Origin of the sequence: Chryseobacterium gregarium DSM 19109 (assembly GCF_000430845.1) — a bacterium.
Lineage (GTDB): Bacteria > Bacteroidota > Bacteroidia > Flavobacteriales > Weeksellaceae > Chryseobacterium > Chryseobacterium gregarium.
In genome coordinates this window covers 175,764-233,434 of the sequence record NZ_KE387264.1, presented here as the reverse complement: position 1 = coordinate 233,434, position 57,671 = coordinate 175,764, and the positions used below count along the sequence as shown (strand labels likewise).

At 38.8% G+C, this 57,671-nt stretch carries 45 protein-coding genes (2 of these 45 cut by a window edge); 4 read left to right on the top strand and 41 right to left on the bottom strand.

What is annotated here, in order from left to right; translation table 11 throughout:
* The 6 genes from H561_RS0121310 to H561_RS23095 form a co-directional block, all read right to left on the bottom strand.
* Positions 1-425, bottom strand: the 5' portion of a protein-coding gene (locus H561_RS0121310) for a hypothetical protein (protein ID WP_027388790.1). Its footprint begins 1,372 nt before the window's first position; only the first 425 of its 1,797 coding nucleotides appear in the window; the start codon lies at positions 423-425; its stop codon lies beyond the left edge, outside the window.
* A 344-nt stretch (positions 426-769) separates the two neighbouring features.
* On the bottom strand, positions 770-1,768 hold the full coding sequence (locus tag H561_RS0121305; RefSeq protein ID WP_027388789.1) for an SDR family oxidoreductase: 999 nt from the start codon (positions 1,766-1,768) through the stop codon (positions 770-772).
* A gap of 193 nt (positions 1,769-1,961) precedes the next feature.
* Positions 1,962-2,207 (bottom strand): hypothetical protein, encoded by a 246-nt coding sequence (locus tag H561_RS0121300; protein ID WP_027388788.1) that lies wholly within the window; start codon positions 2,205-2,207, stop codon positions 1,962-1,964.
* Between the two features lie 451 nt (positions 2,208-2,658).
* Positions 2,659-2,877, bottom strand: a complete 219-nt coding sequence (locus H561_RS0121290) for a hypothetical protein (protein WP_027388787.1) — start codon at positions 2,875-2,877, stop codon at positions 2,659-2,661.
* Between the two features lie 105 nt (positions 2,878-2,982).
* Positions 2,983-3,609, bottom strand: a complete 627-nt coding sequence (locus tag H561_RS0121285; RefSeq protein ID WP_027388786.1) for an alpha-ketoglutarate-dependent dioxygenase AlkB family protein — start codon at positions 3,607-3,609, stop codon at positions 2,983-2,985.
* Positions 3,610-3,620: 11 nt separating this feature from the next.
* Positions 3,621-6,512, bottom strand: coding sequence for an AsmA-like C-terminal region-containing protein (locus H561_RS23095; RefSeq protein ID WP_051349488.1), 2,892 nt, complete (start codon positions 6,510-6,512; stop codon positions 3,621-3,623).
* 159 nt (positions 6,513-6,671) lie between these two features.
* On the opposite strand from H561_RS23095, the gene H561_RS0121275 reads away from it, so the two are divergent.
* Complete coding sequence (locus H561_RS0121275) at positions 6,672-6,902, top strand: hypothetical protein (protein WP_027388785.1); 231 nt, start codon at positions 6,672-6,674, stop codon at positions 6,900-6,902.
* Between the two features lie 38 nt (positions 6,903-6,940).
* Here H561_RS0121275 and H561_RS0121270 read toward each other — a convergent pair whose 3' ends face one another.
* The 8 genes from H561_RS0121270 to H561_RS0121225 form a co-directional block, all read right to left on the bottom strand.
* The gene (locus H561_RS0121270) at positions 6,941-7,396 is read right to left on the bottom strand and encodes an NUDIX hydrolase (RefSeq protein WP_027388784.1); all 456 of its coding nucleotides are present in this window, start codon (positions 7,394-7,396) and stop codon (positions 6,941-6,943) included.
* 176 nt (positions 7,397-7,572) lie between these two features.
* Positions 7,573-7,893, bottom strand: a complete 321-nt coding sequence (locus H561_RS0121265) for a hypothetical protein (protein ID WP_027388783.1) — start codon at positions 7,891-7,893, stop codon at positions 7,573-7,575.
* A 687-nt stretch (positions 7,894-8,580) separates the two neighbouring features.
* Positions 8,581-8,814: a hypothetical protein gene (locus tag H561_RS0121250; protein WP_027388781.1), complete on the bottom strand. Its 234-nt coding sequence runs from the start codon at positions 8,812-8,814 to the stop codon at positions 8,581-8,583.
* Between the two features lie 128 nt (positions 8,815-8,942).
* Positions 8,943-9,659, bottom strand: a complete 717-nt coding sequence (locus tag H561_RS0121245; RefSeq protein WP_027388780.1) for a lycopene cyclase domain-containing protein — start codon at positions 9,657-9,659, stop codon at positions 8,943-8,945.
* Positions 9,660-9,662: 3 nt separating this feature from the next.
* A complete protein-coding gene (locus H561_RS0121240; protein WP_027388779.1) occupies positions 9,663-10,118 on the bottom strand; it encodes a sterol desaturase family protein in 456 nt (151 codons plus the stop codon).
* Between the two features lie 28 nt (positions 10,119-10,146).
* Positions 10,147-10,983 (bottom strand): phytoene/squalene synthase family protein, encoded by an 837-nt coding sequence (locus tag H561_RS0121235; RefSeq protein WP_027388778.1) that lies wholly within the window; start codon positions 10,981-10,983, stop codon positions 10,147-10,149.
* 1 nt (position 10,984) lies between these two features.
* Positions 10,985-12,457 carry a phytoene desaturase family protein gene (locus H561_RS0121230; protein WP_027388777.1) on the bottom strand — a complete coding sequence of 491 codons (1,473 nt, stop codon included), beginning with the start codon at positions 12,455-12,457 and terminating at the stop codon, positions 10,985-10,987.
* A 2-nt stretch (positions 12,458-12,459) separates the two neighbouring features.
* Positions 12,460-13,134, bottom strand: a complete 675-nt coding sequence (locus H561_RS0121225; protein ID WP_027388776.1) for a MarR family winged helix-turn-helix transcriptional regulator — start codon at positions 13,132-13,134, stop codon at positions 12,460-12,462.
* 141 nt (positions 13,135-13,275) lie between these two features.
* On the opposite strand from H561_RS0121225, the gene H561_RS23090 reads away from it, so the two are divergent.
* Positions 13,276-13,725, top strand: a complete 450-nt coding sequence (locus H561_RS23090) for a ferritin-like domain-containing protein (RefSeq protein WP_051349487.1) — start codon at positions 13,276-13,278, stop codon at positions 13,723-13,725.
* Positions 13,726-13,944: 219 nt separating this feature from the next.
* Here H561_RS23090 and H561_RS0121215 read toward each other — a convergent pair whose 3' ends face one another.
* The 9 genes from H561_RS0121215 to H561_RS0121175 all read right to left on the bottom strand — a co-directional run bounded on the left by H561_RS0121215 (position 13,945) and on the right by H561_RS0121175 (position 24,357).
* On the bottom strand, positions 13,945-16,707 hold the full coding sequence (locus tag H561_RS0121215) for a hypothetical protein (protein WP_155845880.1): 2,763 nt from the start codon (positions 16,705-16,707) through the stop codon (positions 13,945-13,947).
* A gap of 47 nt (positions 16,708-16,754) precedes the next feature.
* A complete protein-coding gene (locus tag H561_RS0121210) occupies positions 16,755-17,786 on the bottom strand; it encodes a hypothetical protein (RefSeq protein ID WP_027388774.1) in 1,032 nt (343 codons plus the stop codon).
* Positions 17,779-18,582 (bottom strand): fimbrial biogenesis chaperone, encoded by an 804-nt coding sequence (locus H561_RS0121205; protein WP_027388773.1) that lies wholly within the window; start codon positions 18,580-18,582, stop codon positions 17,779-17,781. Before H561_RS0121205 ends, H561_RS0121210 begins: the two co-directional genes overlap by 8 nt.
* A gap of 90 nt (positions 18,583-18,672) precedes the next feature.
* Positions 18,673-19,197, bottom strand: a complete 525-nt coding sequence (locus H561_RS0121200) for a hypothetical protein (RefSeq protein WP_027388772.1) — start codon at positions 19,195-19,197, stop codon at positions 18,673-18,675.
* A gap of 322 nt (positions 19,198-19,519) precedes the next feature.
* Positions 19,520-19,903, bottom strand: a complete 384-nt coding sequence (locus H561_RS0121195; protein WP_027388771.1) for a hypothetical protein — start codon at positions 19,901-19,903, stop codon at positions 19,520-19,522.
* Between the two features lie 53 nt (positions 19,904-19,956).
* On the bottom strand, positions 19,957-20,787 hold the full coding sequence (locus H561_RS0121190) for a helix-turn-helix domain-containing protein (protein ID WP_027388770.1): 831 nt from the start codon (positions 20,785-20,787) through the stop codon (positions 19,957-19,959).
* A 339-nt stretch (positions 20,788-21,126) separates the two neighbouring features.
* Positions 21,127-22,194, bottom strand: coding sequence for a UDP-glucose--hexose-1-phosphate uridylyltransferase (locus H561_RS0121185; RefSeq protein ID WP_027388769.1), 1,068 nt, complete (start codon positions 22,192-22,194; stop codon positions 21,127-21,129).
* The gene (gene galK / locus H561_RS0121180) at positions 22,178-23,365 is read right to left on the bottom strand and encodes a galactokinase (RefSeq protein ID WP_027388768.1); all 1,188 of its coding nucleotides are present in this window, start codon (positions 23,363-23,365) and stop codon (positions 22,178-22,180) included. Before galK ends, H561_RS0121185 begins: the two co-directional genes overlap by 17 nt.
* 119 nt (positions 23,366-23,484) lie before the next feature.
* Positions 23,485-24,357, bottom strand: a complete 873-nt coding sequence (locus H561_RS0121175; RefSeq protein ID WP_027388767.1) for an AraC family transcriptional regulator — start codon at positions 24,355-24,357, stop codon at positions 23,485-23,487.
* A gap of 172 nt (positions 24,358-24,529) precedes the next feature.
* Here H561_RS0121175 and H561_RS0121170 point away from each other — a divergent pair, with 172 nt between their 5' ends.
* Positions 24,530-25,126 carry a hypothetical protein gene (locus H561_RS0121170; RefSeq protein ID WP_027388766.1) on the top strand — a complete coding sequence of 199 codons (597 nt, stop codon included), beginning with the start codon at positions 24,530-24,532 and terminating at the stop codon, positions 25,124-25,126.
* Positions 25,127-25,241: 115 nt separating this feature from the next.
* Here the strand turns inward: H561_RS0121170 and H561_RS0121160 are convergent, their stop codons facing one another.
* The 6 genes from H561_RS0121160 to H561_RS0121135 all read right to left on the bottom strand — a co-directional run bounded on the left by H561_RS0121160 (position 25,242) and on the right by H561_RS0121135 (position 35,618).
* The gene (locus tag H561_RS0121160) at positions 25,242-27,275 is read right to left on the bottom strand and encodes an alpha-glucuronidase (RefSeq protein ID WP_027388765.1); all 2,034 of its coding nucleotides are present in this window, start codon (positions 27,273-27,275) and stop codon (positions 25,242-25,244) included.
* An 89-nt stretch (positions 27,276-27,364) separates the two neighbouring features.
* Complete coding sequence (locus H561_RS0121155; RefSeq protein ID WP_034763033.1) at positions 27,365-28,330, bottom strand: glycoside hydrolase family 43 protein; 966 nt, start codon at positions 28,328-28,330, stop codon at positions 27,365-27,367.
* Between the two features lie 42 nt (positions 28,331-28,372).
* Positions 28,373-29,494 carry an endo-1,4-beta-xylanase gene (locus H561_RS0121150; RefSeq protein ID WP_027388763.1) on the bottom strand — a complete coding sequence of 374 codons (1,122 nt, stop codon included), beginning with the start codon at positions 29,492-29,494 and terminating at the stop codon, positions 28,373-28,375.
* 265 nt (positions 29,495-29,759) lie between these two features.
* Positions 29,760-31,214 carry an MFS transporter gene (locus H561_RS0121145; RefSeq protein ID WP_027388762.1) on the bottom strand — a complete coding sequence of 485 codons (1,455 nt, stop codon included), beginning with the start codon at positions 31,212-31,214 and terminating at the stop codon, positions 29,760-29,762.
* Between the two features lie 87 nt (positions 31,215-31,301).
* A complete protein-coding gene (locus H561_RS0121140; protein ID WP_027388761.1) occupies positions 31,302-33,215 on the bottom strand; it encodes a sialate O-acetylesterase in 1,914 nt (637 codons plus the stop codon).
* 27 nt (positions 33,216-33,242) lie between these two features.
* The gene (locus H561_RS0121135; protein WP_027388760.1) at positions 33,243-35,618 is read right to left on the bottom strand and encodes a glycoside hydrolase family 127 protein; all 2,376 of its coding nucleotides are present in this window, start codon (positions 35,616-35,618) and stop codon (positions 33,243-33,245) included.
* Positions 35,619-36,143: 525 nt separating this feature from the next.
* Between H561_RS0121135 and H561_RS0121130 the strand changes: the two genes are divergently transcribed.
* Complete coding sequence (locus tag H561_RS0121130) at positions 36,144-36,830, top strand: NUDIX hydrolase (RefSeq protein ID WP_027388759.1); 687 nt, start codon at positions 36,144-36,146, stop codon at positions 36,828-36,830.
* Positions 36,831-36,832: 2 nt separating this feature from the next.
* On the opposite strand, the gene H561_RS0121125 is transcribed toward H561_RS0121130, so the two are convergent.
* The 12 genes from H561_RS0121125 to H561_RS0121070 form a co-directional block, all read right to left on the bottom strand.
* Positions 36,833-38,740, bottom strand: coding sequence for a DUF294 nucleotidyltransferase-like domain-containing protein (locus H561_RS0121125; RefSeq protein WP_027388758.1), 1,908 nt, complete (start codon positions 38,738-38,740; stop codon positions 36,833-36,835).
* 92 nt (positions 38,741-38,832) lie between these two features.
* Positions 38,833-39,456, bottom strand: coding sequence for a 3'-5' exonuclease (locus H561_RS0121120; protein ID WP_027388757.1), 624 nt, complete (start codon positions 39,454-39,456; stop codon positions 38,833-38,835).
* A 72-nt stretch (positions 39,457-39,528) separates the two neighbouring features.
* Positions 39,529-40,497 carry a PDDEXK nuclease domain-containing protein gene (locus tag H561_RS0121115; RefSeq protein WP_027388756.1) on the bottom strand — a complete coding sequence of 323 codons (969 nt, stop codon included), beginning with the start codon at positions 40,495-40,497 and terminating at the stop codon, positions 39,529-39,531.
* Positions 40,498-40,590: 93 nt separating this feature from the next.
* A complete protein-coding gene (locus H561_RS0121110) occupies positions 40,591-42,318 on the bottom strand; it encodes a sodium:solute symporter family transporter (RefSeq protein ID WP_027388755.1) in 1,728 nt (575 codons plus the stop codon).
* A 3-nt stretch (positions 42,319-42,321) separates the two neighbouring features.
* Positions 42,322-43,479 (bottom strand): aldose epimerase family protein, encoded by a 1,158-nt coding sequence (locus tag H561_RS0121105; protein ID WP_027388754.1) that lies wholly within the window; start codon positions 43,477-43,479, stop codon positions 42,322-42,324.
* Between the two features lie 21 nt (positions 43,480-43,500).
* Positions 43,501-44,997: an L-arabinose isomerase gene (gene araA / locus H561_RS0121100; RefSeq protein WP_027388753.1), complete on the bottom strand. Its 1,497-nt coding sequence runs from the start codon at positions 44,995-44,997 to the stop codon at positions 43,501-43,503.
* 43 nt (positions 44,998-45,040) lie between these two features.
* Positions 45,041-45,739 carry an L-ribulose-5-phosphate 4-epimerase gene (locus H561_RS0121095; RefSeq protein WP_027388752.1) on the bottom strand — a complete coding sequence of 233 codons (699 nt, stop codon included), beginning with the start codon at positions 45,737-45,739 and terminating at the stop codon, positions 45,041-45,043.
* A gap of 237 nt (positions 45,740-45,976) precedes the next feature.
* Positions 45,977-47,674, bottom strand: coding sequence for a ribulokinase (locus H561_RS0121090; RefSeq protein WP_027388751.1), 1,698 nt, complete (start codon positions 47,672-47,674; stop codon positions 45,977-45,979).
* A gap of 138 nt (positions 47,675-47,812) precedes the next feature.
* Positions 47,813-49,786: an alpha-L-arabinofuranosidase C-terminal domain-containing protein gene (locus H561_RS0121085; RefSeq protein WP_027388750.1), complete on the bottom strand. Its 1,974-nt coding sequence runs from the start codon at positions 49,784-49,786 to the stop codon at positions 47,813-47,815.
* A 106-nt stretch (positions 49,787-49,892) separates the two neighbouring features.
* Positions 49,893-52,520 carry a glycoside hydrolase family 3 C-terminal domain-containing protein gene (locus tag H561_RS0121080; protein ID WP_027388749.1) on the bottom strand — a complete coding sequence of 876 codons (2,628 nt, stop codon included), beginning with the start codon at positions 52,518-52,520 and terminating at the stop codon, positions 49,893-49,895.
* Positions 52,521-52,728: 208 nt separating this feature from the next.
* Positions 52,729-55,470, bottom strand: coding sequence for a T9SS type A sorting domain-containing protein (locus H561_RS0121075; protein WP_027388748.1), 2,742 nt, complete (start codon positions 55,468-55,470; stop codon positions 52,729-52,731).
* Between the two features lie 149 nt (positions 55,471-55,619).
* Positions 55,620-57,671 carry the 3' portion of a glycosyl hydrolase 115 family protein gene (locus tag H561_RS0121070; protein ID WP_027388747.1) on the bottom strand. It continues 477 nt past the right edge of the window, so only the last 2,052 of its 2,529 coding nucleotides appear in the window; the start codon falls outside the window, past its right edge; its stop codon occupies positions 55,620-55,622.

Sequence of the window (57,671 nt, the reverse complement as noted above, 5' to 3'; positions counted from 1 at the left end):
GGAGAAAGATGCTTTTCAATAAAATTTTTAACAGAGGCGACGGTAGGGTTCTGATCCAGCATATTCTTCAGGCCGGCTTTTACCTCTGAGGTATTCGGGAGCATTTCCGTAAAATTCCTGAGTGCTGCTGCATTCCTGGAGATTTCGTCTTTAAACGCCTCGAACTTTTGATTCACAATACCATCTACCATGTCCAGATAGGCGGTAATCCTTTTGGCCCGGTAATCATCAATCTTTTCGGAAATACTCAGATCGCCGAGATTGAATTTTTTACTGTAAAAATTTTTCATTCTTTCTATAATCTCATCATCAATTATAGAAATTACGGAAGAGATTCCGTACTGTGCCACACGGATAGGGGTGTCTATCGTGTAAGCCAATCCCATAACGGGAATATGGAAATTGTGTAAAGGCTTTTTGATCATTTTTATATTGATTAAATAATGTCTTACCTCTAAATTCCCACCAATTCATTCACTGGTGCAAAAATATCCGTTTTAAATGAATTATGCATCAGATAAGAGATGAATTTCTCAAATGATGTATAAAATCACGTTTTGGATCATCCGGATTCTCAGCAGGACTCTATTCGCTGCCGTTACTATGAACTTGTAAAATTGATTTAAAGTCATTAACTCTTGCAGATTATGAAAAGTTTATCAACTTTCAATACTAAAATTTATGTATGTCCTAAAAATAAGTTTCGGGCAAATCAAAGATTTGCCCGAAACTTATAGTACCTTTTATTATTGAAAAACCGTTTACCTGATCATGATTTGTTTCCTGAAGATTTAGCCTTGAGAAACATAAAAGCCAATCCTAATCCGAGGCCGGCAAGAGCTGCCATCCTTGTTTTTCTGGAAACTGCCGGGAGAATGGTTTCCCCGTAAATCCTGTGAGGGTCCGGCGACGGCTGCAGCACATTTCCTGAATCCGACGGAGCATTTTTTATTTTCATCATCAGCCTCATCCCTGCGGAAGCGGTATTGATGACCGGTTTAGGAAACATTTTATAGGCTGTGGTAAGAATCTTAGACATCATGTCCGGGAACATTTCCTTGCGGGGATTTTTGGCCAGTTCCACAAATTTGGCAGCGGTATCCCTAGGGTCTGCTGCAAACGGAGGAATTTTAAAATCCAGCCCTGAAAACTTAGCCGAATGCATATTTCCTGTAGAACGCTGGATCTGGGGATAGATATTGCAGATATGGACATCAGGGAAATCTGAAATTTCCCCGTGCAGGCATTCCATCATTCCGCGGATCCCGAATTTTGTTGAGGAATAGACGGCACTGTACGGGGCCGGCATAAAGCCCCCTATAGAAATATTATTAATCAGTATTCCCTCTTTCTGCTTTTTAAAAAGCGGCAATGCACTGTACGCACCATGCATGTATCCGAAAAGATTGGTCTTGATGACCTGCTCATTCAGATCCATCGGGATTTCTTCAAACTTCCCGCTTGCCATGACCCCTGCATTATTAACCCATATATCTATGCGTCCGTTAAACTCAAGTGCCTTGTTGGCCAGATTCTGAACATCTGCAGCAATAGACACATCGGTAGGAACCCCCATGGCGGCAACACCCAGATCCCTGCACAGGGCAACGGTTTCATCCAGTGCCTCTTTGCCTCTGGCTGCCACAATAACATTACACCCTTCGAGCGCAAATGCTTCGGCAGCCGCTCTTCCTACTCCACTGCTTCCTCCGGTAATGACCACTGTTTTTCCTTCAAGGGTTCTTTCAATGCTATGATCTGATTTCATTTTGTGAATATTTTTTTGGTTGATTACTGTAATCCACCTATTATTATGCCATTAGAATGTTTCACACTGTAATAATAGTTTTTATCTTTCAGGAATTTAGCCCGTAACAGATAAAGCTGACCCGATAAATTGTGCATACAAGCATATGGATTCAACATAAAAAATCCCCTTTTGATAAAGGGGATTGATCCTGTTATTCGCCAAAGCTTACTTTGCTGTCGAAGAGCAGCCTTCCGTCAAAGGGTTCACTCCAGAAAATTTCTACATAATCGTCAAACCGGTGGATGTGGGCCTGGACCACTTCATGTTCTCCGGATTCATTTATTCTTTCTATGGTAAGGTCTGACCCGATCCCGATTTCATCTTTTCGGAACTGTAATTTATAATCTTCTGCATCTCCTTTTATAAAATCTTCTTTTCTAAAACTTTTTTCTGCCATGATACTATTTTTTAAGTAGTACAGATACAGAATAAACTGTGCCAGAATGAAAAACTATTAATTTTTATTAAAAAGTCTTAATTTTTTCTTAAACATCTGTTTGACATAATTTATGGCACAATATTTTAATACTGTTAGTTACTCATGTTTAATTTGAGTTTTCATGGTTATTAGTTTTTATCCTCAGATCCTATCTGGGGATTTTTTTGTGGAATTAAGCCAAGAGCAGTCTGAATTTCAGTCATGGAATTATTTAAAACTTTTGAAGTTTATTTTAATTCCGCTCTCAAATGTTATAATGATCATATCTATTTATATGATTTAAATCTGTCCGATCTGAAAAATCAGCGGGGAATCATATTTTAAATACTTTGAACACTTTGTAAGGGTATAAATAAAAAAACAGCTTAATAAAGCTGTTCTTATGTATTATTTTTAGTTTGATCAGGGATTATACTGCATACGCTCCTTTATTCTGAAATACGTTAATGCCTTCCACTTTATTGTTCTGCGTATTGTAAATCATTTCTACGGTAAAATGTGAAACTTCATACAGCACATATTTTACTGTATTGATCGTTCTTTCATTCATTACGCGCCCTTCATTCATCACCAGACTGCACTGATCCTGATCCGGCATATTTTTAAAATCGTAATAAGAAATATTCATAGCTGTTGTTTTAATAATTTCTTTTAGATATACACAATTTCTTTGCCAACTTACAGTAAAACGGTTAATCGTTTATTTAATTGATAAAATTCAATACTGATTATATTAGCCACGTCCATCTGAAATTTCCCGGATCATCCTGAAGGTAAGGTTTATTCTCGGTTCCAGTGCCTTTTCAGACTTTGCAATACGGTGCTCCCAGTGTACCTGCAAATCTCCTTTCATGATCAGGAGCGAGCCATGCTGAAGCGGCAGGCTGTATTTATTTTTACGGTCATCCACCTTCCTGAAATCAAAATTCCTTACCTGCCCCAGGCTTACGGATGCAATAACCGGGCGGTCACCCAGCTCACTCTCTTTGTCACGGTGCCATGCTACCGAGTCATTTCCGTCACGGTATAAATTAAGCAGTACCGTATTGAATAAGTATCCGGTAGCTTTTTCAATTTTTTTCTTGAGATTCAGCAGTTCGGGCGACCACTGGCTGACCCTAAACTCATTTCCGCCCAGATGATAGGACTTGCTTTCATCACCGTACCATGCCGTCAGGCGCGGAGTCTGAACGGTTTTATCATATATTTTCCGGACATTTTGCTTCCAGGGCGTAGCATCCATAAGTTTTTGCAGGAGCTTACCGGCTTTCTTCTCATCCAAAAAGCCTGCGGTATATTCCAGCAGTTCTTCCGGAAAACGGTAATATTCATCTGGATTAAATAAGCTCAACTGATTCATCTTCCTTCCCTTTATTTTTGCTTAAGATCTTTATTGATTTGTTTTTCGGCATTTTTAGCTTTCTGCTCCTGGGCTTCTTTTTCCTTTCGCTGCTGTCTCCGGGTTTTCTTTTCAGCCCTTTTTTCCTGACGGATCACTTTATTGGTCTTTTTATTATAGACAGCGTCAAGGATCCCCTGCCCTTTTTTGCTGAAAATTTTAATTTTCGGTTTTTCATGGGTTCCGGTCACCACTACCGGGAAGCCGATGATTCCGCCCGGAAGAATCCCTATCCTTATCCTCAGGTCAAGCAGCCCGTTGAAACTGGAGGTGCCGCTTACCGTTGGTCTCAAAATCGAGACCTTAAAGGTAAATTTATCGACATGGATAAGATTGTTCTTGATGTGGGTTTCGATGTTCACGCCCTTCATATCAGGGTCATTGAATGCTTTTGCCCCGATATTGTCACCTACCGCAGAAAGCATCTTAAGGTCTTTAACCTCCACGTCTCTCAGATTCACAATCCCGCCTCCTTCGAGAGACGGATAGATAGGCTTCATGTTTTTATCAAAATCGCCTTTCAGTTTGTAATCTATGGAAACAATTCCTTTCACATTTTTGGCAGCTGTTGCCATTTCACGCACCATATCGATTTCCTTGTAAGCCCTCTGCACATTAAAGTCCAGCACTTTAAGCGCTACATCATAATTCGCCGTTAACGGAGATTCATCCTGGTACCGCGCATCAATATTCATCCGACTTCCGATAATATCAAAAGAGGTATTCTTAAGGTAAACCTGGCCTTTTCCCACCGAAGCGGTTCCCTTAATATGATTCAATCCCAATCCTTTGAACTCAACTTTCCTCGCATTTACATTTAAAGCAACATCAAGGTTTTTCGGGACAATAACGACACCGCTGCTTTTCGGATTCTCTACTTTTGCGTATTCTACGTCTATGGATTTTTTATCATTATCCCCGTTCTTCAATGCCATAAATTCATCGATCAAAATGTAATTGGAGTTCAGACCGAATTTCCCGTGGAGCGTTCCGCGCCGTTCGATAAAATAATTGATGGTATTCAGAAGATAGCCGTTCAGTGCGAAATCTGATTTTCCGTAGGTGGCAAAAAATTTCCTGAACCACATTTTCTCATTTTCAAACTGGAAGTTTCCTTCTTTGATAAAAAATGACTTGGGCAGGTATTCGGTTGTGGCTTTTATATTTTTTAAGATCAGGTTTCCTTTGTTGTCAAGCTTGCTGTACTGTCCGGTTGTCGCATAACTCTGGCGGCCATTCAACGACAGGTCAGCCATGATCAGACCGCTTATATCAAATCCTTTTTTCGCAAAAACCTTATAAATCCGGCCGACGTTCAGCACCCCTTTTGCACGGACTTTATACAATACATCTTCAAAGTTCTGAAGATCCGCATTAATAAAGACCGGATTGCCTTCAAAATCAAATTTAAACGGGGTTAATTTAACGCCTAAACTTTTAAAGGTCCCATCGGTATTGATGATATTGGCGACCATATTGATATTCCGGATCGGATTCGGATAGTATTTTGTTTTCAGCCAGCCATTCTTCAGGTTAAGATACCCGTCGGTTTTCGGGAATAGTTTTTTATCCAGACTGAAAATCCCGTTGGCCTTAATATTTGTATCCATCATCCCCATGACATCAATATCCTTAAGCCCTAACGCCTGGTCAAGGGTCTGCAGGTTCACGGCTCCTTTAATATTGGCATTCACCGTCATTTCATTCAGTCCTTTGGTCTGTACGACCGCTTTAAAGCTGTTGTTCGGGCCCAGGTCAAAACTCAGGTTTTTAAGGTCAATGCCCAACTGATCGGTATCCAGGGAAGGAAGGTCAATATTCAGGTCCATATTCAGATGGTTCATCGGAACCGGTGCTTTTCCGTTGGAAACATAGCCGTCCTGTACAAAGAGTCGTGCATTCAGCCTCGGTTTCCGGTTTTCCGGCCCACTGAACTTACCTTTTAAGCTGAAAAACAGATCGCTGTTCCCCTGTATTTTGGTATCTTTTGCCCAGTTCAGGTATTGAGGCGGCAGGACCGAAATCATATCCCGGATCGTTGTTTTTTCCGAAGCCGCTTTGATATCGAGGTTGTAACCGTCTTTCAGAATACTGACGAAACCTGTAAATTTTAACGGCAGATCATTGATCCTCAGCTCATTTTTCCTCAGTACAAAGGTCAGGGCGTTGGTATTGATTCTGGTAATGAGATCTGCATGAAGCGTTTTCTGCTGGGCATAATAAATCCTGTTCAGGCTGAAATCAAGTTTATTGATATCAAGATCGGTTTCCAGATCGAAAATATCTTCGCTCAGCCCTCCCCTGCCGGTATAATTGAGTCCTTTGGCATCTACCAGAACCCTCGCTGCATGGTCATTGTATTTGATATTCCAGTTCTTCAGCTTGATCAGGTCCAGTTTTATTGAAGTTCCCGTACCCGCAGTATCTTTAGGCTTTTCAGAAGGTTTTGAGACATAGACATTGTAATTGGCCTCCCCTTTCGTATTGACGAATATGTTGGCATACGCATCCGTGACGTATATCTCGTCTATTTTCACCTGCTGGTCGAAGATCAGATTTTTAAGGTTGATCCCTACGGAAACTTCCCGGGCGGCCAACAGGGTATCATTCTGGAAAGGCTTGGACCCTTTCAGTAAAAGATCATCTACGGAAACGGTAAGCGACGGAAAATGCCTGAAAAAAGTAAGGTGGGTCTTCCGGTAATCCAGCTTGCCGGCCAGATGCTTATTGGCAAATATCTTTACCTGTGCCGAAATGGTTCCCGGGAAAAGGATGGGCAGGATAAACATCAGAAAAAGAATGGATGCTACAGAAATCCCCGTCCATTTAAGGGTTTTCAACATAATTTTTTTAAACTTTTCCATCAACGGACATTTTTGCGATTAACTGCTTAACAGTTATCTAAAATCAAGCCATTGCCGTGGGAATGCCAGCCCGAAAATACCACAGCCAGTAAGTATTGTTTAAAAATGAGACAATTGGCACAGTTTATTCATGAATTCACCAACCCATAAAATACAGGTATGAATTATCAGGAAGCCGTAGAGCATAAAAAAGAATCTTTTAAGAATGCAGATGAATCTGTTTTGAAACTGTTTCACGTTGTGATTACCCCGGCCAATACGGATGAAAGCGCAAAATATATTGAAGATTTCCTGCAGTCGCCGGAATCATTTACAGATGAAAGCTGCAAGGATTACTGCTCTGACGGAAACTATGAAGTCGTAAGCTTTAAAAAGGAAAAGGACAGTTAATAAGCTGTTTTACACCGTCTGAAGCTGAAAACCGGATATCATTTCAGCATACGTTCAAGTTCTGCAATAAATTCTGCCTGCGCAGGATTTATTTTTTTGCCGGCTTCTTCGGTATCAAACCACTCCCACCGGTCTACTTCAGGGATTTCCAGTTTTTTTCCGGAGCGCGGCGGCCAATCGATAAATAAAGTATTGCTGTATAATCCTGACGGTTCAAGATCACTTTCCAATGCCCAGGCATGCACTGTTTTACCGGATTTCTGTTTTATGGGCTGCAGTTCGATAAAGTTTCCCTCTATGCTTTTTCCTGTCTCTTCTTCAAACTCAATACACGCCCGCTCCAGTAAGTTTTCCCCTTCTGATGCTTCGCCTTTCGGAATTGACCACGCCCCGACCTCTTTATTCTTCCAGAACGGCCCGCCCGGATGCACCAGGAAATAGAAAATCTTTTCCTTCTCTCTTTTAAACAATAAAATGCCTGCGCTTGTTTTCATCGAATTTTATGATTTTAGGTTTAACCATATAAACATACCGTAATATTTTATATAATTTAAAAATCAGTGAATTTTAATTTGATATGATTAAGCAATAATTTTATCTTTAAATGTATCATTATTAAGATCAAAATCTTTTTCCGCCAGCAAAAAGTATTTTTTTCCGGCAACAGAATCTATAATTTTTTTGTATTAAGATTTACTGAATTTGCAGAGATCTTTTTGCTGAAAAATTTTGAATATTCTTCTTTGATGTCTATTAAATCGAGCGTTTTATATGATCCATTCCTATAAAAAATCAAATACCATGGATTTTTATATTTTGGAACTGTTATGACTTTATTATTTTTCTTAAACACGATAATTTTATCGTCATCATAATTTGTGTAAGGAATTTTTAATGAATCCAGATAGCCTGAAGCTTCAGAAAAATAATTATTGGCATCATCTGCTATGGGGTAAAAATCCTCTCCGTTCTTCTTTTTAAGCGCTTCCAAATGCTTGTCGCTTGGAGAAATAAAAATGACATCGTTCTCTTTCAAAAAACAGTGTCAGATTTTACGGAAGCTGTTGTTATTTTATCCTGGGACTTGATGCAAGCTGTAAAAAGTACACAGATGAGTGCAGTTATAATCAGATTCCTCATAGGTGATTGATTTATTTCAAGATGATAACGGTGGTTTTTATTTATTCAGCCGAAATGTTTTAATTCTTTTTCTAAATATTAAAAATTCTACAGTTGTAAAAAAGAGATAAATTATTGAAAAAATCAGAATATTTCTGAATACAGTAACTGTATTATTGTCAAAAAGCCCGTCAGTTACTATGCTAATCATTATAAAAATAACACAAAATAATGGTATTCCTAAAAATGTTAACAAGGACAGATAAAGATTATTTCTAATTCTATCGGTCAGATTTAGAAAAATGGCAAGCGAACAAAAGACCATGGCAATGAGGTATACAAATGAATACGCTAAGTTTAATAGTATATCTAAAATTTGTAAAACCCATTTAAAAAAATTCTCCTCAGCGTGATCTTGCTCTGCAATTACTATTCTATAAGCAATGAATAAAGCAAGACTTATTAATATGTTTATTAACCAAAACTTAAATATAATTCTTCTCATTTCTGGTACTGAAATCTGTTTAAAATCAGGATGATGTAATAGAATATAATGTAATTACTCTTCCCATGTAAGATCTGAATTCAATTTCTCATTTTCAAAATAGCATTCAAGGATAACCCAAACATTATTAATCCTCTCCGAGGTAAGTTGTGGGCTAATTTCACTATTTAAAATGTAATATTGCATAGTCTCTAAAGGTAACAGGAAATCTACAACTAATTTTTTGTTCAAAACCCCTTTTTGTCCACAAGTTAAAGCCTCCATATCATTATTTGAATTGTTTTTCATATTTATTAGATTAATATTCAGTTCATTATCCTCACCGGAGAGGTCACCATAACCCCATAAAAAATTCAGCCCTTATCATCAAAAGGCTGTAATGTACCGAAAAAGTCTAAAAATATAAAGAAAATCTGTTAAGCTTCTGCCATTAACGGTTCAGCTGCAGGATCCTGTTTTTTAAACTTTTGAAAGAAATAGATATTCCAGAGGATCATTTCATAGCCGTATACAGTATCTTCAATGGGAATGGTAAGGATCCTGACCCCGAGGAATTCCGCAGGATGGTAATTCACGATCGGTGATTCCAGACCGGTGCCGGTGAGGATGCCGTTGACCATCAGAAAGCCGGGCATCAGCATTAAATAGATAAAGGAAGCCTTGCCGATCCATCTCGACTGCAAGACAAAATACAGCATGAATAATGTAAAAGCTGTCGTAGCTAGAGTCATGGAAGTGTAAATCTTTTCACGGAAATAAACAGCCCCGATCACGGAGAGGATAATCGCTGCAATGACGAAAATCTTTTCGGGAAGCGGCTTCCAGTCCAGTCTGAAAAATTTGTTCAGGCAGAAATAGGTGAAGATGCATGAAAAAGGGATACAGAAAAAAAAGAGTATTTCTTCAATAGGAAGGTCTAGAATTCTTACCCCGACCAGGTAACGGTCATTGAACCACCACACCCCTATGCCGGTAAACCAGGCATCCCAGATGATGAATACCAGTGCTACAATGAAGGAAGCTTTCAGAAAAGCCCCGAAATGCCTGCTGAATTTCAGTTTATGGTGAAACGAAAAAATAAAGCAGATAATAACCGTAAAAAAATTGATCAGCAGGTAAGTATAAGACAGCATGGATTATTTGTTTTTATTAAAGTACATCTGAAAATATTTTACCGGCACCCAAAGGAAACCGAAACACTCGCCTCTTTCTTTTCCCGTATGTTTATGGTGCTGCTTGTGCGCACGCCGGATGGCTAAAAGGTATGGATTTTGGGTATCGCGGAGCACTTTTATCCTTTGATGGATGAAGATATCATGAACGAAAAAATAGGCCATCCCGTATAAAGTAATGCCCAATGCAATGTAAAACCAGTGGTTAAACCCCTGGACTGTACCGTAAGCCATCAGAAGAATAGACGGAAGCGCAAAGATAAGGAAGAAATAATCATTCTTTTCCATAGGGCCGTCATTGCTGTGGTCATGGTGATCTCTGTGCAGTGCCCAGAGGAATCCGTGCATAACATATTTATGCGTTAACCAGGTTATGCCTTCCATCACAAAAAAGGTGATTACTACAATTAGAAAATTCATATGAACGGTTTAAAATGGAAATTTTAGTCTATAAAAATGAAGTCTTGTACTGTACATAACTGCTCATCATCAGGGAAATCTTGGCACCGTTGGATATCCTGATCCTCTCACTCAGGATTGCGTTTGCAGATTTTCTCTTGATCTTCCTGAACAGTGAAATGTAATAGCGGTACGCCAGGTAAACCCCGAACCTTGCGGAAGCCGGAAGCTTTTTGATGCCGACCAGTGCTTCCCTGAATTCTTTTTCGATTTCCTTTTCAATAGACGATTTGACTTTATTATCAAACAGGGAAAAATCGAGATCCGGGAAGTAACTCCTTCCTAAGGTATGGTAATCATCCTTCATGTCCCTTAAGAAATTCACTTTCTGGAACGCCGATCCCAGAATCATCGCGTACGGTTTCAGCCTTTCAAACTGTTCTTTGTCGCCGTTAACGAAGATTTGCAGGCACATCAGCCCCACTACTTCTGCTGACCCCAGAATGTATTCTTTATAAAGATCTGAATTATAATCGATTTTCTGAAGGTCCATTTCCATGCTTTTCAGAAACTGGATGATCAGCTTCTTATCAATAGCAAAACGGTGTACGGTCTCCTGGAAAGAATGCATGATCGGGTTCAGGGAAATCCGGTCTTCCAGAGCCTGGAACGTATCTTCCTTGAATTTTGCCAGTAACCTTTCCTTGTCATATTCATGGAAGCTGTCCACAATCTCATCAGCAAGCCTTACATACCCGTAAATGGCATAAACAGGGTTCCTGATGCTGGAAGACAGGGCAAGGATTCCCAGCGAAAAACTGGTACTGTACTGTTTTGTCGTCTCCTTACTGACTTTGTACGCGAGATCATCAAATAGTTTTTTCATATCAATTTATTTTGGTGGCTTCTATTGCAGCTATTTTTCCGGAGATGATGGACGGCGGTACTCCAGGACCGGGAACGGTAAGCTGCCCCGTGTAGAAAAGGTTTTTTATCTTTTTGTTTCTTAATGATGGTTTTAAGACGGCAGTCTGGGAAAGCGTGTTGGCAAGGCCGTAGGCATTTCCTTTGTAGGCATTGTAATCTTCCTGGAAATCTTTGATGCAGTAGCTTTTTTTATAGTCGATTTTCAGTAAAAGATCCGATGCGCCGGTGTGCTTTTCCAGCCTCAGCATCATTTCCATGAAATAACGCTCCCTGATCTCTTCGGAGTCTTCAATCCCGGGAGCCACAGGCATCAGGAGAAATACATTCTCGCCATGTTCCGGCGCTACGGAAGAATCTGTTTTTGAAGGGCAGCAGACATAAAACAGCGGCTTGGTCGGCCATTTTTTATCTTTATAAATTTCTTCGGTATGAAGCTCCAGGTCATTTTCAAAAAACAGGGTATGGTGCTTAAGATTAGGGATTTTTTCTTTGATCCCAAGGTAATAAATCAGGCACGAAGGCGCGAAAACCCTTTTTTCCCAGTACGCTTCGTCATAGTTCCTGTATTCTTCATTAAGAAGTTTTGACTCAGTGTGGTGGTAATCCGAAGATGCAATAATTACATCAAAATCAATCACCTGTTGATTGACCGTTAATGAGGATACCTGCTTATTTTCAACATTGATCTTCTGTACATCCGCATTCAGGTGAAACTGTGTCCCGTGGCCCTCAGCGACCTCTTTCATCGCATCGATGATTTTGGAAAAGCCGCCCATCGGATACCAGGTTCCCAGTTTGTATCCTCCGTAGTTCATTAAACTGTACAGCGCAGGAATATCTTTCGGAGCTGCTCCCAGGAAAATTACCGGGAATTCCATTAGGACAATCAGTTTGGGATGGGTGAAGTATTTCCTTACGAAACGCTGGAAATTGCTTAACAGATCCAGTTTGAATGCACTTTTGGCAATCTTCGGGGACATAAATTCAAACCAGGAATAACAGGGCTTGTTCACAAAATCCTTCATCCCGACTTCATATTTATACTGCGCATCTTTCATAAACTCATCCAGTTTTTTTCCTGCCCCCGTTTCAGTCCCTTCAAAAAGAGCTTTCATGTCTTCATAACTGTGGGGAATGTTCATGGTACCGTCTGAGAATACCATTTCAAACTGCGGGTCTAAGGGCACAAGCGTATAGAAATCGGAAGCTGATTTGCCGAAATCACTAAAAAATGCTTCTATAATATCAGGCATCCAGTACCAGCTTGGCCCCATATCAAAGGTATAGCCGTTGTCAGTCTTAAACTTCCTGGCACGCCCCCCTACCTCACTGTTTTTTTCAAAAAGGTGAACTTCATGCCCGTCTTTTGAGGCATAGGCTGCCGCAGACAATCCTGAGAATCCCGATCCTATGACCGCAATTTTTTTGCTCATACTTAGTTTTTAAATGAATATTCTTCATAGACCGTTTTAATCAGGTCTTTACTGTCTATACTTCTGGAAAAGATCGGATAATGAAAACGGTCAAGCTTATTAAGGATAAGGATCAGATCCATCTTTTCCCGGTAATTAAGGTTTCCTGTTACGATATCTGTAGCCTCTCTTATTTTTTTCATTTGCTTTTCCAGGGCCTGTAAACCTTTTCCGGAGATATTTATAATCCTGTTTCTTTTATCGATATCAGATTCCGTCTGCTCGATCCAGCCCTGTTTCAGCAGTCTGGTGATAATAAGCATCCCTACAGGCTTGTCATGGATATTCTTTTTGATAAGCTCCATTTTTGTCATCGAGCCGAAAGCCTTTAAATTGATGAGATAAATAAAATCTTCCTGAGTGGTAAATTCAGAATCTGAAATAGCAGATTTGGAATAGGTTCTGGCATACCGGTTCAGATGCAGAAGCAGCGTGCTGATAGCACTTTCTGCGCTCCGCCCGTTTTCTTTGCCTTCCCAATACGGTTCATCGAAAACTGTACCAGCTTTGCGGTTTTCCTCATCACATACCCACTTTTTAAAACCCTCTATATCTTTAGGATAAGAATGATTAATGGTAATATCTGTTTCAAACTGTTCCATAAGTCCGATAACATCCTGTATATTCTGATAGTTCATCTGCGGATTAAATTAGTGTACAAATATACTTTTTATTTGTTAAAATGAATATTAATAAACTTATTTTTGAATTTATTCAGATAAAAATAAACTAAGGCACGCATCTTGTAAGTCTACTGGTACACCAATAAAAAAAATGTTATGAACAACGAAAAAACTGTATCAGTACTAAACGATTTACTAAACATTACCAACGACAGGATTGAAGGGTTTTCAAAAGTTGAAGACAAAGTTTGGGAAAACCATTCAGCGTTGAAAAATGATTATGATCAGATGGTATCACAGTCTCAGACCATGAGGTCGGATCTTGTAAGGCTGATCAGCGAAAAAGGAGGAGAAGCGGATAATACAACCAGCACGGCAGGAGCCGTACACAGAGCATGGATCGACATTAAAAATTCTTTTACAGGAAATAGTGAAGAGTCTACGCTTGAAAATGTTGTATTCGGAGAGAAAGCAGCCATCAAGGCTTATGAAGATGCTTTGGAAAGCGGAGATTTATGCCCTGAAAGTTCACAGGTCGTTTCTGATCACTTACATCATTTGAGATCTTCTTATGCTAAATTTGAAAATCTGGAAAAACTTAATTAATAGTTATCATCAGATAAGTATTAAAATAAGAGAGCTTTACGGCTCTCTTATTTTTTTATATAATACCGGAGTTAATTAAGCAGTGATTATTCACCTTTTTAAATATTCTTTCCTCTTTCTTATGCGTGAGCGCAGGTATTGTTATTTTTTTAAAGCCTGTTTTAAATTTAAAAATAATTCTGAAGATGATCATGCAGGTTTTATACCCATCTAAAATGATTATTCATTTCCGAATTTTTTAACCCTGATCTTTTTTTCTTTTACTCTGATGACAAAAGGTTCGAGAATGACGATTTTCCCTGCTTCTACTTTAGCTTCTGCGATGGCTCGCTCAACATATGTATTGGCCGGCAATGAGTTTTGATTAAGTTCAATTTTATAATTTCCGGATTCCAGAAAAGAAATAAATTCACCGTTATCATCCGTTACGACACGCTGCAGAAGCTCATCCTTTCTGTAAATATTGAAAATGATCCCTCCGATTTTCGGGTCAAAATCCACTGATGTTTTGGCATTGAATTCATAGTCGATCTTCCCCTGAACGGTCCCGTTCTGATGCAAAGGAATTTCCAGGACATAATGATGTTTATTCATTTCAATTTCCGCTTCATCGTAATACCAGCCCTTCTGTATAATCTGTTTTAACGCATATTTTCCGAATGGAAGTGCTTTGTAATTCAGGTTGCCTTTGCTGTCCGTCCTGAACGAGATGGTATTGAGCATCACGAGATATCCTTCTGCCGGCCTGTCCACGTCATCATACACGCCATTGTTGTTGTTGTCGTAATAAACAAAGGCGGTAATGCTTCCTTTTTTGCCCGGATCAAGGGTATTTGATTTAAGGTTCAGCGTGATTCCTGCTTCAATGGTAAGAAGATTATTATTGATATTTCTTGAAGAATAATGGAACCATGAAGTATTGAGATACACGCCATACAGCCTGCCTGAATACTTGAGATTAATAAAGCCCGACGGAGATTTTCCGTACAGAATATCATCAGTATAGGTTACCCCTCCAGTAGCCGTAAGTTTCTGATCGAAAAAATTATTATTGAAAAATGCTGAAAAGGATAGTTTTTTATAAGTACTGTTTTCATTAAATATCCTGGAAAAAGCATATTCGGAAAGGAAATAGCTTCCATACTGGTAGATAAAATTGACATTAAGCCATTTATAACTGTAATTGCCGGTGGCTTTCATCTGGTATTCTGCCTGATCTGTATCCGGATAGGTGGCCAGTCCTGTTTCTATCCCCACTACGGAAGAGTGCTTCCTGTTCGGGCTTGACCAGGTCATGTAATCGGTAATCCTCTGTGCTTTCAGCTGTTTGGATTCCTGATTGATCGTGGTATTAAAGAAATTGTTATAGGTATTGGATTTTTCATCCTGATACTGAAGGCCGAGCGCAAATCCGAAATTTCCTCTCTTCGGAAAGTTCACCCCTGTATCTACCCTGGTGGTATTTGATTCCAAATCATTATTATAAAAGTAGAATTTAGGGGAAAAATCAGAAATCAAGATATTCGCATAGATATTATAGTCTTTAATGATGTTTGTGGAAATATTCTGCTGAACCTGAAGCATCCCCCGCCTGTTCCCGGGATAGTAATCGGTACTGTAAAAGTAATTCCCGTTAAGATTAAACTTATCAATGATCCCTGAATACTGGGATTCTAAAGCCAATGAAGGCTTGGTAACATTGATATCGTCGTACACGCTGAGCCCGCTGTAGACCTTGGCAGTCATATTCCAGTCTCTGTTAAAAGAATACTGCATATCTGTTCCCAGCAGATTGTGCCTTGATTTTTCATACGGATCATTCCTGAAAACATATGTCGCTGAAATATTCCGGGTCGCATTCTGGGCCCCGAGGGTTCCCCGGGTAAAAAAACCATACCCGTATTTTAAAAATGAGCTTCTTTCCACGAGGCTGAAGACCTGGTCTACAAATCCGACTTCCAGTTTTTTGTCTTTATCAGAAGACGTTACGGCATATTCCGCGCCTCTTCCGAAAAGGGACATTTCCATCATTTTGCTGATATTTCCCAATGTATATTCACTGTTGTTCCGGCGATATGTAATGTAGGTATTGCTGACCACGGGATCGCTCTGGTTATTCATGGCATAAATATTCCCTCTTATGAATACATACCCCGAAGGAAGGTTGAACCCTCCGGAACCGATCAGCTGATACATGCTGAGATTTTCACCGATCCGCCTGTAGCCTGCCGTGATGCTGTTTTTTTTATAATTGGAAAACGTATTGTTCTGAAGATCCTGGTAACGCTGCGTAGAAGCCACATTCTGAACAGATACGGCGGTATTGCCGAATATCTCTTTTTCCGGATCCCTGAACCCCGCTATATCAACGGAAAACTGTGAAGTTCTTCCCAACAGCCCGGAAGGCATAAACCGGAATACAAATACCGAATCTTTTGCCACTGCTATGCTCCCTTTTTTCTCCACAAAAACATTTCCCTGGATAATTTCCGGAATTTTAAAGACTACCGTCACATTCTGCCGTGTATTCCCAAGGTTGGAAACCCTGGCCCTTACCTCTACGGAATCTTTCATATTGTTGATATACAATACAGAATTTTCAGCGGTTATCCGCAGCGCATTGTTTTGTGCTACGTTAAATAAGATGGATTTTTCCGTGATGATTCGGTGCTGCAGGTCAGAAAGATCAAAACTGATTTTTTTTTCTCCCGAAACCGCACTGTTGTTCACTATGATTTTTACCGGAAGAAAGATACTCTCCCCAGCCTCCAGGTCTGCATATATTCCACCGGCTGAAACTGCCCTGAACCCTTCCGGTGTATGAATATTAATCCTGCCTTTGAAAGGCACTTCATCTTTATTTTTAAGGACAATAGTCAGGTCTATAATATTATTTTCCGGCGTAGCGGATTCACTGCGGACTTCCATCGCGATATCAGGAATATGCTGTGCAGGAATGATCATAAAAGCGAGCGGTATCAAAAAAATAAATATTATTTTTCTGAGCAGGTCGTCATGCATTGTAAATTTTATTGAGGGGTTATCTCGAACTGTAATGTTGTGGAATAATCTTCTGTTTTGGCATTCATGAATCTCTGGTCATTGGGATCCGTTGAATAGTTAATGTCATAATACACACTGGAACTCTGAGTGGAAGCTCCTTTGGCAACAAGCTGCGGCCATGATGCCAGTACGATGGGATAGATTACCGCATTATTTCCGGAAACCGGTGACAATCCGAATTTTACGGCTTCCAGAGGAAGCGAGTTCCCTGCGGGAGAAGTGAATTTGCTCTGAAGTGATTTTATCTTGATCTGATAATTGGTATTGCTCCGTACTGCCAGTGCATTGGGATACACGATGCTTACTCCGTTGGTATAATCATTTTTACTGCTAAACTCAAGGACCCCGTTGATGGCATTTGCCGAAAACTTCAATGACATTTCAGGTATATCCGGAGGAGTTCCTGAAAGCGTAGCGATCTGGATCTGAAACACATGGTCTATCCTCCCGATGACATTATTATACTGGTCATATGCTGTAAACTGCACAGGAGCTATAAAAGTGGTCCACGCAGGGTAACTGCCCAGATAAGACCCGCCGGCAATGGTGAGAGCATATTTTATCTGAAGATTATAATAGGAGTTCTGGTTGTAAACATTATATAATGGAGCATTTGACTGCGGGATTAAAAAAACCTCCTGTCCTTCCTGCATCATTACATTGAGCGGCATGCCGATCTGTGAAATGGAAGGTACGGAATCCGGATAGGCAGTTCCCGAAGTAGAAACCGGACTGAAAGAAATTTTATTAGCGGGAAACGTATAATTCCCATCCGTTGAAGCAATCTGCTGTGTTAACCTGGCAGAAACCCTCCAATAAGGAACATTCAGAGATCCGTTCCCTGAAAGAGTAAGGGTATAAGCATCAGTATTGGTATTGCCGCCATAAGAACCGACAGATATAAAACCATTGGTCCACGAATGGTAATTTACCTGTGAAAAGCAATGCATCCAGATCAACAGCAATATGATCACTGAAAACTTCTTATCATTAGTCATAAGTAAAGTTTAATTCTCCCAGTTCCAGGTTGTCACTATCCCCATAATCGATCATTACCGAAGCGGTATATTTCCCTTTTTCAAGACCTGCAGGGAGCGCAATGCTCACCTCTCTTTTGTTTCCCGGCATCGTATAAAAAACAATAGCATCCAAAGACGTCTTTTTACCGTTCTTGGTATTCACAAGATCAGTATATATTTTACCGTCTGCCCATACGTCTCCCAGATTGTTAAATGTAAGATCAAGAGTTGATTTTGTCTTCGTGTAGGACAGGTCCGCGATTTCCAGTTTCTTATTTTTTGCAGAAAGAAGTTTATGGAACAGTTTTATGCCTGAGCGAATGCTTACTTTAATATTGGCTCCTTTATTATCCACATCGTCTACCGGGTTCATCTGGCTTACATACAGAACTGCAGTATGGGTTAAAGGCTGATCCGGCAAAGTATTGGGAACGGTAATGGTTACATCAATATCCTTTCTCTCACCCGGAGCCAGTGTAAAATAATTATCTTCTTTTTTTACAGAGACCCAGCCGGCACATGAATTGGTAAGCGTGTTGGCCGCAGACATCATGTTCTCTCCTTTTTCATTGTATTCCCAATCTCCCAGGCTCACCGCAAGATCAAGAGAATTCTTGGCACTTACGTTGGTGACCGTTATTTTCTGGGTATTGCTGTTTCCGAGACCGGATTCAAAATAAAGCCTTGGTGGAGAAACGGAAACCCCTGTCTGAGCGTACAGATTTAAACCTAAAGAACTTAAAAGACACAGAAGAATAAAATACAGTTTTTTCATGATGGACATTTATATTAAAAACAGATAAAAAGTGCTACAAATTATCTTGTAACACTTATATCTTTTTAATATTTCAGAAGGGCTTCTATCTTATTGAGAAATAATAGTGTACGTTAATTCTGTTGTGTATACGGTAGGAGTCTGGCCTGCAATATAGTTGTCAAGGTATGCATTGGCACCTGCACCTTTATATTCAATGCTGATTTTTTTATCAACCCCTCCTACAGTGGAAGTAACCAATGTTGTTTCGTTGGCTGACAACTGGGTATTCTGTGCATACTGTGCTCCTGTAATAGGTTCTGATCCTGCACTTGCCTTAATCTGAATGGTATTGGCCTGAATATTTTTAGCACCGTTCTGTAAAGCAGAGTTGGCACTCTTCACTTTCACCTGAAATCCTCCGGTACTGTAAATATTCAAATGGTCAGCATTAACAGATGATACACCGTTGGTATAGTCATCTTTGGTTACGTAGTCTAAGTTAACGACTTTTTGAGATGGATTAACCACAAGCGTCTGAATTGGCTTTAGTCTTACGTTTAATGTTACTGTTTGCTGAGCTTTTAATGTTACAAATCCTATTAGAGAAAAAGCTGCGAAAATGATTTTTTTCATGAGATACTGATATTTTTAGTTATTATTAATTTATGTTTCTAAATTTTCTGCTGCAAAGGTATATACATCCTAATGCATCTCTTTTGTAAAAAAATGCTCAAAAGTTGCAAATATGGTTTTAGAAAAAAAAAGAGAAATCTGTCCTTCATATAAAAGGAAATACGAATAGTAGATTCACATAATTAATTACAAATAATAATATTACAAGATAATTAATCTATGATTAACAATACATCAATTTCAAAGCCTATGATAATCAAAAAAAAATATAATTTGTTGTCATTTTATACATAATCGGCAGTATATTTTTATAATAATTTTTTTATTGGGAAATCAGTGTTAAGAATATGTAATCTGATTTATCGGAGGAAGAACTTTGTATTTTTCTCATGCGTTTCTGCATTTTCTGATCTATGGTGAAAATTTCCTGCACCACTCCTCTGCTGCTGTTGATGATATTCAGATGCTCATGATCGTTTATCTGCTGAACATTCACCTCAAATCCCGCCGTGCTGGATACGGTAACATACTTTTTTTCATTAAGCGCTCTTACTTCCTGATTGTTTTTTTGTGTATCATTGCCAGAACCTATAGAAAGGATTTGAACAGGATACAGACGCATGTTGAGATATACGCCATCGTTCTGACCTGAAAGTCTTATGAAAGCAAAAAATAAAATACCTAATAAAAAAAGTTTGGTAGCCATATCCCTAAATTTTTCATTGTATAACTACTTAAAAGTACAATATTTTTCTTTATTTATTTCATTTCAGAGGGTTTTTTTCCTGTATGTTTCTTCACAAAGTTGCTGAAATTTCCTTCATCATTGAAACCCAGATCATAAGAAATTTCTGAAATCGTAAAATTGTTAGACCGAAGGGCTTTTTTACATTCGCTGATCACTTTTTCAATAATTAAACTCTTTGCTGTTTTCCCCAAAACATATTCCGTCATCTCCGTAAGTCTCCGGGAAGTAATGTTAAGTTCACTCGCATAGTGCGAAACCTTCTTTTCTGTTTTGTAATCTCTCTGGAGAAGAACCTTGAATCTGTTCACATAATGGAGATAATCAAATTTGATATCTTTTTTGATCTCTTCATTTGCTATATATAAAAAAGCATCCAGAATCAGCCGCTCAATAGCATTGTGAGCAGCAGAGACGTAAAGATTCTCATCTTTTCTCCGGAAGGTTTCCATCCGCTCCATAAAAACCACTTTCATCTGCTCCACATTCCGGAAAGGTGCGACAAAGAGGTCTGTATAGTAATTGAAAAAAAGCTGGGAATTAAGAAAAAGACTGTCTTTTGAAGATCTTTCGTAAAAACTTGATGAAAAAGCAATGACGGTGATCTTATTTCCTCTTGCTTTCCCGAATGTAATCTTTTTTTCAGGCCCCAAAAAGGCGATGTTACCGGCTCTTATGGAATACGATACATTTTCTACTTCAAGATTGACATCTTCCATTATGATATAGATGCAGTAAAATTCAAGCGTACTGAATTCCCTGATGTTATTATTTCTTCTGATGATGTCACTAAGGCTATTGATATTAAAACCTATACTTTTTAATTGGTCTGTTATTACATACATAATATAATGCTAAAATATTTTATCAGCCCTGTGAAAACAAATGTTTCACCAACAATAATTTTTTTTGATAAATAAAAGATATTTTGAAATAAATATTTTACCTATTGGTATTTAAAGGTAAAAAAGGATGATTCCCTTTTTAATATTAGCCACATTGTCAGTATACATGGAGCGTCTAATATCTGCGAAAAACATAATCTGGTAGATAGAAAGAAGGGATTATAATAAGGTTAAGTTTGATGGTTTCCGATAAAAAATGATGCATCAAAATAGATAAGCATCATATCAGATGACCGATTGACTTAAAAACCTGGATGGGTTTAATTTTAATTTGTTATTCTATTTCTGTAATCGGTCAGGGTGGATCTTATAATGAAGGGTAGATTTGCTTTTCAATATTTCTGCACTCTGCTCAGGGGTGATGTCGCGTTGTGTTTCGGCGAGCATTTCATACCCTACCATAAATTTTTTAACTTCGGCACTGCGCAGCAACGGCGGATAAAAATGCATATGGAAATGCCATTCGGGGTGATTTTCCCCATCCGTAGGCGACTGATGGATCCCGGCAGAATAAGGAAAAGAAATATTAAAAATATTGTCGTATTTTGTGGTAAGGTCTTTTAAAATCTCCGCCAGTGAATTTTTCTCCGTTTCCGAAAACTGGGAAATGTTCCCGGCTTTCCGTTTACTGATGACCATGGTTTCATAAGGCCATGAAGCCCAGAAAGGAACCAGCGCCACAAAATCACTGTTTTCAAGGATGATTCTTTCCGCAGCCTCCGTCTCACACTGAAGATAATCTTCTAAAAGTGAGGTTCCGTTTTCATCAAAGTAGGTTTTTAAGTTTGCCTGGGTTTTTCGGACCATCGTCGGAATGGAAAACTGTGCCCATACCTGCCCGTGCGGATGCGGATTGCTGCATCCCATGATTTTACCTTTGTTTTCAAAGATCTGAACGTGATTGATGTACTCTTCAGCGCCCAACTCTTCATATTGCTGTTGCCAGGTATCAACCACATTTTTAATATCATCCACTTCCATTTCCGGTAAAGTAAGGCTGTGATTTTCTGAAAAGCAAATCACTCTGTTAATCCCGCGCTCAGGTTGCAATGAAAAAAAATCACAAGGTTCTTCAGAAAATTCAATATAATCTTTCATCAAAGACCCGAAATCATTATCAAAGACATATACGCCTCTGTAATCCGGATTTCTTTCACCATTCACCCGCACACTTCCTGAACACAGGTAACAATCCGGATCATGGACAGGAAGTTCTTCATGTTCAGCTTCTTCGGTCTGGCCCTGCCACGGGCGGCTGGCCCTTTGCGGTGAAACAAGGATCCATTCATCCAGCAGCGGGTTATACCTTCTGTGCGGATGCTTTTTACTGTCAAATGATGAATTCATTGGCCGTATATTCTTTTATTCCTTCGGAAATATTAACTGTATAGACCTTCATCCCGATACCGAAAGCCTGTCTGTATTTTTTTTCAATTGTTTCACTGATCCGGTCTCCCTGATCTTCCCTGATGAGGTTAATGCTGCAGCCGCCGAATCCGCCACCCATCATCCTTGCGCCCAAAACCCCTTTTTGTTTCAGGGTCTCTTCCACCAGAAAATCAATTTCATGGCAGCTTACTTCAAATTCCCCGGAAAGCCCGGCATGCGTTTCAGTCATCAGACGGCCAAGATCTTCCGGTTTGTTTTCTGATAATGCTTTTACCGCTTCCTCTACCCTTTTAATTTCCTTAACCAGGTACAGGCACCGTTTGTAGGCTACGTCTCCCATATCTTCCTTCAGCTCTGTAAGGATTTCTTCAGTAACCTGACGGAAATTATTAATTTCAGGATAATGGGATCTGATGATTTCTTTTCCCCGTTCAACATCTTTTCTTCTGTCGTTATAGCCGGAAGTGAGATGGGTATGCTTTACACAGCTGTCGAACAGTATTAGGCTGTAACCGTCCAGACGGGCATCGTAATATTGATGCTCCAAGGAATTGCAGTCCAGCATGATGACTTTATTTTCTTTTCCGAAGACTGTGGCAAACTGATCCATGATCCCGCACTGTACCCCAACAAAACTATGTTCAGCCTTCTGCCCGATTAGCGCGATTTCTTTTTTTGAAAACTGAAGATCAAATAATGTATTTAGAATATATGCAAAACCACATTCCAGAGCGGCAGACGAAGATAATCCGGATCCCATCGGAATGGTACTGGTGAATGCCATCTGCACGCCACCGGTTATTTTTCCGGATTCCTGAATGGCATCAACAACGCCCAACAGATAATTAACCCATTCCTGCCCTACCGGGCTTTGCTTTTCATTGATGTTAAAACTAAAGGATTCATTAAGGTCTGCTGCAAAAAGGGAACAGATTTCACTACCCTGTTGTTTTTTAACAGCAAAGCAGATGTATTTATCAATGGCAGCCGGAAGTACAAAGCCGTCACTGTAATCTACATGTTCACCGATGATGTTGATTCTTCCCGGTGAAAGAAATACATGTTCCGGTTCCGAATGAAATGCTGACTGAAATGCTGTTTTGGCAGTGCTGATTAATGTGTTATGCATATAGGGCTGCAATTTATCATTTTTCATTTAAGAAATAATAATAAAAAATTATTTTTAAATGTTAAAAAGATACATAAATAATAATCATCCACAACATGGATACAAAAACCGATTAAAATCTATTCAATCAGGTAATTGAATTCTTTTCTGTACTGCGACGGGCTCTTTTTAATGTATTCTTTAAAGGTTTTATTGAAATAGCTGAAATTATTAAACCCTGATTCAAAACATACTTCGGTAATGCTCAAAGGCTGCTCCGAAAGGAGTTTTAATGAATGGGTAATCCTGTATTCATTGACGAACTGGGTAAACGTCTTATTGGTAATTTTCTTGAAATAACGGCAGAATGACGGGACTTTCATATTCGCAAGATCGGCGATTTGTTCCAGCGTCATCTGTTCCCTGAAATGATCTTTTACATAATTAAAAATAATATTGATCCTTTCATTGTCTTCTACCTGGGTCTGAAGATAATATTTTCCGGCATTCAGAATCCTGCAGTCCTGTGTGACAGCCAGTTCATCCAGGATGCCCAGAAACCTAATTAGCCTGTCCAGTGACGATGATTCATGCATTTCCACGATTTTTTTTCCGATCTCTTTTTTGGTGCTTTCTCCAAATACGATCCCTGCTTTGGATTTTTCCAGAAGGCCGACGATCCTCTGCATTTCAGGGGTTTTCCAGATCATTTCTCCTAAGAAGTCAGGTTTGAACTGGACTACCATTTCATAATCATTATTGGTATTTTCATTCGTAAGCCCGCAGTGCGGAAGATTACTGCCTATAAGCACCAGGTCACCATCTGAAAAATAGGAAATATTACTTCCGATCTGCCTTTTGCCGGAACCTTTGCAGACGTAAATCAGTTCGATTTCCGGATGATAATGCCAGACATGGGATTTGATGTTCTCATTGGTAAGGAATTGAAGACTGGTAAAGCTGCTTCCTATGGTAGGATGGATGGCTTCAAAGGCAGGATGCGAATGTTTCATAACGGCAAAATGATGTTATATTAGCTAAATACTATGCAAAATTAACAATTAATATTTAATTAACATACAAATACAGTTAATATAGAACATAAATATGAAAATTGTATGGTAGACTGCAGAAGATTACTGCTTTATATTTGCCCTATAAATTATTGATAACAAAAACATTATCATGAATACATTTTTAAAAACCGGAATTCTTCTGGGATTCTCACTGATGTCAGCCAGCCTGATGAGTAAAGACAGGGACTTTTCTGTTTCTGTCGGAAATATAACAGCAAAGACTGTACATTTCGAAGTATCGAATGCCAAGAACATTTCATTATTCATCTATAATGATGCTGAAGGGGAATTGTATTCAGAAAGCCTCGGCACACAAGACCGTATAACGAAATCTTATGACCTTCAGGCACTTTCTCCCGGAACCTACTATCTGATAGCAGAATCTGAATCGAAAGTAGAAAAGTATAAGATCAGCATTGATAAAAACAACATCATGAAGATGGAAAAAACTCCGGTGAGCTCTATCAGCAAACCTAAATTTACCTTTTCAGATCATATGGTGAAACTTCATATGGCTGATGTTAAAACCCCGGTATCTATTTCGGTGTATGATGCCTCCAATACGGCCTACTATACCGACAGCAAAACCCCGGTTAACGGCGCAATTGATCTGGCTTTTGACCTTAATCCGCAAAATTCAGACACCTATGTCATCCGGATTGAACAGGGCGGAAATATCTTTAACAAAGTCATTTCTTTTAAATAAGATCCATAACTAAATTATAGATCCATTCCTGAAAAGGGAATACAATTTTACGTACAATTAGTTTTTGAGGCAACTCTTCTTTTTTTAAATCACGGAGAAAGAGTTGCCTCATTTTTTAGTTGTGGTGTCCCATATTGAGTTTAATCTTTTTCAAATCTTCCAGTTCGTGAACCGGCCGTTCGATGTCATAAGGAATCGGCATTTTTGAAAATGTCTGGAAATACAGCAGACACGCATCTTTCCACCAAACAGCATCTTTTGCCTGAATTTTTAATTTGGACTGAACTTCTTGAAATCTTTGTTCATCAACATAAGGCTGCATCTGATCCCAGACTTTCTGGTAATCCCTGACATTTTTAACGCCTGTATCATATTTGTAAGAGAGTTCTTCCCACATAGTTTTTCCGTCTTTCATCTGATAATCCCACGGAACGTGATGAAACCAGAGAATCAGGTTTTCAGGGCAGGTTTTGATATTTCCATAGATTTCATTCAACGGAGGAAAATAATCTGAAACGGCATTACTTCCGGATTTTGTACGGTCAAATCCTAAACCTTTCGCATCTGCCTGATGATAATACACCGGCGACCAGTCCGGTCTTCCGCCTTTATAATCTCCCCACGGCTCCGGACCATAGTGATGTCCGCCTGCAAAAATATGGTGTAATCCCAAAGGCATCGTATAATCCACTGCCGTTTCCCTTGAAGTCAGCATCATTTCTTTCACAGGATTTAGGAATTTTTCATGATCCGTAAACGTCATTTTAATCCATTCGTCGGCAATCTGCTCGGAAGTCAGGTCGTGATTCCAGGCTAAACGTCCGAAAGCGTACCAATTGGCCTGTGCGAATTGATGTCCTGTCCAGTTTTTGTCTTCGCCGATGTTTGCAACTGCAGAAATAGCCGATATTTTTGCAGGTCTCAAAGTTCCGTCCGTAATTTTGGCAATCGTGGAACCTTTTCCGTCAGAATACGTATCGCTATCTAAAGTTTCTTTAAATAGAGGGGCGAGATAAACCAGATGATTGGCTTGCCCTAAATACTCCTGAGTAATCTGAAACTCCACCATTTCAGGTGTCTTTTTCAAGGCTCCAAAAAGTGGATTGAATGCTTCACGAGGCTGAAAATCAACGGGTCCGTTTTTAATCTGAACAATCACATTATCCCTGAATTTTCCGTCTAGCGGAACAAATTCCAGATAAGCCTGTTTCGCACGGTCTTCTTTGCTCGGACTGTACACAAATGCTCTCCACATCACAATTCCGCCGTGAGGTTTTAGTACATCAGCCATCATATTGGCGCCGTCTGCATGCGTTCTTCCATAATCCTGCGGTCCCGGCTGCCCTTCGGAATTCGCTTTCACCAAAAATCCTCCGAAGTCAGGAATCATTTTATAAATTTCTGATGCTTTATCTTTCCACCATTTCTGAACATCTCTATTTAAAGGATCTGAATTTTCCAAACCACCCAAAACTTTAGGCGATGAGAAATTGACTGATAAATAAACCTTGATTCCGTAAGGTCTGAAAATATCTGCGAGAGTTTTTACTTTTTCCAGATAGTCTTTACGGAGCATATTCGGCGAGGCATTCACATTGTTGAGAACGGTCGCATTAATGCCAATCGAAGCGTTGGCTCTTGCATATTCTTCATATCTCGGCGAAATGGTATTCGGCAACTCTTCCCATTTCCAAAGCGAATGTCCTGCGTAACCACGCTCAATCGTTCCGTCCAGATTATCCCAATGGTTGAGAATTCTGACATCGTAGGAAGGTTTTTCGGTAATATCAAGATTTGCCAATGAAGCTTTTGTCTGCTGCAAACGTAAAATATGATAAACCCCATACAACAATCCGGTTTCTTTTTCGGCAGAAATAACCAATTTGTTCTGAACTGATTTTATGGTATAACCGTCTTTCAGATTTTTTAATGATTTGTTGGTTCGAAGTTCAATTTCCTGTCCCTGCCAATGATTCATCAATTCTTTTTTGGCGATATTCAAAGTCGGATTATTGCCTTTGGAAATGATTTTATCTGCTGAAACACCATTCCTTGCCGGAAACCGAAGCCAGAGCCGACTTCCGTCTTCTGCGAAAACCGTTAATGGAATTATTAAAAATAACAGGATGTAGAGTCGGAAATGTTGCATTGTTAAATATTTTCAAATTATTTAAGTTTTGACTAAAGCCAAATTATATATCGTAATTTTAAACGGGCTAAAGCTCGTTCCTATTGATTTTAATCCAAACCTTCAATGGTTTTAATTTTACCATCGTCATTATATTCCAATTCTATTACTTTCATACTTCTGAGCCAGGTTTTCCCTTCACTTGGAACAGAATCGTGGAAAAACAGATACCATTTTCCTTTAAATTCGACAATACTGTGATGGGTTGTCCATCCAACGACAGGCGTCAGAATTTCTCCTTGAAAAGTAAATGGACCATAAGGATTGTCGCCTATTGCATAACATATTAAATGGGTATCGCCTGTAGAATAGGAGAAATAATATTTGCCATTGTATTTGTGCATCCAAGAAGCCTCGAAGAAACGGTGTTTATTTCCGTGAAGCAGAGGATTTCCATTTTCGTCCAGAATAAGAACATCTTTTGGTTCTTCTCCGAATTCCAGCATATCATCACTTAATATTGCCACTTTTGAAGGAATTGCAGGCTCATCATCATTAGGAATTACCGCTGATTCTAATGCTTTATTGTTTCTGTAACGTTGCAGTTGTCCGCCCCAGATTCCACCGAAATAAATATAATGCTTTCCGTCTTCTTCTAAAATACAAGGATCAATACTGTAACTTCCCAACATCGGATGTTTCTCCGGAATGAAAGGTCCGTAAGGTTTGTCGCTTACCGCAACACCGATTCTGAAAATATCGTTTTTATCTTTTAACGGAAAATACATATAATATTTGCCATTTTTGAAAGCCACATCACAATCCCACAACTGTCTTCCCGACCACGGAATATCTTTTACCGAAAGGACAACACCGTGGTCTGTAATTTCGCCGTTTTCCACATCATCAAGAGAGAAAACGTGATAATCATTCATATCAAAATGGTCTCCGTTATCGTTTTCTTCGATTCCGCTTTCACGGTCGTGGGACGGATAGATGTAGATTTTACCTTCAAAAACGTGGACAGAAGGATCTGCCATATAATCTTTCGGGAAAAGGTATTTTGATTTTTTCATTGTTTTAATTGGAAGTTAGATTTTAGAAACTAGATATTAGACTTATTTTTCTTTTGTTAACTGAATGATTTTTTCCACCACAGGTTTTGCCTGATTATTTCGGTCGAAAAGTAACGGATAATCGGTTCTGCCTTTTACCGGGAAATCGTTTTTCCAGGATTGGGCATCAGTCGTTCCCCACAAGGTTACTCTTCGGATTTTATCCTGATGTTTCAGGAATAATCTGAAAAAATCCAGATAACGGTTTTCCCATTCTGTTTTTACATTTTCGGGAAGACCTGCCGTGTAAGGATTCATTTTTGCTTCATATTCTACTTTATCCGAAACGTTGGCAGAAGTTCCCCAAGGTGACGGAAGTGCGCTGATTTCCATTTCAGTAACATTCACTTTTACGCCGTTTGCTGTGTAGTCAAGAATTGCTTTTTCGTATTCACCAAGGGTTGGCGTATCAAGACCAACATGAGTCTGCATTCCTACTCCATCGATACGAATTCCTCTGGATTTTAAAGTCTGAACCATTTTGCTTACAGTTTTTACTTTTCCGGGATGCCATTCGTTATAATCATTGTAATAGAGTTCTGCATTTGGATCTGCTTCCTGAGCATACTGAAATGCCAGTGGAATAAATTCTTCACCAAGAATCTCGTAGAATTTACTTTTGCGGTAAGAACCGTCTTCCATTATAGCTTCATTAACCACATCCCAACCTTTCACACGGCCTTTGTATCTACTGACAATTGTGGTGATGTGACTTTTCATTCTTTGCTTTAAAACTTCCGGAGAAACGTCTTTTCCGTCTTTGTCTACGAAAAACCATTTGGGTAATTGGGAATGCCAAATCAAGGTGTGACCGATGATAAACATTTTATTTTTCTCGCCGAAATCAACAAACCTGTCGGCATCATCAAAAAAGAATTTGCCTTCCTCAGGTTGAAGGAACATTGATTTCATACAGTTTTCTGCAACAATGGAACTGAACTGATTTTTGATAATCTCCACCGATTTTACCTCCGTTTCGTGGATCTGTGGAAGACTCATTGCTGTTCCGATGTAGAATTTATTTTTGAATGCATTTTTAAGTGAATCGTTGGAAGTTGGCGTGTTGGCTGTCTTGCACGAGACGGTCAAGGTTAAAATTCCTAATAATGCGACTATTTTTTTCATAATTATTTTTTTAAAATTTAAACGCAAAGCACGCAAAGATTTTTTTGACTACTATATTTTTAAAGTTCGCAAAGGCGTAAACTCAGCGAAGAAATACAAAAGTTCACATAAAGTTACTTTTAAGCCCTGACAAGGCTTTTTAATACGCTGAATCGCTCGCAGCCCGGCTTGAACGGAGCTCTTTTTGTGAAGCGGAGCAGAACAAAAAAGCGGGAGTGGAACACGGATCAGCTGCTCAAATTTTTATTATTTCACTTCCACTTCATTAATCTTTCGCTTTTCTTCTTTCTTTAAGATCGTGCTCGATTTCGATTTCTTTTTTCTTATTGATTTCGTAGAACATCAGCAAACCACACGCTAAAAAGAACGGGATGGACGGAAACACACTGACTAACATTTTTGCACCTGCAGAAACACTTTCCGGCTGAACAACGCTCATTGCACCTTCTGATGAAATGTAACCGTATTTCCCGATAATTAACGCAACCAATGAGCTTCCGATGCTTAATCCCACTTTCAAACCAACCATCATTGCCGAGAAAATAATGGCGGTTGCCCGTCTGTTGTTTTTCCATTCAGAGAAATCGGCAACGTCGGCAATCATTGCCCAAAGCAATGGTGTTCCAATTCCGTAGAAGAAACCGTGTAAAATTTGGGATAAAAACATTAACCCAACCGATTTTGGTGGGTAAAATATAAATGCTAATACAAATAACGTTGAAATAAACAGTGAAGCGATAAACGCATCTCTTTTGCCATATTTATCAGCAAACTTTTTGGAGAAAGTAATTCCAACAATCATCATAATAATTCCGCCTGCATTGAACAACCCGAAACCTGCTGAACGAGGATCTTCTCCGAAGAAGTTCATTCCGATGGAATTGAAGAAATTGGTAATCGGCGATATAAATTGCTGAAGTGAAGCTTCATCTACATAATTATTGAAATAGTAAACATAGGATCCGCCTTTCATTGCCAATGTAATGAAAATCAATGCCGTAACCACCAACATTATAATCCACGGTTTGTTTTTCTTCAAATCCTTTAAATCGGCACCTAAGGTCGATTCCTGCTCCGGTTTTGGAATGACTCTTTCTTTGGTCGTGAGAAAAGTGATCAACAGCATTACTGTTCCGATGATGGCCAGCCAGGTCATTACGACTTCGATTCCGGCAGCTTTGTCACCGTGCCCGGCAGACAAGATAATCGGCAGCATAAATACCTGAACGAAGAATTGCGCAAACATTACAGCCACAAAGCGGTAAGAGGAAATACTGTTCCTTTCGCTCATATCGCCTGTAATCACGCCACTCAAAGCGGCATACGGTAAATTATTAGCCGCATAAAGCAATAATAAGAGCGAGTAAGTAACTGCAGCGTAAATCATTTTTCCTTTATATGAAAAATCGGGTGTGCTGAAGGCAAAAAGTGCCGCTGCACCCAACGGAATTGCAGAAAGTAAAATCCAAGGACGGAATTTTCCCCATTTTGTTCGTGTCCGGTCTGCCAAAGCACCAATTAAAGGGTTGAAGACAAAACCAGCCAATAATCCTACGCTCAGCGTAATAATAGAGGCATCTTCCGGTTTTAATCCGTAAATATCGGTGTAAAAATAAGCTAAATACGTTACCAGAGTCTGGAATACCAGGTTGGCAGCTAGATCTCCTAAACTGTAGCCGATTTTCTCAACGACAGATATTTTTTGAGATGAGTTGTTCATATGAAATCAGATATTAGATAGATGGTAGACAAAGAGATCATAGATTAAAATCAATCTGCCTTTATTTTTATATGTTTAGTTTAATAATTATTCTGTTGTGAAAGGCGATGCGGGAAGTCCTGCCTTATTTTTCAGATTTCCGTCGGGATTGTCTGCCCAATCGTATCTTACGGAAACAGGATTTGAAATGTTGTCGTTCCAGAGCATGATTTTATTGCCTTCGATTTTTGCTTTGGCCCACCCGTATTTTCCGTCTTTGCCTTTGATGGCAAAGCCTTTCAGTTCAGAAACCGGTCTAAAATCATCGGTTCCGGTTTTAAAGGACAGCATGATTTTATTTCCTTCCACTTTCATGGATTGATACACCGGTCCGTCAGCGATAATATTCTTTTTGTCAGCAACTTTAAGCGCCTGCAAAGCCAATCTGTCACCGACTGATTTTTTGTTTAAAGGATGAATATCGTTCCACTCTCCCAAATCAATAATTACGGCAAGTCCGGTGTTCGGAACTTTTAGAGAAGCCTGGCGCTGCTGTTCTCTCAGTTCTGCCCAGTTGCTTTCCACAGGTTCTTTCTTCGGCTCCATAAAATTAGCCAATTGTACGGTGAAGAAAGGTAAATCTTTCTGGTTCCATTTGTTTCGCCAATCGGTAATCATTGTGGTCAGCAGATCGCCGTATTCTTTTGGTTTTCCGGTGTTGCTTTCGCCCTGATACCAAATGGCGCCTTTGATATTATAATTGATTAAAGGATTGATCATTGAGTTGTACAATCCGGTCGGTTTCCAGCGGATAAATGTCTGTCCGGGAGCCATTTTTTCCATTTTAGCGCCGATTTTATATTTCCATTCGGTTTTTAGATCGATTTTATTGCCGTCAATTTCAAGGTAATAAGGCTTATCTGCAATGAACTGCCCTTTTCCGCTTCCGTTGGAAATTCTTACCGCAATTACATTTTTTCCTTCTTTTAAAACACCTGCCGGAATATCATACCAACGTGGCGGATATTCATAAGTTACATTGCCTACTTTTGTTCCGTTGATGTACGTGACATCGGCATCTTTTATTCTTCCTAAATTTAAAAAAGCAGCTTTTCCTGCCTGATTTTTGGTTAAATTAATTTCTTTTCGGAACCAAACTGAACCTTCAAAAGAACCTTCTTTATCTTCCCAAGAACCTGGAATATTCATTGTTTTCCAATCAGAATCGTTGAGGTCAAAATTTTCCCAATGCTGATTCAGTCCGATATCCGTTTGGTCGAGTTCTGTGTACCATGCTTTACTTAACGCCTGTTCTCCCGATTCGGTAGATTTTATCAAATCATCATTCTGCCATTTTTTGGCTTCGTCCAGATATTCAGGGTATTTTTTAAGAGAATTTTCATCCATCCACGCCTGAATCGGGGAACCGCCCAAACTTGCATGGATAATTCCAACAGCCACTTTATTTTTTTCACTTAAATGTTTTGCGAAAAAATAGGCAACTCCGGAGAAATTAAGAATGGTCTGTGGATTTGTTGCCTCCCATTTACCGCCATCAAGCTCCGTCTGAGGCGATTTAAAATTATATTTTTGAGGAACCGTGAAAAATCTGATGTTCTGGTTATTTGCATTTTTAATTTCATTCGCATAAAGCGGAGTCAGTCTGCGCATTGGCAGCTCCATATTCGACTGTCCTGAAGCGAGCCAAACGTCGCCGATGAGAATATCTTTCAATATAATTTCATTGATGGTCATCGTGTAAGGACCTCCAGCTTTTTGCTCGGGAAGTGTGATTTTCCAGTTTCCGGTTGGATCAGCGGTGGTTTTATAATTTTTATTGAGGAATTTCACTTCCACTTTTTCTCCAGCATCGGCCTTTCCCCAGACATTCAGTTTTTGATTTCTCTGCAAAACCATTCCGTCTGAAACCAATGCCGGAAGTGTAATTTTGGCTTCAATCAAAGAAATGCATAATGAGCCTACGAATAAAATTAATATTTTAAAAAAGATTCTGTTTTTCATAGCAAGTTTGAATTCTGAAGTTTATTTTTAGTTTTTATCTGGCATTTGGGTCAGCAATCTTACCTCGATGATTTTCGGTGTAAGCGATTTTTCGCCTGAATTAAATTTTACCGTAAGAACTTCTTTACGACTTTCAGATTCCGGAACCGGGATTAATAACGATTGCGGAGAGCTTCCCAATTTCCCGTCGAAATTTTTAGAAATCGCTTTTATTCCATTGATTTCCATATTCAAAGTTCGGTTGTTATTGGCATCAAAATAAAGAAGATACAGGTATTTTGCATTTTTATCTTTGTTTCTCATCTGATAGCTGAACCAGCCTTTTGCCTCACGGAAATGGCGGTCTTCCATATAACCGATGTTGGAATCTTTGCTGTCGATGAAATGATCAGATTCCGGCTGCTGCTCACCTAGTTGAATTTTATCAGTCGTGATGTTATCCAGTTTTCTGATTTCCTCTTCTTCTCTGGCTTTCTGTTTTTGAATGATTTCGATTTCATCCTGATTCGCCTGCGGAAAATAGATGATGTAGCGCTCTTCCTGAATTTTATAAAACGGAACCAATTCCAATCCGTTGCTGAATTTATTCTGAGGATACAAACCTTTTAATCTGAAAGTTAAATCTTTACCATTTATTGTTTCCAAGTGACTTAAAACCGAAGTTGAACTGCCCAAAATTGTAGGAATTTCATTCAAAGGAATTTGTAGTCCGTGTGCAATATGTCCACCTCTGCTGTCATCGGCGAAAAGTCCGTCCTGATTTTCTTTTCCGTATTTGGCAGCTAAAACGATAGGTCCATATTTAAACGCAAAATAATCCGAATGGTCAGGAAGCTGTTCTGCGGAGAGATGCATCGGCATTTTCATTTCGACAACATCGCCTTTCTTCCATTTTCTTGTAATGGTAAAATAACCTTCGACATCAACAGGAACATTGACATTTTTTCCATTGACCGAAATGGTAATTTCAGAAACTTTTGCCCATTCCGGTGCTCTTAATTTTAAATTTACAGTTGATTTCGGAGCCAGATTAAAAACTAATTTTGTCGATGGATTTTCAGGGAAATTATTTTCCTGCCTCAGAACTATTTTCTTTTCAGACCATTTTAAGATTGATGGAATAAACAAGTTCACGTACAAATCTTCATCAGAATACGCATAAATCATTTCACCATATTTGGCGTGATTTTCCATTCCCGAACCTACGCAACACCAAAAACTGGTTTCAGGCTGGGAATAAACCCTGTAATGACCGGGACGCATCGGTGTGAAGTAGACAAAACCGCCTTTGTCGGGATTTTGCGTGGAAAGAATATGGTTATACAAAGCCCGTTCGTAATAATCTACATACGACGATTTTGGATTGGTCGCATACAATTCTTTGGAGAGCTTCAGCATATTATACGTATTGCAGGTTTCGGGACCTTCGATACTTTTAATCATTCCGCTGAAATCATTGATCGGATTAAAATGCTCGCTTACACTGTTTCCCCCAATAATTGCTGACCTTTTTTGAGTAACATTCGTCCAGAAAAAATCGGCGGCATTGCTCCATTCTTTATTATGTTCCAAATCTGCAATCCTCTTGAAACCAATCACTTTCGGAATCTGTGTATTGGCATGGATTCCTGTGAGTTTATCTTCCTGAATCAACAATGGATTTAAAATGGCAAGATGTGAAAAACGATGGGCAAGCTTGAGATATTTCGGATTTTTTGTAATGTCGTAAACATCAGCAAAAACTTCATTCAGACCGCCGTGCTCACTGCGAAGCATATCCTGAATCTGTTCATCGGAAAGTCCGGAAACTTCATCAGCCATCCAATCCGTAAGCTTTATCAGTATTTTTTTTGCCTTCTCACTGTCTGCATACCAATAGGCATCCCGCAAACCCGAATAAATTTTGTGAATGTTATACAAAGGAACCCATCGGTCATTCAACCCGAAAGTTGCCGCACGAATGTTTCCGTCGGCAATTTCTTTCCAGACTTTTTTACCGTTCGGTACGCCGGAAAGGTACCCGTTTCCTGAAAGATTCTGGCACAGCTCCAGCTCATCAATCATATAATCCAAACGCTGCTTGACTTTTGGATCGCCTGTGGAAGCATACATCAATGCCAAAGCTGAAATGTAATGACCGCCTACGTGACCATCCAATCCGGTATTTTCCCAATTGGGGTAGTTTTCTTTTTTGGGTTTCAGTCCGGCTTCTTTCAGATAAGGTGCAAGAAGACGGTCTGCATCCATCAACAGAATATATTTTTCATCGGTCTGCATCGCTTTGCTGAAAACACTTTCGGACAGATGAACCTTGTTGAGCGGAAAGTAGCTGACATTTTTCTTTACCTGCCCGAAAGCCATTGTGGTAAAGCCTAAAAATAATATCAGAGATTTTTTGTTCATTAATAAATGTTATTTCTACATTTCTAAAATAAAAGAAAGTAACCAGATAACAAACAATTTTCATCATTTTGAAATAATGCCTGTTGAAAGAGCTTTTCAGAATAAGGCAAAAAGGTTGAATAAAAGGCCACCTTATCATAAAAAACAAGAATAGGCAAACAATAGAATATCAATTAAATAAATGTAATTTCGTCATTATCAAAATAAATACTGTATATTCATAAAAGACTTCGAAAATTTATACGCTGACTTATCGTATTTAAATAATAACCCTCACCAAAATCTGAATGAAATACTTTATTTAATTTTTAACATATTTTTAACATTGTATTCATATTGAATTCATAGTAATTTCGGCAAATAAACCATTTAAATGGTAAAAATAATTCCCTGAAATGAAGCCTAGATCCAGTAAATTCTCAAAAAAAATTATGAACAAGAAATAAAGTGTACCAAATACATTTATTTACATTTCATATTAATATCTACCTTAAAAAAATTAACTTTGTATAAAATCATTTTTTGATGGAAGAAAATTATCTTAATTATCCCAAACATCTTGTGGCAGTGGACTGTATCATTTTCGGTTTTGACGGGGATGAACTGAAAATTCTTCTGGTCCAAAGAAATTTTGAACCGAAGAAAGGGGAATGGTCTCTTATGGGTGGCTTTGTCGATGATAAAGAAAGTTCTGACCAGGCCGCCACTCGTGTCCTGAATACTTTGACCGGGCTTGAAAACATTTACCTTGAACAACTTGAAACTTATACAGAAATTGACCGTGAGCCAACCGCCAGAATTATGTCAATTTCGTATTATGCTTTGATCAATATCCAGGATAATATTCAAATCAATGAAAAATACAATGCCAAATGGTTTGACCTGAAAGACCGTCCTGACCTTATTTTTGACCATAATGCCATGGTAAAAGATGCTGTTCTGAGGCTGAGAAGAAGAGCAAGCACAAGACCTATCGGTTTTGAGCTTCTGCCGGAAAAATTCACAATGAAAGACCTTCAGAATCTTTACGAAGCAATCTTTGACGAGCAATACGACAAACGGAATTTCACCAGCAAAATCAATGCACTGGATGTACTGGTAAAAACCAACGAAAAAGATATGAGCTCGTCTAAAAAAGGGTCATTCCTTTACACTTTCGATGAGGCAAAATACAATAAGAAAATAGCAGAAGGTTTTATGTTTAAAATTTAAGCTTAAAAACTGCCGGTAAATTTCACTTTGATTCCCAGCTGAAAATTGGCAATCGTCTTGAAAATTTCGATTAAGGTTACTCTTTCTATCTTCGTTAGCTTACTGATTTCGACATAATTATCAGGGTGTTTTTTATCAATATTGATTTGATTTGCCTGATTTTTTAAGCGGAGCGCCATCAGATAATAATATGACTGATGCATTTCGTTATATTGCTCCTGAGTGAAAATCCCCATTTCCGTCAGTTTTTTCATTCTTTCACCGGTATTTTCTATTTCCAATTGATTTTTCAGTGCGTAGACACGAACCAGATCTACCATTGGAGACATCGCTGTTTTGATATCGAAAACTTCTGATTTCCCGATAGTCTGCGTCTTTATTTTTTTGAAAAAGGTCAAAGGTGGTTCATACTGCAATGCATTTTTGGCGATGTGCGCAAAAAATAGCTGATTGGGAGAAACGAGTTTTTCTTTGATAAATGTTTTCAGTTCACGCACGATATTTTCATCACCGTAAATAAAACGGAAATCAAAGAATGTAGAAAATTTCATTGCATTTTCCGGCACAGATTCTTCAATCCATTGGATATAATTTCTTTTCCAGTGAGAAAGGGAATGCGTCCATTTCGGATTGCTCGCCATAAAACCGCCTTTGCAGTATTCAAAACCAATCCTATTGAGGTCGTCTGAAACTCTTTTGGCAAACTCCAGAAAATATTCCCGCACCATCTCCCGGTGTTCATTCGCTTTGTCTTCGTAGATGATCCCGTTATCCTGGTCGGTACTCAATGTCTGCTCTTTTCTTCCTTCGCTTCCTGTGACAATGAAGGCAAATTTCGAAGGAGGCTTTCCTATTTCTTTAATCACTTTTTCTATCACTTTTCCGGTAATGGTGTCGGCAATCGTGGTGATGACCTGACTGGCAATTTCGCCGTGTACTCCCCTTCCCAAAAGCTGATTGATGATATCCGGAACCTGATTCCATTTTTTGCGGAGCTCTTCGATATTTTCTACCTGCTTTACGGACTGGATAAAAACCAGCGGACTCTGCGCCTGCTCGCTCAGCAAACGGTTTCTGCTTAGAAAACCGACATAATCTTCTTTGTTTTTCACCAAAAGATACCTTGATTTGGTTTTGAACATCATCAGAACGGCTTCATACAAATAGGCATCGGTGGAAATGCTAACAATCGGATTATCCATCACTTCCGAAATGGCAATTTTTGAATCCAGACAACGGGCGATGACATTATCTCTTAAAGTAATATCGGTAGCATAACCGATAATCTCGTCACTCCCCGATTTTCTGATAAAAATACAGCTTACCTTATTGGCAGCCATTATTTTAGCGGCTTCAAAAACGGGTGTATTTTCTTCGCAAGAAATAATGCTTTTGTAGGCAATTCCTTCAATTTTTCTTGAATATAATTGATCGGCTGCAAAATAACTTTCCTCGAAAGTAGCAGGTGTTTTTACAAAGTGTGAAAACTCTTCATCCAGCATTTTCTTGCCAAAATCTGAAGTGAAGTAGTGGAAAAAATCTTCGTAGGCATTGCACAATTCGTAAAATTCCTTTCTGGGTAAGGTGTACACCACGGTCCCTTTTTTGGCTATGGCCGATTTTAATGCACGAACCCGGTTCAGAATAATGGAAATTCCGCCAAAACAATAAGGTTTATGATGTTTGGTTACCGCTCTTTTGTTTTCTGAAGCGTCGAAAAAAAAGGTTTCATATTCTCCGAATGCTATAATGCTTACGCCGGTCATCTCTGTCACATCCTGACGATAAATCAGCGTATCTTTAGAAAACTCAGTTTTGATCAATGTTTCAGAGATCTCGGCAAGAACCGTTTCAGGTAAAAGATGGAAAGGTTCTGTTATTTTTAATAATGAAATAATTTTTTCTTCCATAAGGATTAATTAGATGCTAGATATTAGATTTCAGACATTAAACTCACCATCAGTTGGTTAAAATTTAAAAATATTTCAATAATTATTCTATCTCATTTTAATGTAGCTATAATTTCGTGATGGATTTTCTGAAATTCTTCTTCCGAAATTTCTCCACGAGAACGAATTTCAAAGAAACATTTTGCCGTTATTTCCGCATCAATCATAGCGTTGTGAGAAGGCTGCATTTTTTCATTAAAAAGAAATTCAAAAAGCCGGTTCAAACGAAGATAAATTATGCCTGGGTTCAAATTATAATCTTTGCTTTTAAGCATTGTGCAATAAAACATACTTTGCTGGAAAGGATTTTCGAGACCTGCTCTATAAAAATCACAACTCAGCGTATGAATATCAAATTCTGTGAAATGTCCAATAATTACCGGTTGATATTGCCGAATATCTGATGAAAGTTTTTCTAAAACAAAACTTCTTGCTTGTCCGTTTTTGCTTAAAAATTCTTTGGTAATTCCGTGTATTTTAAAAGATTTGGTACTAATTTTTAAATCATCAACATCAATATAACAATTTTCTCTTTTAATCTCGACCCCGTTTTCATCATAAACAATCCACGAAACCTGAACTGCTGAAGGCCAATTGTCAGTTTCAGAATAAGGTAAATCCCAGCGTTTCGGGATGCCCGTGGTTTCAGTATCGATGAAAAGGAGATATTTTTTCAAAGTTTTTGTTAAAGGCTTTTGGCAAATTATTTAATCTGTTTTTTGAATGTCCTTTTTAAAAGAAGTTTATTTTTAATTATCAAATAATTCGTGTAATTTTTGTTGTAATAGTTTCTTATCCGGCAGCTGAGTCTTATACTCGGAAACCATTGTTGGTGAAAGATTTCTGCTCAACGCATACTCAACCACCTCACGGTCTTTGTCTTTACACAACAAAATTCCAATAGTAGGATTTTCATTGTTTTTTTTAACATCCCGATCTAGTGCTTCCAAATAAAAATTCAATTGTCCTAAATGCTCAGGTTTAAATTTATCGGCTTTCAGTTCAAATGCAACCAGACATTGCAGGCCACGGTGGTAAAAAAGTAAATCAATAAAAAAATCACTGTTACCAACTTGTAATTTGTATTCTTCTCCTATAAATATGAAGTCTTTTCCAAGTTCAAGTATGAAACTCTTCATTTGTCTTACCAAACCACGCTGTAAATCATTTTCGCTGTATGGCTCTTCTAAATTTAAGAACTCAAATACATAACTATCTTTGAAGGTTTTTGTAAGCTCGTGGTTATTTTCTCCCAACGTAGTTGAGAGCTTTGAATTCCCTATCATTGTCCGCTCAAAAAGGCTACTTGAAATTTGCCGGTCGAGTTCTCTTTTACTATAATTTTCTCGTTTAACAAGTTTAATATAAAATTCTTTTTCTTCAATAGTTTTACACCTTGAAAAAATGAGCATATTATTTGTCCAGCTAATTTCTCTCACCAGTGGTGAGAGTTTTGGAAAATCCTTATACACTTCATAAAACTGCTTCATTCTCCAAATATTTTTATCAGAGAAACCTTTTATTTCGGGTTCGCTTGTTTGAATATACTGAGCTAAATCTTTTACTACAGAATCTCCCCATTCCGATTGCTCGATCTTTTTACTGATATGTTCTCCAATGTTCCAGTAGAGATTAATCAATTCGGCATTTACAGCTTTGATTGCATTGTTCCTGGATTGCTTAATGAGTTGAATAATGCTCGTAAACCTTGTATCCATTTTATTTTAATATACTACAAATTTATGATTTTAAGCCATAAACAAAAATAGGATGCCAAATAATGACATCCTAATTTATAACTTATCTTAAAATTACCAGAATCTTACGTAAAGTGCGGTCAGTAAAAGAACCGTCACTACAATCATAACCAAAGTTCTGTTATCTACTTTAAACATTGTCGCATCGATCGCGAAAGCTTTTGGATTCACTTTCGGACCAGATAAACTTATCATCACCATCACAGCAACCGTGATAAAGAACGACCATCCCATATTAATCAGGAACGGAATTTCTGTAATCGTGTGAACTACGCCGTTCTCTAATTTTTCATATGTGAAAGCGGTGTATAACCAAGTCTCTTTCCCGAAAATATCTACTGCAAAACTGTTGAAGAAAATCGCCAGTAAAAAGCCCAGAAGAACACCGACTAAAGCTGCAGTTCCCGTAGTTCTCTTCCAAAACATTCCCAAAAGGAACATCGCAAAAACACCCGGACTGATAAATCCTGTATATTTCTGGATGAATGTGAAACCACCTTCTCCTCCGATTCCCAAAACATCCGTCCAGGTAAATGCCAAAGCAACAGCCATTGCAATGATAATTGCCCAACGTCCTGTTCTTACCATTTCGATTTCGGTTGCATCGGCTTTCAGGTATTTTTTATAAATATCCAAAGTAAAAATCGTCGAAATACTGTTTACTTTTCCTGCCAAAGATGCCACAATTGCTGCGGTAAGTGCTGCAACTGCAAGACCTTTCAATCCGGTTGGCAAAAACCCTAAAATAGCTGAATAGGCACCGTCTTTCACACCATTGAAACCTGGCAAATGTCCTTTTGTATATAAAACATACGCTGCAATTCCAGGAAGCATTACGATAATCGGCATAAATAATTTCAAAAATCCTGCGAATAAAATTCCGGTTCTTGCGGTTTTCAAATCAGCGCCTAAAGCACGTTGTGTAATGTATTGATTACATCCCCAATAATTCAGGTTTACAATCCACTGACCTGCAAAATACATTGCTAATCCTGGCAGAACCACATATTTCTGAACACTTAAATTTTCCGGCATTGCTAAAGTTGTTGTTGTAACTGTCGGCTTATCAAGCATTAATTTAAAATGTTGTGGTGCTTCGTTCATCAAAGTCTGAAAACCTGCTAAAGCGTTTCCTACAGCTGCTCCATTGATTCTCTGGTCAACAATCTGAAGCGCCATATAAACCGTTGCAAAACCTCCGATAATCAAAACAGCTACCTGAATAACGTCGGTATATCCGATTACTTTCATTCCGCCTAAACCAATCAGCAAAGCCATCAGAAGCAATCCGATCATAATGATATGAAGATTATCTCCGCCCAATAAAGTATCAATAGCCAAAGCTCCCAGATAAAGAATTGAAGTCAAATTTACAATGACGTATAAAAACAGCCAGAAAACCGCCATAATCAACGAAACCGATTTATTGTAACGGGTTTCAAGAAATTGGGGCATCGTATAAATCTTATTCTTGAGGTAAATCGGAATGAACCAAACGGCAATGATAATCAATGCAATTGCTGCAATCCATTCGTAAGCTGCCACAGCAATTCCTACGAAAAACCCTTCGCCACTCATCCCGATGAACTGTTCCGCCGAAATGTTGGACGCAATCAAACTGGCGCCAATCGCCCACCAGGTGAGTGAACCTTCTGCAAGGAAATAATCTTTACTGCCTGTAGCTGCGGATTTTTTCCTGTTGTAAATCCAGATTCCGTAACCGGCCACCACCACAAAATAAACAAGAAATATGATGATATCAATAGTTGCTAAGTTTCCCATACTTTATTTTTTAACTGAGAATTTATAAATCGTTTTAGTCTGATATTTTTGTCCCGGCTTCAGCTCCGTTGAAGGGAAAGAAGACTGATTCGGAGAATCCGGGAAATGCTGAGTTTCTAAGCAAAAACCTGTTCGGAATTCATTTTTTCCGCCAGTTTTGGTATCAAATTTACCGTCAAGGAAATTTCCGGAATAGAACTGAACACCCGGTTCGTCTGTTAAAACTTCCATCACTCTTCCTGATTCAGGATGATATACTTTGGCAATGCTTCTCATTCCGCTTCCGTTTAGAATCCAGTTGTGATCGTAGCCTTTTCCTTTTTTCAACTGATCGTCTGCAGCATTGATATCTTTTCCAATCGGTTTTGAAACTGTGAAATCAAACGGACTTCCTTTTACGGCTTTCTGTTCTCCAGTAGGAATTAAAGTTTCATTAACCGGTGTGAATTTATCAGCATTTATCTGTAATTCGTGGTCGGTAATCGTTTTTGAGAAATTCCCTGAAAGATTGAAGTATGAATGTTGGGTAAGATTAACAACCGTTTCTTTATCCGTCGTTGCTTGGTAGGAAATTTCCAAAGCATTGTCGTCTGTCAAAGTATATAAAACAGTTGTCGAAAGTTTTCCGGGATAACCTTCTTCGCCGTCTGCACTTGTGTACGTCAATTTCAAAGTTGGAAATTTCGCATCTTTTACAGGCTCAATATTCCAGAATTTGGTATGGAAACCTTCTTTTCCACCGTGAAGGCTGTTCGGTCCGTCATTTTTGTCGATGTCGTAAGTTTTACCTTCCAAAGTGAACTTGGCGTTGGCAATTCTGTTTCCGTAACGACCAATCAAAGCTCCGAAGTAGTAAGGATTTCCGTTGAAATAATCTTCAGGTTTTGTGAAACCTAAAACGACATCCTCATATTTTCCGTTCTTATCGGGAGCCGTGAGCGAAGTGATAATTCCACCAAAATTGATGACTTCCACCTTCATCCCATTTTTATTCGTTAAGGTATATTTTTTAATGGAATCGCCTTTCGCTGTCATTCCGTAATCTGAAACCTGTATGTTTTCCATTTGTTCTGAATCCATTTTTTGATGAGTTTCTTTTTTATTGCAGCCGAAAATACATAAAAGTGCAATAATAATCAGATTATAACTTATTTTTTTCATAGTTTGAATGATTTTGCAAGTTTAACGACAATAAATTTCATTCCAGCGAAGGGTATTCTTGAAATCACGGATTTTCGTATCTTCATCAATAACAAGAGATTCAATTCCTGCAATTTCTGCAAAATCTTCTAATTGTTCCGCACTGATGTTTTCACTATAACACGTATGATGTGCTCCACCAGCCAAAATCCATGCTTCTGCCGCCGTGTACAAATCCGGAAGCGGCTTCCAAAGGACTCTTGCCACAGGAAGTTTTGGTAATTCTTCCGTGATTTCCAATGCTTTTGTTTTGTTGATTAACAGCCTGAAATGATTTCCAAAATCCATCAAAGCAGCATTCAGAGAATCAATATTTCCTCTTGAATTGAAAACCAGACGAACAGGATCTGCCTTGCCACCAATTCCCAAGGGATGAATCTCGCAAGATGGTTTGTCAACTGCCAAAACAGGGTCAACTTCCAGCATATGTGAGCCTAAAACCGAAGGATTTGAAGGATTGAGATGGTACGTATAATCTTCCATAAAGGCATTTCCGCCTTCAAGACCTTGTCCCATTGTTTTCATTGCACGAACTAAAGCCGCTGTTTTCCAATCTCCTTCTCCGGCAAAACCGTAGCCTTTTTCCATTAATCTCTGAATGGCAATTCCGGGAAGCTGTTCCAAACCGTGAAGGTCTTCAAAAGTATCGGAGAAACCTTTGAAATTTCCGTCTTTCAGAAATTTTTCCAACCCTAATTCTATTCTTGCAGCGACTTCAAGAGATTTTCTTTTGCTTCCGCCTGAAAGAAGAGATTCTGCCATTTTATAAGACGCTTCATACTCTTCAATCAAAGTTTTGATTTCGCCATCACCAATAGAATTGACAACGCTTACCAAATCCCCGATTCCCCAAGTGTTTACCGAAAATCCGAATTTGGTTTCTGCTTCTACTTTGTCGCCATCGGTAACGGCAACATATCTCATATTATCGCCAAAACGGGCGAATTTTGCACCTTGCCAATCATCCCAGCCCGCTGCAACACGGCTCCATTCTCCGATTTGTTTCTGAACTCTTTCGTCAGCCCAATGTCCCACAACCACTTTTCTGTTTTTGCGAAGACGGCTTACCATAAATCCGAACTCACGGTCGCCGTGAGCTGCCTGATTGAGGTTCATAAAATCCATATCCATCGTAGACCACGGAATATCCTGATTGAATTGCGTGTGTAGATGCAGCATTGGCTTTTGTAAAGCGGTCAATCCACGAATCCACATTTTTGCAGGTGAAAACGTGTGCATCCAAGTCACTATACCGATACAGTCTTTCGCAAAATTGGCGGCTGTAAGGGTTTCAAAAATTTCTTCCGTAGTTTTTACCGTTGGTTTCAGAACAATTTTTACAGGAATTGATGAAGAAATATTAAGTGCTTCCACGATTTTCCTTGAATGTTCCGCAACCTGGGCTAATGTTTCAGGTCCGTATAAATGCTGGCTTCCGGTGATGAACCAGATTTCTTTTGTATTGAGAGGTGTTAACATAGTTTTTATAATGATGAATTATGAATGATTAATTATGAATGTTTTATTGACCGTAATAGGCGTTTTTGCCGTGTTTTCGTTCGTAATGTTTTTTGATGAGCGAATCTTTAAGGCGTGGTGCATCCGGGTTGATTTGTTTTGTGCGATACGCCATTTCTGCAATGGTTTCGAGAACTTTGCTATTGTAGACGGCTTTGTCCGCATTTTTACCCCAGGTGAACGGTCCGTGATTTCCGATGAGTACCATTTCTACTTCTTCGTAAGACAGTTGCTTTTCTTTGAAGCAGTCCAAAATCTGAATTCCAGTGTTGTATTCGTAGTTTCCTTCGATTAAATCATCACGCATTGGCGGTGCACAGGGAATATCTGTTGTCAGATGGTCTGCGTGAGTCGTTCCAAAAATAGGAATGTCCATTTGAGCCTGCGCCCAAGCGACCGAATAAATGGCGTGCGTATGTGAGATTCCGCCAATGTTTTCCCAGTTTTTGTAAAGATAAGCGTGGGTTTTGGTGTCGGAAGATGGTCTTAAATTTCCTTCGACCACATTGGCATCGTAATCTAAAATCACGATGTCTTCCGGCTTCAACAATTCGTAAGGAACACCGCTTGGTTTGATGGCAAAGATTCCTTTTTCACGGTCAACGGCACTCACGTTTCCGAATGTGTAAACGACAAGCTTCAACGCATCCAACTGCATATTGGCTTCGTAACATTCTCTCTGGAGTTCTTTATAGATGCTCATTTTAGTTTTATTAAATGATTGAAAGATTAAATAATTTAAAGATTACAGTTTACTTATTTCAGGCTTCAGCTCGTTATTGATTTAGTTTCAGCATTGAATCACTCGCAGCCCGACCTGAGTGGAGCTCTTTTTGTGTAGCAAAGCGGAACAAAAAAGCGGGAACGGAGGGCGGATAAAGTTGCCATAAAAATTTTGGTTATTAGTTGTTATTTTAAAATTGAATGTGATTTCTATCAACTATAAACTGCCAACGATCAACTTCTTCTTTGACTTGATATTGTTCTCGGTAAAGTCAGCGAGAATCTGATATTGACTCATTAATTCCGCATATTTTTCTACATATTCTGCCTGCGGAAAATATTCAGCTTCAAAATCAGAACCCATTTTTTTGCTTGCTTTCTGAACGTTGGGATAAATTCCTGCAGCAACTGCAGCATAAATTGCTGCTCCCAAAGCCGGAGCCTGATCGGATGCTGCTACAACAATCGGCATATTGAGAACATTTGCCAACGTCTGCATAATGAACGGAGATTTTCTGGCAACACCACCAATTCCAATTACTTTTTCTATTTTCACGCCTTCCTCTTCAAAACGGTCAACGATTTTTTTGGAACCGAAGCAAATGGCATTCACCAAAGCTTTGAAAATATGTGGGGCTTTTGTACCGAGCGAAAGATTACTGATAGCAGCTTTCAGTTCCTGATTCGCATCGGGAGTTCTCCTTCCGTTCACCCAATCCAATGCAATAGGAACGGCTTCGGAAAGAGGGATTTTTTCAGCTTCCAAAGTCAGATTTCGGATAAGATTGTTCTCTATTTCTTCCTTTAATTGTTGTTTTTGATTATCATCGATGAAAGTAGAATTCATTAAAATGTTTTGGGTTGGCCACATCAAAATATCTTTGTACCAAGCCAGTAAATCACCGAACGCCGACTGACCAGCCTCCAGACCGATCAATCCCGGAATGACCGAACCATCTACTTGTCCGCAGATTCCTTTCACAGTTTTGTCTCCGATAATTTCATTGGGTGCGACCATAATATCGCAGGTGGAAGTTCCCATAATTCGGATGAGTGTATTTTCCTCGACTTTTGCACCGACTGCTCCGGAATGGGCATCGAACGTTCCTACTGCAATCACAGTGTTGGTTGTCAATCCTAATTTTGCTGCCCATTCCTGATTTAAATTTCCTGCAACCTCATCAGAAGTGTAGGTTTTATCGTATAATCTGTCGCGAAGTTCGGCTAAAGACGGATCTAACTGACCAAGGAAATCCTTAGATGGAAGTCCGTCCCACGACTCGTGCCACATTGCTTTGTGACCCGCTGCACAACGGCTTCTTTTAAAGGTTTCCAAATCCTGATTATCGGAAAGGAGAAACGTAATATAATCGCAATGCTCCATCCAGCTGTAAGCCACATTTTTTACATTTTCATCAACTCTGTTGATATGAAGGATTTTTGCCCAAAACCATTCGGAGGAGTAAATTCCGCCTTCAAATTTGGTGTAATCTTCACCACCCCAGTTTCTTGCCAAATGGTTGATTTCTTCTGCCTCGTCGATAGAGGTATGATCTTTCCATAACACCATCATTGCATTTGGGTTTTGTTCGAAACCATGAGTTAGAGACAACGCAATTCCATCCTTATTTACCGGAAGCGGTGATGAACCAGTAGTATCAATACAAATGCTGACAATACTTTCGGGTGCTACTCCACTCTCTTTGACAACATCTGAAATTGTTTTTTCCAAGCCTTCGATATGGTCTAAAGGATGCTGACGAAATTGATTTTGTTCCGGCTGACAGAATTTTCCTTCTTTCCATCTTTGGTAATAGCTCACGGATGTGGCGAGTTCAGCTCCATTTTCTGTATCAATCAGTACCGCACGTACGGAATCTGTTCCATAATCTAATCCGATAACATATTTCTTCATTTTTGCGATGAATTAAATTTTAATAAATGTTTACATTTCTCTTATTGAGAGAATAAAACAAATATAAATTATTATTTTAAATAAATGTAAATATTACACTTAATTTTATTTTTTCTTTTATTGGTGGTATTTAAAGGGCTATTTTACCTTTAAAACAACCAAAGAATTAGGTGGGATTTGAACAGAAAACTTCCCTTTTTTTATCAAAGAATTCCCTTCAAGAGGTTTTATATTTTCTGTTTGGAAATTATTTTCTGCAGAAAGTTGTGAAGCTGTCAAGGTTGTTTTGGTCAACTTGCTTCCTAATTTGATGTTTTTTGGATTGATTTCAATTGATTTTTCACGAGAATCTGTATTGACAATTTTGATAATCAATTCATTATTTTTAATGTCTTTCACTGCGGATGCGAAAAGTTGATTTTGTCCTTTTACAGCATTTCCGTTTTCAGAAATTTTAATTAAATCAGTTCCTTTATTATTGGAAAACAATTTTTGAACGTAATAATTTGGCGTTGCGTAAGACTGCAAATTATTAAACCAAATTAAATCCGGCGTCCATTGCCAACCGTCTGCGTGGGCAAAAAGCGGAGCGTAAGAAGTCATCGTGACCAAGTCTGCATTTCTTTCAAGCCCGGTCATAAAAGCGGCTTCCGAAAGGGCGGTCTGCCAGTTGTTTTTATTATCCGGTTTTACTACACCGACCGACTGAGCAGCGTATTCTCCGGCAAAAACTTTGGGTCCGGAACGGTCGTAAGCATCATATCTTCCGGCATTTTTTGTAAACCATTCGGGCGAATTGTAATAATGCTCATCGACAATCTGTGCATTGAGTTTTTTGAGTTCTTTCCAGCCGTAATCGAAAAATTCTCCGTCCGGCGACGGTCCGCTTCCTGAAATGATTTTGATATCGGGATATTTGGTGTGAATGGCTTTTTCGAAAATTTTATAACGCTCGATGTAATCTTCTCCCCATTGTTCGTTTCCAACGCCGATATATTTCATATTGAATGGTTGCGGATGTCCCATTTCAGCACGGATTTTTCCCCATTTAGTATTAGCATCTCCGTTGGCAAATTCGATTAAATCCAAAGCATCCTGAACGTAAGGATTTAATTCTTCCAAATGTACCAATTCGGCTGTGTTGAACTGACACGCCATTCCGCAACTTAGAATCGGTAACGGCTCTGCTCCCAAATCTTCGGAAAGCTGGAAATATTCGTAAAAACCTAAACCGAACGACTGGTAATAATCGGGAGTGAGACGATGTGCAAAACCTGAACTCCATTTGTTGATGAGATATTCTCTGTCGGCAACATTTCCCAATGTTTTTTTCCATTGATATCTTTCGGCAAGCGTTCTGCCTTCAACGATACAACCTCCGGGAAAACGTAAAAATCCGGGTTGCAAATCGTATAATTTTTGAACTAAATCTTTACGTAAACCACCCTTTCTTCCTTTCCAAGTATCTTGTGGAAAGAGGGAAATCATATCCATATTTACTACGCCTTTTCCGGTAAAAGTGATTTGCAGTCTTGCTTTTTCAACCGTTCTTGATGGAGAAAAAACGGCAGTATATTTTTGCCATCCTTTTCCTTTAATGAGAATAGGAACTGTCGAAATTATCTTTCCGTTTTCATCAATCAGACTCGCGTTGAGTGCAGAAATGTTTCCTGATACATTTTCTAAATCGAAACTGAAATCATATCTGGAATTTTGATGAAGCCCGATTCCTCGGAAACCTTCATTCTCCAAAAGATAATTTTTATCATTCTGAATAGTTATTCTTGCGTAGTTTTTATTGGTTTTAGAATTATCTGAATAAATGGTCAGAAAACCGGAATTCAAATTCGGAGAAAGCGTCTTTGTATTTTGCTGTTTCCAACCCGTTAAAGGCTCATCAAATTCAAAGCTTCGGTTCTTGATTAATTCAGCATAAATTCCACCATCGGCTGCAAAATTGATGTCTTCAAAGAAAATCCCGTACATCGTTGGCTGGATTTTGATGTTGGTAGGACTTCCATCCAAATCAAAAGTAAACTTTGAGGTTTGCGCAGTTGAAAACGCAGCGCAACTTGAAAGAAGTAGGGTGAAGATTTTATTTTTTGTTTTCATTGATAATTTATTTTTGGGATTAATCCAAAATAGATACTTCGACTACGTTCAGTGTGATTATTCTGTTTATTGATAAACCTTATAGGTTTCCTAAATTGAGAATAGTTTATTTCACCTTCAACTGGATGCTTTTTAATCCTGCATTATCAGAAGTCCCGCCGTAGAAAATGGTATAATCTCCTGATTTTGAAACCAAATCATCAGCTTTTTCATCATAAAATTTGAACGAATCTTCTGAAATAGTCAATTGAATATTTTTTGTTTCTTTTGCTTTAATTAAAACTTTTTCAAAGGCCCTTAATGTTTTTACAGGAGCCAAAGCATCGTTATTTCTTTTCACATACACCTGCACAACTTCTTCGCCGTCTCTTTCTGAAGTATTGGTAACAGGAATGATTATCGTAATATTCTCATTAGAATTGATGCTGTTTTTGCTCAATTTTGCATTGCCATAAGTAAATTTTGAGTAGCTCAAACCGTGACCAAATGCATATAAAGGATCTTCGGTCATATAACGATAGGTTCTTCCTTTCATATCATAATTCTCAAAACCCTGATGCTTGCTTGTGGTCGAAAGTGCATTATCCAATTGCTCAAGATTTTTGTAAAAAGTAATCGGCAATCTTCCAGAAGGATTGTAATCTCCCGCCAGAACATCGGCAACGGCAGTTCCGCTGGATTGTCCTCCGTACCAGGCATTCAGCAACACGTCATAATTTTTTTCATCCTGCTGCAAACCAAGCGCACTTCCCGTACAGAGTACAAAAACAACAGGTTTTCCTGTTTTTCTTAATTCTGCCAACAGTTCACGCTGAACTTTCGGAAGTTCTATTGAAGTTTTATCACCACCTTTGAAACCTTCTGCACTTACCTGCATTTCTTCACCTTCCAGACTTGGAGAAAGTCCGCCTGCGAAGACAATCACATCTGCATCTTTCACTTTATCTTTTACTGAAGCGAAATTTACCGGGTCTTTTCTGTATACTTCAAAGGCAATGCTTACATATTTTCCTTTTTGACTGTGGCGCAATTCTATCTGATATTCTTTTCCTTTCTCCATTTTCACGGGGAATTCCGAAGGATGTCTTGCATCCGGACCTTTTCTTGTAGCGATTTCTTTACTATCAACAAAAAGTGTGTAGATGTCTGATGTTGCGGCAGAAAATATGACTTCGCCCGAATAACTGCTTTTAAAAATCCCGGAAATTCTTGCTGAAGTATTTTCTCTGGCGACTCCTGGTGCAAGCTGTGTCCCGCCAAAACTGTTGTAGGTAATTCCTGTTTTATTAACCGAAGTATTGATCGGTTTTTCTTTGAATTCGTTATTGTTGAAAAACTCAACCTTCATTCCTTTTTCTCCGTTTTTCTGGCTTAGAAAATTCTGGTAAAGAGAAGCTCTGGAAGACGGGTCTGCCACTTCACTTCCTTTTTCGTAAATGATTTCTGCATTCGGAAATTTGGCTTTGATTCCGTCTAAAATCGTTACAGTTGAAGAAGGTGTTCCGTTGTAATTTCCCAACTGCATAATTACGTCATCGGCATTGGGACCTACAACCGCTATTTTTTTTATATTTTTATTTAAAGGCAGAACATTTTTCTCATTTTTCATCAGCACGATAGATTTTTGAGCCATTTTCAAAGCCTGTTCCTTGTGTTCTTTAGAATCTACAGTAGAATAAGGAATATTGTTCCAGTGAACGGAAGATTTCGGATCAAGCATTCCCAGTTCAAACCAGCCTTTCAGGATTCTGCGCATTGAAATATCGAGGTCTTTTTCGGTGATTAATCCGCTGGCAAGAGATTTATTAAGATTGTTATATGTATCTCCACATTCCAAATCTGTGGAATGTTTTAGAGCATCTGCTGCTGCACTTTTTTCGTCGGGATGCGTTCCGTGGTATTTTTCCTGATAGAAATCTGCCAAAGCCCAACAGTCTGAAACGACCATTCCGTCATACTTCCATTTACCACGGAGAATTTCATTAAGTAAAGTATTATTGGCACAACAAGGTTGTCCGTCGAAAGCGTTGTAAGCGCACATCACCTCTCTTACATTTCCTTCTAAAACAAGTGCTTTGAAAGCCGGAAGATAGGTTTCATACAGATCTCTTTTGGAAATTTCGGCATTGTAGGAATGTCGGTTCCATTCCGGACCACTGTGAACAGCGAAATGTTTGGCGCAAGCGTGGGTTTTAAAATATTTAGGGTCGTTTCCCTGCAATCCTTTTACCGCAGCAACACCCAAAACAGAAGTAAGATATGGATCTTCTCCGTAAGTTTCCTGACCTCTTCCCCATCTCGGATCTCTGAAAATATTGATGTTCGGAGTCCAGAATGTAAGACCTTCGTAACGTCCGGTTTTACTGGCTTCATCAAAAGATTTATTGTATTTCGCACGGGCTTCGTCAGAAATCATTTCAAAAGTTTTGAGATGTTCCGGAACGTCCCAGGTTGCTGCCAAACCAATGGCTTGCGGAAAAACAGTCGCTGTTCCAGCTCTTGCAACACCGTGAAGCGCCTCGTTCCACCATCCGTAAGCGGGAATTTCAAGTCTTGGAACTGCTTTGGAATTATCCATCATCATCCCGATTTTTTCATCAACGGTTAATAATCCAAGAAGATTTTCAATTCTCTGCTCGACAGGAAGATTGGGATTTCGAAACGGATATTTGTAATTCTGAGCAAAACTGAAAGTACTAACAAATACTGATATGGTTAATAAAATTTTGTTCATATGATTGATTTTAAAGCAGTTTTTTATTAATAAATATTGAATATTATCACCGGATATTCCTTTGCAGTGTGATAAAGACAAATATAAGATTCTATTTTGAATAAATGTATATATTACACTTAATTTATAAATAGTAGTAAAAGAAAAAGTCACCGGAATAACCCGATGACCTTGTAAAAAAATTAATTTGAAAAAATATGATTAAAGGTTATTGCTTTATAAATTTGCTTGTTATATTTTTCCCTGAACCTGATATTTCAATAAAATATACTCCGGAAGGAAGTTTTGAAACATCAATTCTGTTTTTGCCGTTGGTCAGTTTCGCTTTGTAGGAAACTGTACTTCCTTTTGCATCAATGATAGAATAAGTTGCATCAGATGACTTCCAATCAACAAAAATTTCGTTTTTAGCCGGGTTTGGATATAGAATAATATCGTCTTTTGCTGTTATTAAATTCTCAACTCCAAGCGTACCAAAATTCAAAGGAAGAAAATTATTAGTATAAGTATTATCTTCAGTAAGATATCCCTGAAATGAACTGATTACAGGCTCGTTGCCCGCTGTTACTTTATAAAATCCTGTAACTCCGCTTTCTGTTTTCAAAACATAGCCTCCTGCAGCCACTTTTATAGATTGATAAACACCGTTTATCTGATTGACCGTAATTGCTTTTGGTGTAGATACAGCACCTGATCCTGTGAATGTTTTACTTCCTGTAGCGTTAATCAATACAGGAATATTGGCAGGAATTACCCCATTGGAAATCTGCGTACAAACCACACTTCCCGAACCCGGCTGCATCATGTATGCCGTAACTCCCGAAGGAATGGCTGACTGAAAAGGTAAAAGAACGATCCCATACCCATTAAAAGTTCTTGTATACGTGGCAGAATTTGCTGTAAAACCGAACGGAACCTGAAAGTCTTTACCCAAATCTGAAAGCGTAAGGTTCTGGCAAGAATTGCCTGAAACTACATTTACATTATTATTGCTGACACTTCCGTTAACATAAAAAACACTGTTAAGATTGGCAGAAGCATTGTTCCAAGTATCTGCCGATGTGTTTCCTGTAACATCTTTGAAATCAACAGATGTATAATATTCATTTTCTAAGGCATCCATAAGATTGCTGTCTGTAAGCGAGTATGCTGATGCAAATTTTGAAGTTCTTTCATTGCCTACATTGAAATAGACATCACCCAAAGTCAGGGTAAGAATGGAACTGTAATTTCCGCTTCTAAGTCCTATGATTCCTTTGCAGCCATACGGAAGAACTGATCTGGAAATATCAAAAACAAGATTAAAACTCCCTGATCCAGGTGCAGGAAATGCTACACTACCATAATTATGAGATCTTATTGTTCCGCTGTTATCAACATAATACAATGTTGTATTTGATGAAGTCGGCAAGTTGCTTGTTGTATAGCTTAATACATTAAAAATTAACTTATTGTAACGGTCATCCAGATTCAAATATCCGCTGTTCGCATCTGTGTTTGAGCTTATCAACGGGGTAGAATTGTAGAATGTAACCGTTTTTCCGCTAAGCTGATAATTAACACCAAACGCAGAATTAGTAGGCATCTGAGTTTCAATTTTATTATAATGAACATCACCGCCTGTCATTAATGATACCGGTCTGTCGCCACTTTTATTAAAAACAAAAGTCATTACACTGGAAGGGCTCACCTGAACTGTCGGACGGAAACTCGCAGTACTGAAAGAGAAAGGTGATGAAGTCATATTCACAGCTTGTGAAGTAGTTGTTTGTACTCCTGAAGTTGTAAAAAATGGCAAATCAACTTTAAGATCATAGGTGTTGGAGGAAGAATTAATAACAACAAGGGTAATCTGATTGCCGTCCAGCGAGATATAAGACGAACCTTCCAAAGTTCCGCTTGAGGTTTCCCATTTTGCGTCAATCCTGGTTTTACCCGTGGTATTTTTAGCATATTGGGATAAAATATATCCTCTTTTGGTCATGTCTCCGGCAACTGTTCCGTATGTGCCGTCTCCCATCAGACCGTAATATCTTTTTGAGGCGTAATGAATCCACGCATTTACATTTCCAAGCAATGCATTATTGACGCTTTTTGCGAACGTGAAGCCATCGGTATTCCATAAAAAATCTCTCGGAGTCTGGCTGCTTGAAGAATTCCAGTTGATCAGATATTCTGTCTGCCATATTTCTTTATTATAATTCTGAAACTGCTTGTAAACAGACTGCATCGAGCCGTACTGATGCCCTCCGTACACCTCAAAATTCGCCATTACCGCAGGATCTAAGAACGCATTGGCAAAATTATCCGTAAAACCAACACTTTCCGGCGCAATTACCTTGCAGTTGATAAGCTGACCGTAGTTTTTAACAAAAGTTGCAATTTGCGTCGGTGTCCAGATACATCCCTGATACTGTGCCATTTCATCAGGCTCGTTCTGTATGGATATGTAATCAAGAGCAACACCGTTGTTTTGCAGATAGGTGACAAAACTATTAAGATAAAGAGCATAATCCTGATATTTTTCCGGCTTGAGATAACCGATTTGCTGTACGCCGTTTGCATCAGTATATACTGCGTTTACGTGGTTATTGGTTTTCCAGTCTGCAGGCATGGTCCACGGACTGGCGAATATGGTAAGTCCCATAGATTTTGCCAACTGAGCCGTTGCCAAAGCCGCACTCCAATTGCTGCTTTGTTCGGGAATATAGAGACGCATAATATTATACCCACCTTCACTGCCTGCGCCCCAAAGTTTTTGGATTTCTGTGGTCGTCATATGGTTGTATCCGAATTGCGGACTGCAGACAAAACCGCCAAAACCTGTTATTTTCTGATAAGAAATATTCTTATCGATTTTTACTTTTGCCTGCACGTTTTGTGCATTCAGCTGTACTGACATTGCAATACCTGTAATCATTACAAGTATAAACTTGAAGATTTTTTTCATAGTAATAAGTTGTTTAATTGTGATATAAAATAGGTCTAATGAATAGATTTAAAGGTTATAATTAATTAATATTCTAAAGGCTTTCCTTTGAAAATTTGTCTGCTTCATTCCACCTTTCAATCATCAATTTTAAACAATGACCATCTTCATTATTTTCCTGAATAATCGCTTTCCGGCGCTCCCAAGTAACTTGACTTAAGTCCGCCTGTGTTGATTAAAATCTTCTCCAAAACAATTCCCGGTTCTAAAACTCTGAAACGAAGCGTATGTTTCCCCGGTTGCGAAATTTGGTGTTTTGTAATTGATTTAATGATGTGTTCCGACTGCCATTTTCCTAATTCACCTTTGTAATGACCATTAAAGTTTACAGTTTGAGATGTTCCGCCATCAAAAGAAATTTCATAGCGCAATCCTTTGTTGTGATTATAATTTAAAGTCGGCGCAAGTAAAAGCTGAACTTCAAATTCGCCTTTGGATTCGAAATTTATATCGTATTCCAGATAAATATTTTCATCAGCTTTCGGATAAGCATTCTGTGGAAATGTGCTAATTCCGGATTTTGTTTTCCCGAAATCAGGAATCACTTCCCAATGGATTCGGTCAGAATTATTCATTCTTGCAAAATTTTCCGCTTCAATTGAAACATAACCATTTTTCTCCTGAAATACTTTTTCTTTGGGAACATTTGTTTCCGAAACATAAGTTACTTCAGGCATTATATTTACTTTTCCGTCAAACCAGGCTTTGTATCCTATCTTCATCTGGTCCATCATATGCGTCCATTTTCCGCCAGCAATTTCATTGTTATATTTATTGTCGAGATAAGCATTTCGTTCGAAGCATTCTTTCACTTTATCAGCATAGAAATTAGCCTGAATATCATTTCTAGCCGCCAATTCTTTGTTTTTGGCAACAGCATAATACATTTCATATAAATTACTGCAGGCATCAATCGGATAAAGAACCAACTGATAATAGGCATCCTGATATTCTGCCGGAATCTGGTCTTTTAAACGTAACGCATCCACCGCTAGAACTCGGTAATCATTCAAAACCGTTTCAAATTCATTATAATTTTCCAGACTGAATGTTTTGCTGTCAAGCGTTTCCGGTGTAACTCTGCGGTTGTATTTTGCGTAAAGATTAATCATTCTGGCAATTTCCTTTGAATGCTTTTCGCCAAACTGTTGGGCAGACCATTTTTCGGTGTATTCCAAAAGATTTTTAGAATTGAATTGTTTCGGATTCCAAGCCATTTCTAAGAAAAAACTGATTGGAAATTCCATCGGTTTTAAATCACCCACATTAACGACCCAAACTTTATCAACTTTATGCTCATAAGAAAGATTCATTTGTTCCCAAACCCGTTGTATAGGATTGATGTTAATCCATTTTGAATTTCTTGGTCCGCCTACATAATCGAAATGATAATACATTCCGTAACCGCCTTTGTGCAAAGGTTTTGAAGGGTCCGGAAGTTTTCTAACATTTCCCCAGTTGTCATCACAAAACAATAAAATTACATCATCCGGAACGCGCATTCCTTTGTCGTAATAATCCTGAACTTCTTTATACAAAGCCCAAACCTGAGGCGTTTTGTTCGGATTTTTACCTGTAACATTCTGAATGATTTTACGCTGGTCTTTTACAATGTTTTCAAGTAGAGAAATATTAGTTCCATCTCCCATCGCTTCGTCACCGTCGCCACGCATTCCTACAGTCACGAGTTTTTCCCAGTTTTGGCTTCTAACAATTCCCGCTTTCCAGAAATCCTGCAAAACTTTAGCATTTTTAGAATAATCCCAGACGTTCGGAAGGTTATTTTTTTTGATGTATCTGTGCCAGTCCGTTTGTGCCTGCGCCATCGGCTCGTGGTGTGAAGTTCCCATTATGATACCCATTTCATTGGCTAATGGTCCGCTCAAAGCATCGTCGTCATAAAACGCTTTTCCCCACATTGCAGGCCAGAGATAATTGGCTTTGGAACGAAGAAGCAGCTCAAAAACCTTTTCATAAAATTTAGAATTGATGCCACCGAAAGTTGCTCTTGCCCAACCACCTAGCGAAGGCTCTTCATCATTCAAGAAAATTCCGCGGTATTCTACAGCTGGTTCACCATCGGTATAAATTCCTTTTTTGAAATATAAATTTTCTTTCTTTACTACCGGAACATCTGCCCAAAAATACCAGGGTGAAACGCC

Excerpts from the sequence above, each read along its gene's own strand:
- H561_RS0121305 (WP_027388789.1), bottom strand. The coding sequence starts at position 1,768 with ATGAAATCAGATCATAGCATTGAAAGAACCCTTGAAGGAAAAACAGTG.
- H561_RS0121300 (WP_027388788.1), bottom strand. The coding sequence starts at position 2,207 with ATGGCAGAAAAAAGTTTTAGAAAAGAAGATTTTATAAAAGGAGATGCA.
- H561_RS0121290 (WP_027388787.1), bottom strand. The coding sequence starts at position 2,877 with ATGAATATTTCTTATTACGATTTTAAAAATATGCCGGATCAGGATCAG.
- H561_RS0121285 (WP_027388786.1), bottom strand. The coding sequence starts at position 3,609 with ATGAATCAGTTGAGCTTATTTAATCCAGATGAATATTACCGTTTTCCG.
- H561_RS23095 (WP_051349488.1), bottom strand. The coding sequence starts at position 6,512 with ATGGAAAAGTTTAAAAAAATTATGTTGAAAACCCTTAAATGGACGGGG.
- H561_RS0121275 (WP_027388785.1), top strand. The coding sequence starts at position 6,672 with ATGAATTATCAGGAAGCCGTAGAGCATAAAAAAGAATCTTTTAAGAAT.
- H561_RS0121270 (WP_027388784.1), bottom strand. The coding sequence starts at position 7,396 with ATGAAAACAAGCGCAGGCATTTTATTGTTTAAAAGAGAGAAGGAAAAG.
- H561_RS0121250 (WP_027388781.1), bottom strand. The coding sequence starts at position 8,814 with ATGAAAAACAATTCAAATAATGATATGGAGGCTTTAACTTGTGGACAA.
- H561_RS0121245 (WP_027388780.1), bottom strand. The coding sequence starts at position 9,659 with ATGCTGTCTTATACTTACCTGCTGATCAATTTTTTTACGGTTATTATC.
- H561_RS0121240 (WP_027388779.1), bottom strand. The coding sequence starts at position 10,118 with ATGAATTTTCTAATTGTAGTAATCACCTTTTTTGTGATGGAAGGCATA.
- H561_RS0121235 (WP_027388778.1), bottom strand. The coding sequence starts at position 10,983 with ATGAAAAAACTATTTGATGATCTCGCGTACAAAGTCAGTAAGGAGACG.
- H561_RS0121230 (WP_027388777.1), bottom strand. The coding sequence starts at position 12,457 with ATGAGCAAAAAAATTGCGGTCATAGGATCGGGATTCTCAGGATTGTCT.
- H561_RS0121225 (WP_027388776.1), bottom strand. The coding sequence starts at position 13,134 with ATGAACTATCAGAATATACAGGATGTTATCGGACTTATGGAACAGTTT.
- H561_RS23090 (WP_051349487.1), top strand. The coding sequence starts at position 13,276 with ATGAACAACGAAAAAACTGTATCAGTACTAAACGATTTACTAAACATT.
- H561_RS0121210 (WP_027388774.1), bottom strand. The coding sequence starts at position 17,786 with ATGACTAATGATAAGAAGTTTTCAGTGATCATATTGCTGTTGATCTGG.
- H561_RS0121205 (WP_027388773.1), bottom strand. The coding sequence starts at position 18,582 with ATGAAAAAACTGTATTTTATTCTTCTGTGTCTTTTAAGTTCTTTAGGT.
- H561_RS0121200 (WP_027388772.1), bottom strand. The coding sequence starts at position 19,197 with ATGAAAAAAATCATTTTCGCAGCTTTTTCTCTAATAGGATTTGTAACA.
- H561_RS0121195 (WP_027388771.1), bottom strand. The coding sequence starts at position 19,903 with ATGGCTACCAAACTTTTTTTATTAGGTATTTTATTTTTTGCTTTCATA.
- H561_RS0121190 (WP_027388770.1), bottom strand. The coding sequence starts at position 20,787 with ATGTATGTAATAACAGACCAATTAAAAAGTATAGGTTTTAATATCAAT.
- H561_RS0121185 (WP_027388769.1), bottom strand. The coding sequence starts at position 22,194 with ATGAATTCATCATTTGACAGTAAAAAGCATCCGCACAGAAGGTATAAC.
- galK (WP_027388768.1), bottom strand. The coding sequence starts at position 23,365 with ATGCATAACACATTAATCAGCACTGCCAAAACAGCATTTCAGTCAGCA.
- H561_RS0121175 (WP_027388767.1), bottom strand. The coding sequence starts at position 24,357 with ATGAAACATTCGCATCCTGCCTTTGAAGCCATCCATCCTACCATAGGA.
- H561_RS0121170 (WP_027388766.1), top strand. The coding sequence starts at position 24,530 with ATGAATACATTTTTAAAAACCGGAATTCTTCTGGGATTCTCACTGATG.
- H561_RS0121160 (WP_027388765.1), bottom strand. The coding sequence starts at position 27,275 with ATGCAACATTTCCGACTCTACATCCTGTTATTTTTAATAATTCCATTA.
- H561_RS0121155 (WP_034763033.1), bottom strand. The coding sequence starts at position 28,330 with ATGAAAAAATCAAAATACCTTTTCCCGAAAGATTATATGGCAGATCCT.
- H561_RS0121150 (WP_027388763.1), bottom strand. The coding sequence starts at position 29,494 with ATGAAAAAAATAGTCGCATTATTAGGAATTTTAACCTTGACCGTCTCG.
- H561_RS0121145 (WP_027388762.1), bottom strand. The coding sequence starts at position 31,214 with ATGAACAACTCATCTCAAAAAATATCTGTCGTTGAGAAAATCGGCTAC.
- H561_RS0121140 (WP_027388761.1), bottom strand. The coding sequence starts at position 33,215 with ATGAAAAACAGAATCTTTTTTAAAATATTAATTTTATTCGTAGGCTCA.
- H561_RS0121135 (WP_027388760.1), bottom strand. The coding sequence starts at position 35,618 with ATGAACAAAAAATCTCTGATATTATTTTTAGGCTTTACCACAATGGCT.
- H561_RS0121130 (WP_027388759.1), top strand. The coding sequence starts at position 36,144 with ATGGAAGAAAATTATCTTAATTATCCCAAACATCTTGTGGCAGTGGAC.
- H561_RS0121125 (WP_027388758.1), bottom strand. The coding sequence starts at position 38,740 with ATGGAAGAAAAAATTATTTCATTATTAAAAATAACAGAACCTTTCCAT.
- H561_RS0121115 (WP_027388756.1), bottom strand. The coding sequence starts at position 40,497 with ATGGATACAAGGTTTACGAGCATTATTCAACTCATTAAGCAATCCAGG.
- H561_RS0121110 (WP_027388755.1), bottom strand. The coding sequence starts at position 42,318 with ATGGGAAACTTAGCAACTATTGATATCATCATATTTCTTGTTTATTTT.
- H561_RS0121105 (WP_027388754.1), bottom strand. The coding sequence starts at position 43,479 with ATGAAAAAAATAAGTTATAATCTGATTATTATTGCACTTTTATGTATT.
- araA (WP_027388753.1), bottom strand. The coding sequence starts at position 44,997 with ATGTTAACACCTCTCAATACAAAAGAAATCTGGTTCATCACCGGAAGC.
- H561_RS0121095 (WP_027388752.1), bottom strand. The coding sequence starts at position 45,739 with ATGAGCATCTATAAAGAACTCCAGAGAGAATGTTACGAAGCCAATATG.
- H561_RS0121090 (WP_027388751.1), bottom strand. The coding sequence starts at position 47,674 with ATGAAGAAATATGTTATCGGATTAGATTATGGAACAGATTCCGTACGT.
- H561_RS0121085 (WP_027388750.1), bottom strand. The coding sequence starts at position 49,786 with ATGAAAACAAAAAATAAAATCTTCACCCTACTTCTTTCAAGTTGCGCT.
- H561_RS0121080 (WP_027388749.1), bottom strand. The coding sequence starts at position 52,520 with ATGAACAAAATTTTATTAACCATATCAGTATTTGTTAGTACTTTCAGT.
- H561_RS0121075 (WP_027388748.1), bottom strand. The coding sequence starts at position 55,470 with ATGAAAAAAATCTTCAAGTTTATACTTGTAATGATTACAGGTATTGCA.